This window comes from Aeromonas sp. 55A (genome assembly GCF_051919665.1).
In the GTDB taxonomy this organism is placed as follows: Bacteria; Pseudomonadota; Gammaproteobacteria; order Enterobacterales; family Aeromonadaceae; genus Aeromonas; species Aeromonas veronii.
Window position 1 is genome coordinate 1,712,111 of record NZ_JBQBEH010000008.1, and the last position, 45,390, is coordinate 1,757,500.

Sequence of the window (45,390 nt, forward strand, 5' to 3'; positions counted from 1 at the left end):
TACCGCTATACCGGCAAGGGCAATCTGGTGGCCGTCATCTCCAACGGCACCGCCATTCTGGGTCTGGGTAATCTGGGGCCGCTGGCCTCCAAGCCGGTGATGGAGGGCAAGGCCCTGCTGTTCAAGCGCTTCGCCGGTATCGACGCCATTGACATCGAGGTGAAGCACGAGACCAGCCAGCAGTTTATCGACACGGTGGCGGCTATCGCCGATACCTTCGGTGGCATCAATCTGGAAGATATCAAGGCGCCGGAGTGTTTCGAGATTGAAGAGGTGCTGATCGCGCGCTGCGACATTCCGGTGTTCCACGATGATCAGCATGGTACCGCCATCGTCACCGCCGCCGGGCTGCTCAACGCGCTGGAAGTGCAGGGCAAGCAGATCAGTGACAGCCGCATCGTCTGCATGGGGGCGGGGGCTGCCGCCACCGCCTGCATGGACCTGCTGATCAAGTGCGGCGCCAGGGCGCACAACATCTTCATGCTGGATCGTCAGGGGGTGATTCACACCGGCCGCAGCGATCTCAACAAGTACAAGCAGCGTTTCGCCAACGAGACCCCGCTGCGCACCCTGATGGATGTCATCGAAGGGGCAGATGTGTTTGTTGGCGTCTCCGGCCCCGATGTGCTGCCCGTTGAAGCGGTCGCCCTGATGGCGCCCAATCCGGTGATCTTCGCCTGCTCCAACCCGGATCCGGAGATCAAGCCTGCGCTGGCCCACGGGGTGCGCAGCGACCTCATCATGGGCACTGGCCGCTCCGACTACCCGAACCAGATCAACAACGTGCTCTGCTTCCCCTTCATCTTCCGCGGTGCCCTCGATGCCCGTGCCAGCCGCATCAACGATGCCATGAAGATTGCCGCGGTCGAGGCGATCCGCGCACTGGCCAAGGAGCCGGTGCCGGCCGAGGTGCTGACCGCCGCCGGGGTCAGCGAGCTCGCCTTCGGCAAGGATTACGTTATTCCCAAGCCGATGGATGCCCGTCTGCTGCCGCGCGTCGCCCGCGCCGTGGCGCTGGCGGCGGTGGCCTCTGGCGTCGCCCGCATCGAGCTGCCTGCGGACTACATGCTGTAATCCGGCGTTGCAAACGGCCCCATAGCGGGGCCGTTTTTATCTCTGCTTCTGGCGACAGCCAGAGACGCCAGCCGGGTAACAGGTTGGGGCATATGGAGGCAAATCGGGTGCAAAGGTGGTCAAACAGCGCTCTCCTCTGACACAATATTGCCACTATGACGCTAACGAGAATCAAGATGCAGCAGCCTGTCAGCGGCCGTTTGGCCCACGCCCTCTCCTTCTTGCGCCATGATGGTCGCCACTTTGCCCAGTTTGTCTGGGGCCGTTTCCAGCAGGACAGATTGACGGTTACCGCCGGTTATCTGGCCTATGTCACCCTGCTTTCGCTGGTGCCGATGATCGCCGTGGTCTTTGGCATGATGTCTGCCTTCCCGGTGTTCCAGAGCCTCAAACAGGCGATGGAGCAGTTCGTCTACCACAACTTTGTGCCGACCGCGGGCGATATGCTCAAGGAGTACATCGACGGTTTCGTCGCCAATGCCACCAACACCACGGCAGTGGGGATTGGGGCGCTGGTGGTGGTGGCGTTGATGCTGATCTCCGCCATCGACAAGAACCTCAACTACATCTGGCGTTCGACCCAGGGCCGCCCGCTGGCGCAGGCCTTTGCCATGTACTGGATGATCCTGACCCTGGGGCCCGTGCTTATCGGGGCCAGTATCGCCATCTCCTCCTATATCTTCTCGCTGCGGCTGTTTGGCGCCGAGAGCCTGTTCGGTATCGGTTATCTGCTGTTGCGCGGTTTGCCGTTCCTCTTCTCGGTGCTCACCTTCCTGCTGGTCTATACCGTGGTGCCGAACTGCAAGGTGCGGCTGATCCACGCCTTTATCGGCGCGCTGGTAGCGGCGACCCTGTTCGAGCTGGCCAAGCGCGGCTTTGCCATCTACATCACCAACTTCCCCTCCTATCAGGCCATCTACGGCGCGCTGGCCACCATCCCGATCCTGTTTGTCTGGGTCTATTTGAGTTGGCTGGTGGTATTGCTTGGCGCAGAGACCACGGCCTGCCTCGGTGAATATGAAAAACCGGCGAGCGAAGAGCTGGGCTAAGCCATCGCCTTGGCCACCGGTTTATTGGTAGCATCGACGACCGCCCCTGTGAGGGGGCGGTCGTTCTGTTTTGAGAGGAGAGGGATGTGATTGCACTGATTCAGCGGGTCTCCGAGGCCAGCGTGACTGTCGAGGGGGAGGTGACCGGCGCCATCGGTCAGGGATTGCTGGTACTGCTCGGGGTAGAGCAGGGGGATGACGAGGCCAAGGCCGACAAACTGCTGCACAAGGTGAGCGGCTATCGGGTCTTCTCCGACGAGAATGGCAAGATGAACCTCAATGTCAGCCAGATCGGCGGCAGTCTGCTGGTGGTCTCCCAGTTTACCCTGGCGGCCGACACCAAGAGCGGGATGCGCCCGAGCTTCTCCTGCGGCGCTCACCCGAGCGAGGCCGAGCGGCTCTATGACTATTTCGTGGCCAAGGCTGCTGCCAGCGGCATCCCGACCGCAACCGGGCGCTTTGCCGCCGACATGAAGGTGGCGCTTGTCAACGATGGCCCGGTTACCTTCTGGCTACAGGTCTGAGGATGCCTGATCCCGCGGTATGACGTGGACAATCACGTTGATGAGCCCTGCGACCGGATAGGGGGTAGCCGGGCCAATCCACTGCTCAATCAGTGTCAGGGCGTGGGTTAGCTCCAGTTCGGTGCGCGGCAGCAGGTTGATCACCAGGGTGCCGCAGAGGCGGGGAGCCAGCGCCCGGTAGAGCCGCTCCTGAAACAGCAGCAGCGGGTTGCCATCCTGACTGAAGAGATCGAGCAGGATGAGGTCGTACTGCTGCTCACTCTGCTCGAGAAAGGCGAGGGCATCGGCCTGATGGAGTGCCGGAGCGGCGCGTTCATCGCTCTCCTGATGCTGGAAAAACTGCTGATAAACGGTCAGCACCTCTTCGTCGAGGTCAACGCACTCGTGGCGAGCATCGGGCCAGCGCTGACTCAGATGGCGGGTGAGATCGCCGCCACCCAGCCCAAGTTCGAGAATCTGCTCAGCCCGCTCCGGCAGCAGGCAGGCGATGACCCGTTGATGGGGCAGACAGAGGGTCGCGGGGTTGGCGAGCAACATAGCGGATTGCACCACGCCGTCTATCTCCAGCCAGCGGTGCTGGTCATTTTCCTGTACCGTGAGGCGGCGCTGGGGTTTGACGCTGAGGTGCAACAAGTGATCGGCTTGGTACGCTTGCAGATTGAAGTCCATGAATTTGCACGGCAAGATGGTTTCCGACCAGTGTAACTCAAGGATGAAACTATGTACCGGGTAGTCACCCCTCAGACAGTCGCCGAGCTGGGTACTTACTGCAAGCTGCGCTGGAAACGTCTGTGTAAGCCCTTCCATCTGCTAGTCGGCGCAAACTCAAGGATCGCTTTATGTATCGGGTAGTCACCCCTCAAACGGCAGCCGAGCTGGATGCCTACTACCAGTTGCGCTGGGAACTTCTGCGTAAGCCCTTCAATCTGCCGGTCGGTTCCGAGCGGGACGAATACGACACTGTCGCCATTCACCGGTTGATGCTGGCACCCGATGGCACCCCCATCGCGGTGGGCCGCCTCTTTATCGGCGGCGATGAGGCGCAGATCCGCTTTATGGCGCTGCGTCCGGAATATCGCGGTCAGGGGCTGGGTGCCAAAATGGTGGAGGATCTCGAGCAGCTGGCCCGCAGCGAGAAGGTGAAACGGCTGGTGATGAACGCCCGTCAGGAGGCGGTGGAGTTCTATCGCAAGTGCGGCTTTCTCGAAGTGGGGGGCGGCCCCGTCTCCTTTGGTCGGATTCCCCATCGCCAGATGATCAAATCCCTGAGCCCGTTGCAGACTATCCAGTACCGGCCGGAGTGGTGTCAGGATCTCACCACCCGCTGGTCGCGCGGGGTACCCATCAGCGAGAAGATGGGGATGCACATCAGCCACTACGATGGCCAGGCTTTCCACCTCAAGGCCAATCTGGCGGCCAATTTCAACGTGCATGGCAGCATGTTCGCCGGCAGTGTCTACAGCCAGTGCGTGCTGGCAGGCTGGGGGTTGATCTGGTTGCAGCTTAAAGAGGAGGGGCTGGTGGGCGAGCCGGTGCTGGCCGAGAGCTCCATCAAATATCATGGCCCGGTCGATGAGGAGCCCGAGGCGCGAGTAGCCCGCGAGGGGATGCCCGCTGTGCTGCAGCCGCTCAAACGGGGGGAGCCTGCCACCTTCAGCCTCAAGATCCAGCTGTTCAGCGGCAGCAAGCTGGCGGCGGAGTTCTGCGGTCACTATGTGGTGCAGCCGCCCCGCCGTCCGGGCCAGTAACCGCGTCGTTTCCCCATCAAACAACAAGGCCTCATCATGAGGCCTTGTCTGTTTTTACCCTCGCTGGCTGTCGCTTGTCTGCCCGGCTTGGGTCTGCACTTGGGCCTGGTTTTGGGCTTTCGTTGCGGGAGCCGGTCGCCAGAGCGGGGCGCTGTTGCCTTGCGGCGGATAGCGTACTCCCACTTCCCAGCCGCAAGAGTCCTGCTTCTGCGGGAAGCTCCAGGCCAGCGTGGGTTCCGTCAACGGCCCGCGCCACTGGCCGAGCAGCTCGGCGCAGCGGTTGCCGTTGAGGATCCCCAGATCCAGCTGCCACTGCTCGTTGACCAGATCGATCCCACCTTGCAGCGCCAGTAGATGGGTGATGGTGGAGGCGCCAGCCTGCTCGACTTGTAGTTGCCCCTTGTCGATCTTGCCCTGCAGCTTGATGCGGTAGAAGGGGGTGTCACCCTCCTGCATCGCCTGCCACAGCTGTTCCGGCGTCAGGGTGGGCGGGGTCGCTCCCTTGAACCACTCATCCAGCAGCGGATCTATCTTCACCTTGTCCCAGAACGGCTCGTCGGCATCGAGGGCAAAGCTGCCCTGCAGGGTTTGGCGCCACTCGCCTGCCGTTTTGCCATGTTCGGCTTGCAGATCGGCGCTCACGTCCGCCTTGCCAGCGAACGAGACAGGGGAGTGGAATATCTTGCCCCACTGCTGCAGATCCAGCTTGGTTGCCTGCAACTGCAGGCGGCTGCTCTGGCCCGGTTCGCGGCCCCACTGACCACTCAGGCTGAAGGTGCCCTCATCCGGCAGCGAGCTGGTGAGTTTGCCCAACTGCCACGAGCTGGGGGTCAGCTCGCCATCCAGTTCACCGTTGCGGGCGCTGAGGCCATCCCACACCAGCTCGAACCACTTGCTCTCGATACGGGCACGGCCGAGCAGCGGGCCGGGCTGGTTATTGCGCAGGGCGAGATCGCTCAGATAGAGCTGCCAGCCGGTCAGCGACAGAGGGATGGAATCGTCGAAGGAGAGCACCTTGAGCTTGTCGAACGCCAGCTTGCGGATATCCACCTGCTGCGGGCGCCAGCTCTGCCAATCCTGCCACCACCCTTGCGGCAGGCTGATATCCATGCCGCTCAGCGCCACGTCTTTCAGGGTCAGCTTCTGCTGCAGGGTATCGAGGGAGAGCTCGACATTGAACTCCCCTTCATAGGCCTTGCCCTGTAGTTCGCCGTCGATCTGTTGGGGCGAGAAGGCGAGCTTGCCCTTGATCTCCTCCAGCTGGAACAGGCCACGACCCATGTCCCCCAGGGTGCCGCTCAGATAGCCGGTGGGCTGGCTGCCCGCCTGCCAGTTGAAGGCGGTGAGCTGGCCGCTGAAGTTGTTGAAGGAGAGCTCCTGATTGATGTCGTTGAGGCTGACGCCGTCCAACTGACCGCGATCCAGCGACACGCTTTGCAACGGGAAGCGCTGCGGGAAGCCTTGCTGTGCCAGATCACCCAGCTCCACCCGCATGCCGCGCGCCTTGAGATCGTGCAGTTGCAAGGTTCGAGCGGGCCAGTCCAGCACCATGCCGGTCTCCAGCAGACCGTCGAACAGGTTGGTCACCAGCTTGTCGCTGCGCAGCACTTCTCCTTCCAGCCGTCCTTGCAGGTTGAGACGGGCGAAGGTGAACTGCGGGGTCTCCAGCTGGCCGATATTGAGGCTCAGGTTGGCCTGTGGCTGCCGTTTCGGATCGATCAGCTCCCAGTCGCTCAGGGTGGCATTGAGGCCGCGCAGGGTCAGCTCGGGGCTTTCCAGACTGAGCCTGTCTATGGTGCTGTCGCTGATGGTGAGGGAGTGCACCGGCAGGCTAGGCAGTTGGTTGGGCAGCGGCAGCTTGATGGTCGGGCGAATGAGATCGAGATGGGCGATGCGCACGTCGCGGCTCAGCCAGTCGATGCTCTCGATCTCCAGATAGATCTTGTCGAGGGAGACCGCATCGCCGTAACGCACCTGCTCAGCCAGCAGGGTGTAGGGGTGCAGCGGGTTGAACACCAGTCGCCCTATGGTGACCGGCACGCCGGTCTGCTGGCTGATCCAGCTGGCGATGGGGCCTTTGGCGCGCTCGGCGTCGAACAGGCCGAGGGCAACCCAGACAAACAGCAGCAGGAAGGCGAAGGTGTAGAGCAGGCCGCGTAGCCAGGAATTCATGGGTGCTTTCCTCCTGTTTTGGGGTGTGTTGTCAGGCGTTTGAGTAGTGGTCTCGCAGACCGAGCCAACGCCGTATCAAGGGGGCGACATGGCTTATGTGCCTATCCATAAGGACATGTGCCCATCTTCTTCATCTACCTCGATCAGGCATTGGAATAGTGATCCCGTAAGCCGAGCCAGCGTCGTATCAAGGGTTCGACATGGCTCGGATGCCTATCCATAAGGAAGCGCGCCATTTTTTGCACCTGTGGAATAAGCGGCTGATCCCGCACCAGATCGGCGATCTTGAGGTCGGCCAGACCGGTCTGGCGGGTGCCGAGCAGTTCCCCCGGGCCGCGCAGTTCCAGATCGCGCTGGGCGATCAGGAAGCCGTCGTTGGTCTCCCGCAGCACCCCGAGTCGGCTCTGGGCCGTCTTGGACAAGGGGGCATGATAGAGCAGCACGCAGTGAGAGGCCACCGCACCCCGGCCAACCCGGCCGCGCAGCTGGTGCAACTGCGCCAGCCCGAGCCGTTCCGGGTTCTCGATGATCATCAGGCTGGCGTTGGGCACATCCACCCCCACCTCGATGACGGTGGTGGCGACCAGCAGTTGCAGTATGCCTGCCTTGAACTCCTCCATCACCCGCTGTTTCTCGACCGGGCGCATCCGGCCGTGTACCAGCCCGATATGCAGGCCGGGCAGCAGGTTTTGCAGCTCGGCGGCGGTATCCTCGGCAGCCTGACACTCCAGCACCTCCGACTCCTCGATCAGGGTGCAGACCCAGTAGGCCTGCTTGCCCTCGGTGCAGGCGAGCTTGACCCGCTCGATCACGTCGCCGCGACGGCTGTCGGGCAGCGCCACTGTGGTGATGGGGGTTCGGCCCGGCGGCAGTTCGTCGATGACCGAGGTGTCGAGGTCGGCATAGGCGGTCATCGCCAGGGTGCGGGGGATGGGGGTAGCGGTCATGATGAGCTGATGGGGATGCACCCCTTCCCGCTCCCCTTTCTCGCGCAGGGCGAGGCGCTGATGCACCCCGAATCTGTGCTGTTCATCGATGATGACCAGCGCCAGACGCTGGAACACCACCTGCTCCTGAAAGATGGCGTGGGTGCCCACCACCATCTTGACGCTGCCATCTTTGATCGCGGCCAGCGACTCTTCCCGCGCCTTGCCTTTCTGTTTGCCCGCCAGCCAGCCGACTCCGATGCCGAGCGGCTCCAGCCACTTGGCAAAGTTGATGGCGTGCTGTTCCGCCAGCAGCTCGGTCGGCGCCATCAGCCCCACCTGACAGCCGTTGCCGATTGCCTGCAGGGCGGCCAGCGCCGCGACCAAGGTCTTGCCGGAGCCCACATCCCCCTGTACCAGCCGCATCATGGGGTGGCTCTGTTGCAGATCCTTGCTTATCTCGGCCACCACCCGGCTCTGGGCGCCGGTGGGCTTGAACGGCAGAGCGCCGAGCAGTTGTTCAACCAGCGCGGGCGCCGGTTTGAGGGCGCGGGCCAGCTGGGTTTGTGCCTGAGCACGCACCTTCAAGACCGAGAGGTTGTGCGCCAGTAGCTCCTCCAGTACCAGTCGCTGCTGGGCCGGATGTTGGCCGCTTTCCAGCAGTGGCAGTGCCACTGAGGGGGGCGGGCGGTGCAGCAGCTTCAGGGCGGCGGACAGCTCAATCTGCTGGGGATAGAGGCCGGCGGGCAGCAGCTCCTCCACGCCATAGAGGTCAAGCTGGGCCAGCGCCTGATCGGTGAGGTTGCGCAGGGTGAGCTGGCGCAGCCCTTCGGTAGTCGGGTAGACGGGGGTGAGCGCCTCTTCGGTCTGGCCGGCCTGCTCCTCGCCGAGCAGCTTGTACTCGGGATGGGCCATCTCCAGCCCGTATTTGCCGGGGCGAACCTCGCCAAAGCAGCGGAGCAGACGGCCCGCCGCCAGACTGTTTTTCTGGGCGGCGGTGAAGTTGAAGAAGCGCAGGGTGAGGGTGCCGGTACCATCGCTGATGCGACAGACCATCATGCGGCGGCGCCCCATCACCAGCTGAGTGTCCTGGATTTCGCCCTCGACGGCGCCGTGCAGGCCGGGCGGCAGATCGCCGATGGGCCACACCTGGGTGCGGTCCTCGTAGCGCAGGGGAAGGTGGAACAGCAGATCCTGTACCGTGGCCAGCCCCAGCCGCTCGAGCTTCTCCAGCATCTTGCTGCCGACACCCTTGAGGCTATCGAGAGGAATTTTATCCAATTTCATCAATTAGATGCCCGAAAACACTGTAAATATGTCCAGATGATAGGGGTTGTTGAGGGGCCGATGCAAGCCGAGTTGCTGCTGGCAGGGCCGCCAAGGCGGGGGAAACGGCGGATATAACAAAGGCCTGCCGAAAACGGGAGGCCTTTGTGTGGCTGCCAACAGGCAAGGTGCGGGCGCATGGCGCCCAGGGTCAGATGATGCGCTTGAGCAGTAGGTGGGCCTTAACCCGGTGGATCCGTCCCAGCAGCTTGCGCACCTGTTCCGGGTAGTCCTGGATCTGTTCCACCTGATCGAAGTGGCTGATCCGCTTGGTGTTGGTCAGGATGTTATCCCGCTCCGCGTTGAACTGAGGGCGCAGCAGGTGGCGACGATCGTGTACCAGCAGGCCGTTCTCCAGATCCAGCGCCCAGGCGCGGGGGTTGAGGTTGTTGCCGGTGAGCAGGGCCCACTCGTCATCCACGAAGATCCCCTTGAGATGGTAGGAGTTGCGCTCGCAACACCAGAGCATCAGGTTGAGGCAACCGTCGTCGATGTGGCGCTGGTTGCGCTCGGCAAACTTGCGCAGGTTGGTCTCGTAGAGATAGGGCAGGCCACCGATGGTGGAGAACTTCTCTTCCGGCGGAATGAAGAAGTCGTTGGCGGTCTTGTCGCCCACTACGATGGTCACCTTGCAGCCGCGCTGCAGCAGATCCTCGATATCCTTGCTCAACTCCTTGGGCGGGTTGAAGTAAGGGGTGCAGATGAAGATCTCCCGCTCGGTGGCGCGCACCAGATTGCGGATCATCAGGTTGAGCTGATTGTTGCGCTTGCCCAGACCCACCATGGGGGTGACAGCCACTTCCTGAGTGTTGACCGGCATGGTGCTGAAGCGGTACTGGCTCTGGCGCAGGTTCTGCTTGAAGCGGCGGATCGGCCCCTTCAGCTGTTTGGCGCTGGGGATATCGCTGTGATCCAGTCGCTGCACCGCGTCGCTCTTCACGAACAGGTCATCCACATAGTTGACCATGCTGCGGGCCAGCTCCGGGCTGGTGATCTGGTGATAGCGATCGAAGCGGTAGCGATCCTGCTGGTGCAGGTAGATGTCGTTGAGGCTGGCACCGGAGTAGAGCACCACATCATCAAAGATGAAGCCCTTGAGGTGCAGCACGCCGAGCAGCTCGCGCCCTTTGACCGGCACGCCGTAGATTTCGATCTGGTGCTCGTGTTCGGCAGCCACGGCCTGATACATCAGGTGGTTGCCGCCCTGCTTGCCTTTGCCGATCAGGCCGCGCTGGGCACGGTGGAAGTCGACAAACAGCTTGATGTCGAGGGCCGGATTGCGCTGCTTGGCGGCGTAGAGGGCGGAGAGGATCTCCCGGCCTGCTTCGTCATCCTGCAGATAGAGCGCGACCAGATAGATGCGCCGGGTGGCACTGGCGATAAGCGCAAGAATGCGGCGTTTGAAATCCTGGGCGCTGTAGAGCACTTCAAACTGATCCGCTGCGACGGCGATCTGGGGCAGGCGCGCCAGCAGTTGTCGATAATGGGCCGATGAATGCATAGATAAACCTGAAATCACGGGGTTAAGCGTTCCACTCGGAGCGATGAATAGGCGATTCTAGCAATCTCGCCCTCTCAGCCAAAGAAAGAATCATCAGAAAGATGAAAAAGGCCTCACGAGTGAGGCCTTTTTGTCAGCATTTAGCCCTTGTCAGAGGAAGCTGTAGATGATCATCGCCATCACGCCGCCAGTGGTGCCGATGATGGTTTCCATCACGGTCCAGGTCTGCAGGGTCTGCTTCTCGGTCAGGCCGAGGTAGCGGTTCGCCAGCCAGAAACCGGAGTCGTTGACGTGGGAGAGCACGATGGCACCGCCGCCGATGGCGATGGTGACGGCAGCCAGCTGGGCACCGTTCAGGCCGAGCGGCTCCAGCATCGGCAGCACCAGACCGCAGGCGGTCAGCATGGCGACGGTGGCAGAGCCCTGAATCACCCGCACCGCAGCGGCCAGAATGAAGGCCAGCGCGACTATGGGTAGACCGGAATCGGCCAGCATGTTGCCAAGGGCAGCACCCACACCGGAATCAACCAGTACCTGCTTGAAGACGCCACCGGCACCGGTCACCAGAATGATGACACCGGCAGGCTGGATGGCGCTGTTGCAGACGCTCATCACCTCGTCACGGGACATGCCGCGGCGAATACCCAGCAGATAGAAGGCGGCCAGACAGGCGACCATGATGGCGGTGAAGGGGTGACCGATGAACTCCAGCCAGTTGTGCAGGGTGGAGCCCGCCTCGACGAAGCGACCGACGATGGTCTTGAGGCCGATCAGCAGCAGAGGCAAACCGATGAGGCCCATGGCCAGCCCGAAGGAAGGCAGGGATTTGCTGTCATCGTGGACACTGTTCTGGGCATCGGCAGGCAGCGGCACATCGACGATCTTGCTGATGAAGTCACCGAACAGCGGGCCCGCCAGGATCAGCGCCGGCACGGCGGCGATCAGGCCGAACAGGATCATGTAGCCGAAGTCGGCACCCAGCTGGGAAGCCACCAGAATCGGGCCCGGCGCCGGAATAAGGAAGGCCTGGCAAGTGGCGATACCCGCCAGCAGGGCGATACCAATCTTCACCACGCTGCCGCCACCACGACGGACGATGGCGAAGGCGACGCCGATCAGCAGCACCACGGCCACGTCAAAGAAGAGCGGCAGGGCGCAGACAAAGCCGGTCAGTGCCATGGCCCAGTTGGCGCGCTTTACGCCGAACTTGCCGAGCAGGGTGTGGGCTACCCGGTCGAGGGCACCGGTCACTTCCATCACCTTGCCGAACATGGCGCCCAGCGCCACCACCACGGCGACGAAACCGAGGGTGCCACCCATCCCTTTCTGGATGGTGTTGGCGATATCGGCCGGGTTCATGCCAGCGGCGAGACCCGCCACCATGGAGACCAGGATCAGGGCTACCACGGCGTGGAGCCGGGCCTTCATCACCAGGAAGAGCAGCAGCACAATCGAGCCGGCGGCTGTCATGATCAGGGAGAGGTCAGACATTGTTATGCGTTCCTTTTTCCAAGTTCAGTCGTGACACCTTGCCGATCCGTCGGCAAACCATATCTTTATGATTTATTTAGATTTATGGCAAGGGCTCAACATCATATGCCCAGGTGACTATGGGTTTGCTCAGTCTGTGGCAGACTTCACATTTTCAATCGTTACCGGTAACATGTTACCGGTAACGTGTTAGATTAGAACCCATCAACAGCTGGTTTTTTGAAAAGTGGGACAGAGGTCAAATTATGGCGGGTAAGTGCATTATCGTGATGGGTGTGTGTGGTAGCGGCAAATCCAGCGTGGGTCTGAAAGTGGCCGAAGCGCTGGGCGCCAAGTTTATCGATGGTGATGACCTGCACCCCAAGGCCAACATCCAGAAGATGGCTGGCGGCAACCCCCTCAACGATGAGGATCGTGCCCCCTGGCTGGAGCGGATCCGCGACGCCGCCTACAGTCTCGAGCAGAAGAACGAGACCGGCATCATTGTCTGTTCCGCCCTCAAAAAGAAGTACCGCGACCAGATCCGCGAAGGCAACGAGTCGGTCAGCTTCATTTTCCTCGATGGCAGCCAGCCGCTGATCCTCGAGCGGATGCGTGCCCGCAAGGGCCACTTCATGCGTGAAAGCATGGTACAAAGTCAGTTCGATACTCTGGAGCGCCCGGATGGCGAAGCCGGTGTATTCCACATTGATATAGACGGCACCTTCGAACAGGTGGTTGACCGCGCCGTCACAGCATTGGAGCAAGCCCAATGATTCATAAGGTAATTTCCGACGTCACTGCCCGCATCCGCGAGCGCAGTGCCGCCCGCCGTCAGGCCTTTATGGCCCGCATCCAGCGTCAGGCCGAGCAAGGCAAGACCCGCGCCGCACTGGCCTGCGGCAACCTGGCCCACGCCGTGGCCGCCTGCAGCAGTGACGAGAAGGGTCGGATCCTCGACATGACCCGTGCCAACGTCGGTATCGTCACCGCCTACAACGACATGCTGAGTGCCCATCAGCCCTATCAGGGCTATCCGGATATCATCAAGGGCGCGCTGGCCGAACTGGGCCACAGCGCCCAGGTCGCCGGCGGCGTGCCCGCCATGTGCGATGGCGTGACCCAGGGTCAGCCGGGAATGGACATGTCCCTCTTCTCCCGCGACCTGATCGCCCAGGCGACCGCGCTGTCGCTCTCTCACAACACCTTCGACGCCACCCTGCTGCTCGGCATTTGTGACAAGATCGCTCCGGGTCAGATCATGGGGGCCCTCTCCCACGCTCACCTGCCGACGGCATTTGTTCCTGCCGGCCCCATGGCGAGCGGCATCAGCAACGACGAGAAGGTGAAGGTGCGTCAGAAGTACGCCGCCGGTGAAGTGGGTCGCGATGCCCTGCTGGAGATGGAGTGCGGCGCCTACCATGCGGCAGGCACCTGTACCTTCTACGGCACCGCCAACACCAACCAGCTGGTATTCGAGGCCATGGGCCTGATGCTGCCGGGCTCCGCCTTTGTGCATCCCCATAGCGAGCTGCGCCGCGCCCTGACCGCCGAAGCGGCCCGCCGTATCAGCGCCATGATCCCGGGTTCCCCGGCCTATCGCCCGCTGAGCGAGGTGCTGGATGAGCGCTCGCTGGTCAACGGTCTGGTGGCCCTGCTCGCCTCCGGCGGCAGTACCAACCACAGCATCCACATGGTGGCGCTGGCCCGCGCGGCCGGTCTGGTACTGACCTGGGATGACATCAGCGATCTCTCCGACGTGGTGCCGCTCTTGGTTCGCATGTACCCGAACGGCCCGGCCGACGTCAACGCCTTCGAACAGGCAGGCGGCGTGCCCGGCCTGATGCGCCGTCTGGCGCAAGAGGGGCTGATCCACATGGACGCTACTCCGGTCTTTGGCGAGATGCAGGATTACCTCAGCCGTCCGGCACTGGTCGATGGCCAGCTGGTATGGCAGCCGGTGGGCGAGAGCGGCGATGCGAGCGTGTTGTCGCCTTCCGGCAGTGTATTCCAGGCCACCGGCGGTACCAAGTTGCTGGCGGGCAATCTGGGCCGCGCCGTGGTCAAGGTCTCCGCCGTGGCTCCCGAGTATCGGGTGATTGAAGCCCCGGCGCGGGTTTTCTCCTCCCAGCATGCGGTGGAAGCGGCCTACAAGGCGGGCGATCTCAATCAGGATGCCGTGATCGTGGTGCGCCACAATGGTCCGGCCGCCAACGGCATGCCGGAGCTGCACAAGCTGATGCCGGTGCTCGGCAACCTGCAGAAGGCTGGTTACAAGGTGGCGCTGGTCACCGATGGCCGCCTCTCCGGTGCCTCCGGCAAGATCCCGGCCGCCATCCATGTCACTCCGGAAGCGCTGCACGGCGGGGCCATCGGCCTGCTTGCCGATGGCGACCTGCTGCGGGTTGATGCGGTAAACGGCAGCCTCGACTGCCTGACCGATTTGAGTGGCCGTACCCAGGCCGAGATTGACCTCACTCCGGAACAAGAGGGGTGGGGCCGTGAACTGTTCAGCGTGATGCGTCGCGCGGTATCGAGCGCCGAGTGCGGCGCTACCATCTTTGACTAAGGAAGAGCTATGCAGAACTGGAAAGTGACCCCGGCCGAGGTGTTTGCCGCCTCCCCGCTGGTACCCGTGATGGTTATCAACGAGCTGGATCAGGCCCTGCCGATGGCCAAGGCGCTGCTCGACGGCGGCATCTCTGTCTTCGAAATCACCCTGCGCACCCCGGTGGCCCTCGATGCCATCGCCCTCATCGCCAAGGCGATGCCGGATGCCATGGTCGGTGCCGGTACCGTGCTCAACTGCGAGCATTTTGACGCAGCCGTCGCTGCCGGTGCCCGCTTCGTCATCTCCCCGGGGATGACCCCGGCCCTGCTGGCCCACGCGGCCAAGAGCACTGCGCCGCTGATCCCGGGCGTGGCAACTCCGTCTGAAGTGATGCAGGCGCTGGAAGCGGGCTACGACCACCTGAAGTTCTTCCCGGCCGAAGCGAACGGCGGCACCAAAGCACTCTCAGCCATTGCCGCCCCACTGCCCCAGGTGAAGTTCTGCCCGACCGGCGGTATCGGCCCGAAAAACGTGGCCGACTATCTGGCGCTCAAGTGCGTCGCCACCGTCGGCGGCTCCTGGATGCTGCCGGCCGATGCGGTCAAGAGCGGAAACTGGGAAGAGGTGACTCGCCTCTCCCGCGAAGCGGTTGAGTTGGTAAAACGCTAAGCATCAGTTGTGCCGAAAACCAAACAGGCCACCCTCGGGTGGCCTGTTTGTTATCAGCGTGACTTAAGTGGGTGAGGGAAGGGATTACCCTAGACTCTCCCCGACATAGAGGGAGAAGCCGATATCTTTGCGGGTATCGGGTTGGGATTGGCCGTTTAGACGCGCCAGCAGCATGGTGGCCGCCTCCCGACCTATCGCTTCCCGTGGGGTGGCGATACTGGCCAGCTTGGGGGTCATGGCGTGGCCGATGTCGAGGGCGTTGCAACCGGCGATGGCGATCTGCTGGGGCACCGGGATCCACTTGGCCTGACACTGCAGCAAGGCGCCCACCGCCAAGTCATCGTTGGTGCAGAACAGGCCGTCGAGGTCGGGATAGCGCACCAGCGCCTGATCCAGCAGCTCGCCCCCCAGAGTGAAGCTGGAAGATTGTTCGGTCAGCAGATGCTGGCCGGTGAGGCCGAAGTCGGTCATCGCCTGATAGTAACCCTCCATCCGCAGCTGGGTACGCACGTCGAGCCGCGCCCCCAGATAGACCACCTTGCGTCGGCCCCGGTGCAGCATCTCTGTTACCATGGCCCGGGCGGCGGCTCTATGGTCCATGCCGACCACCATGTCGATGGGGGTTTGCGGCAGATCCATGGTCTCCACCACCGGAATGCCGGCGGTGGCGATCATTTTGCGGGTGCGTTCGGTGTGCTGGCTGTCGGAGAGGATCAGCCCATCCACGTGATAGGAGAGCAGGGATGCGACTTGCTCCTCCTCTCGCTCCGGACTGTAGCCGTAGTGGGCCAGCAGGGTCTGATAACCGGCCGGTCGGGTTACCGACTCGATGCCATGGATCACCGCCGAGAAGACCTGGTTGGAGAGGGAGGGGATCAGGATGCCGATCGCTTTGCTGGTCGCGTTGGAGAGAATATCCGGCGCCCGGTTGGGGATATAACCCAGCTCTTCCACCACAGCCGCGATCCGCTCGCGGGTCCCCTCCGCCACGGTCTGCGGGTCGCGCAGATAGCGGCTGACAGTCATCTTGGTCACGCCGGTCTGGTCGGCGATATCTTGCAGGGTGGGGCGGCGCTTGCGGGTGGGGCTCATAGGGGTGTCCAGCGTGGATGTTACATGTAACATTACCGTTTTTGGCGGATAAAGTCAGCATATGAAGCCGTTTTTGCAGGAGTTTTCCGATGATCAGAGGCAAGCAGTTCGTGGATGTCCGGTTCGAGCAACAGGATGTGGAGGGGGAGCAGTTCTCGGAGTGCCGCTTTATCGGCTGCGACTTCTCCTGGCTGGATCTGAGCGATAGCCGCTTCATCGACTGCAGCTTCTACGATCGGGAGAGTGAACGGGGCTGCCTGTTGCAGGGTTGCGATCTGCGCGAGGCCAGCTTCCTGCGCTGTGATCTCACCATGGCCGATTGCAGCCGCAGCCAGTGTCTGGGGTTGGAGATGCGCGACTGTCAGGCGGTCGGCATCAACTTCGGCCACGCCAGCTTCGCCAACCAGATCACCGCCAAAAGCTACTTCTGCGAGGCCCATCTGACCGGCAATAACTTCAGTTACGCCAGCTTCGAGAGTTGTCTGCTGGAGAAGTGCGAGCTGACCGGCAACCGTTGGCAGGGGGCCAACCTGTTTGGTGCCTCGCTGGCGGGCTCCGATCTCAGCGGCTCCGAGTTTGGCCAGATCGACTGGACCAGCTTCAAATTGCAGGGCTGCGATCTGCGCCAGTGCGATCTGCCGGGGCTGGATCTGCGGCGGGTCGATCTGCAAGGGGTGCAAATTAACGAGGATCAGCAGCAGGTATTGCTGGAGCAGATCGGTATGGTTGTCTTTCCCTGAGCCGAGCGAAAAATTAGGTAATTTTTCATCAAATGGGGGTGACAGCGGGTTGCTGTACTCCTTAAACGACAAAAGCCTGCGTGAGGCAGGCTGTTGTTGTGAGCGTGTGATGCGTTTGTCGGCCGGGTTGACTCAACCCCTGGCCAGCCATTTGGTCGGGTTGATCGCCTCGCCCTGATAGCGAATTTCGAAGTAGAGGCCCGGTCTGTCCTGACCGCCACTGTCACCGACCAGTGCCACCGGTTCACCCTGTTCCACATTCTGGCCAACCTGACGCAGCAGCGACTGATTGTGACCGTAGAGGCTCATATAGCCCTTACCGTGATCGATTACCAGCAGCATACCGAAGCCATCGAGCCAGTCGGCGTAAACCACCTGGCCCGGCGCGACCGCCTTGACCTGGGTTCCTTCGCTGGCGCCGATCAGGGTGCCTTTCCACTTGAGCTGGGCGGTGCGCGGCGAGCCGTAGGCGATGAGGATCGGCCCCTGTACCGGCCAGCGCAGGCTGCCATTGGTCTTGAGCCCGCTGTAGTAACCTGCGGTCCCAATCCCCGAGCCTCGCTCCGGTTTGGTACTGGACATCTCTTCGACCGGTTCTGCCGGTTTGACGGTTTTGTTCTGCTGGGCGGCAAGTCGTTGTTGCTCGGCGCGGCGCTGCTCGGCCAGCTTGCGCTGACGCTCCTGTTCCGCTTTCAGCTTGGCCAGCCGCTCCCGTTCGGCCCGTTCGCGGCGCTCCTGCTCTTCCCGCTGGCGGCGCAGCTCTTCCAGCCGGGCTTTCAGCGCCTTCTCCGCCTTGACCAGCTTGGTGAGCTTCTGCTCGTCATCCTGTACCGACTGCTGCAACTGGTTGCGCACCTTGGCCCGGCTCTGCTGGCTGGCCAGCAGGGTCTGGTGATGCTCCTGCTGTTCGGCAAGCAGGGTCTGCAGTCTGGTTTCGGTCTCTTTGGTTGCCTGCTGGTTTTTCGCCAGCTTGTCGCGGGTGACGCGCAGGGCGTCGATGGCCTCGATGCGGGCCTTGTTGAGGTAGTCGTAGTAGTCGAGGGAGCGGCTCAGTTTGGCCGGATCCTGCTGATTGAGCAGCAGTTTCAGGTAGTCGTGGTTGCCCGCCTGAAAGGCGCTTTCCGCCTGCTTGGCCAGCAACTGCTTTTGATGTTTGGCTTGAGCTTCCAGCGCCAGCTTGTCTTTTTGCAGGGTCGCCAGCTTCTGCTGGTTCTGCTTCAACTGCTGCTTGGTCTGGTTGAGTTTGGCGGCGGCGGCCGAGATGGCCTGCTCGTCAGCCTTGAGCTGGGTATTGAGCTTGGCAAGCTCCTGCTTGCTGAGCTTGATGGTCTTCTGTTGCTCTTTGATCTGGGACTGCATGGTGCCCAGCTGCTGATTGGCGGCCAAAGCCGATTTGCTGGCGCCAAACAACAGGCAAAAAAACAGCGCGCCGGCCAACAGGCCGACGCGACTGGTTTTCTGTGAAATAACTTCGCATCCCCGCATGGGGAAGGATTATTTCAGAATCATCAGGGGCTTGCCAGTCATTTCCGGCGGCACCGGCAGACCCATCAGGGTCAGCATGGTGGGGGCCAGATCGGACAGTTTGCCACCTTCAACTACCTCGGCTTTGCGACCGAAATAGATGAGAGGAACCGGCAGATTGGTGTGGGCGGTGTGGGCCTGACCAGTCTCTTCGTCCAGCATCTTCTCGGCGTTGCCGTGGTCGGCAGTGATCAGGCACTCGCCACCCACTTCGGCTAGGGCGTCGGTCACACGGCCGATGCAGTGGTCAACGGCTTCACAGGCTTTGACGGCGGCATCGAACACACCGGTGTGGCCAACCATGTCGCCATTCGGGTAGTTACAGATGATGACGTCGTACTTGCCGCTCTTGATGGCAGCAACCAGCTTGTCGGTCAGCTCTTCGGAGCTCATCTCCGGCTGCAGGTCATAGGTAGCCACTTTCGGGCTGGCGACGATTTCGCGATCTTCGCCGGTGAAGCAGGACTCTTCGCCACCGTTGAAGAAGAAGGTGACGTGAGCGTACTTCTCAGTTTCGGAGATGCGCAGCTGGGTCTTGCCCTGCTTGGCCAGCCACTCACCCAGGGTGTTGACCAGAGCGGTCGGCGGGTAGGCACAGGCAGTTTTGATGTCGGCCGCGTATTCGGTCAGCATCACGAAGTTCAGCTTCGGCTCGACTGCACGGGCGAAGCCGGTGAAGTCGGTGTCAACGAAGGCGCGGGTGATTTCACGGGCACGGTCGGCACGGAAGTTCATGAAAATCAGTGCATCACCATCTTCCATCGGTGCAGCTTCGCCGATGCGGGTGGCTTTGACGAACTCGTCGTTCTCGTCGCGGGCATAGGCGGCAGCCAGTGCGTCGGTGGCGCTCTCGGCGGTGAATTCGCCCTTGCCCTGAGTCATCAGGTCATAGGCCTGCTGCACGCGATCCCAGCGGTTGTCACGGTCCATGGCGAAGTAACGACCGATCATGGAGGCGAAACGACCCTTGCCCAGCTTGGCGAAGAGGGCGTCGAACAGCTCGATGGAGGACTGGGCGGAGCGCGGCGGAACGTCACGGCCATCCAGGAAGGCGTGCAGGTAGATCTTCTCGGCGCCACGCTTGGCCGCCATTTCGATCATGCCCATGATGTGCTCTTCGTGGCTGTGTACGCCACCTGGGGACATCAGGCCCATGATGTGAACGGCTTTGCCGTTGGTGACGGCAGCGTCAACTGCCTTGGCCAGCTCGACGTTCTGGAAGAATTCGCCGTCCTGGATGTCTTTGGAGATGCGGGTCAGCTCCTGATAGACGATGCGACCGGCACCGATGTTGACGTGACCCACTTCGGAGTTGCCCATCTGGCCATCCGGCAGACCGACGTCCAGGCCGGAGCCGGAGATCAGGGTGCTGGTGTAGTCACGGGCCAGACGATCGAGGTTGGGAGTCTTGGCGGCAGCGACGGCGTTGTGCTCTTGCTTGGTGCTGTAGCCCCAACCGTCCATGATGACCAGAACCAAAGGTTTCTTAGCTGTTGACATAAGACTATGTCCTCTCGGATTGGAAAAAATGCGGGAAATGAAACTAGCGTAATATTACTACATCTGCCGAAATAGTCACCTGATAGCCAAGGGGCGCTCCCGCGGCCCCGCAAGCCATGCCCTTCCTGCCATGCTCGCTGCCCAAAGATGATGGGAGCCTGCTCGCGCTTTGCCGCCAAGATGGCTGATCTTATCAATACCCCCATGTATACTCGGGCCCTTGTCTTGGTCCCTGGATAGTAGAAGATGCAAGAGTATTTGGATTTTGCGGCCCGTAACCCGCTGCTGACCGCAGCCTGGTTGGGCCTGGCTGGCACCCTGGTTTACACCACTGTGCGTGCCCGTTTTTCTCCGGTAAAAACCGTCAACAATCACACCGCCACCCTGCTGATCAACCGCGAGAATGCCACCGTGGTGGATATTCGCAGTCAGGAAGAGTACGCCAAGGGCCATCTGGCCGGTGCCCAGCACCTGCCGCTGACCCAGATCCAGAGCAATAATCTGGGCCCGGTTGAAAAGCATAAAGATGCCCCCATCATAGTGGTGTGCGAGTCGGGAATGACTGCGGGCGGCGCGGGCCGTCAGCTGAGCAAAGCTGGCTTCAAGCAGGTTTATGTGCTCGGCGGTGGCATGGCCCAATGGCGTGCAGAAAATCTGCCGGTAACCAAGAAACGCTGATTTAAGCAGGGCCTGAGCCCACTTATCCATATAACAAGGAATCAAACGAAATGGCTGACGAGATCAACAACCAGGAAGTACAACCGGAATTCCACATCCAGCGTGTTTACACCAAGGATGTCTCTTTCGAAGCGCCGAACACCCCGCACATCTTCCAGAAAGAGTGGCAGCCGGACGTCAAGCTGGATATGGATACCAAGACCAACATCCTAGCTGAGAGCGTGTACGAGGTTGTCCTGACCCTGACCGTGACTTGCAAACTGGAAACCGAAACTGCCTTCCTGTGCGAAGTACAGCAAGCCGGTATCTTCACCATCGGCAACCTGCCGGAGCCGCAACTGGCTCACTGCCTGGCTGCCTTCTGCCCGAACATCCTGTTCCCGTATGCCCGCGAAGCCGTGGCCAACATGGTGAGCAAGGGGTCCTTCCCGCAGCTGAACCTGGCACCGGTCAACTTCGATGCCCTGTTTGCCCAGCACATGGCGCAAGCACAGGCCCAGCAGGCGACTGCGGAAGCCTGATAATGGCTGACCAGATCGCTATCTCGGTCTTGGGGGCGGGGTCTTATGGCTCCGCCCTTGCCATTTCTCTGGCGCGCAACGGTCATCCGACCCTGCTGTGGGGTCACGACCCCGCCCATGTCGCCGAGCTGGAACAAGACCGCTGCAACAAGGCGTTTTTGCCTGATGTCCCTTTTCCTGCCGATCTGCAGCTGACTGCGGATCTGCAACGTGCGGTACAAGCTGCTCCCGTGCTGCTGCTGGTCGTGCCAAGCCATGTCTTTGGTGATGTGCTGACCCGGATCAAACCCTTCCTGCGCCCCGATACCCGTATCGCCTGGGCCACCAAGGGTCTGGAGCCGGACAGTGGCCGTCTGCTGCAGGACGTGGCCCGTGAAGTGCTGGGTGACGAGATACCGCTGGCGGTGATCTCCGGTCCCACCTTCGCCAAGGAGCTGGCTGCCGGTCTGCCGACCGCCATCTCGGTCGCCTCGACTCACGATGAGTTCGCCGACGATCTCTCCCATCTGCTGCACTGTGGCCGCTCGTTCCGGGTCTATACCAATCCGGACTTCGTCGGTCTGCAGCTGGGCGGGGCGGTGAAGAACGTCATCGCCATCGGTGCCGGTCTTTCCGATGGGCTAGGGTTTGGTGCCAATGCCAGAACCGCGCTCATCACCCGGGGTCTGGTGGAGATGCAGCGTCTGGGCGCGGCGCTGGGTGCCGATGCCAAAACCTTTATGGGGATGGCGGGGCTCGGGGATCTGGTGCTCACCTGTACCGACAACCAGTCGCGCAACCGTCGCTTCGGGCTGGCCCTCGGGGCAGGCAAGGATGTGAACACCGCCATGACCGAGATCGGTCAGGTGGTGGAGGGGTATCGCAACACCAAAGAGGTGCATCTGCTGGCGGCCCGCTGCGGCGTCGAGATGCCCATCTGCGAGCAGATCTTCAAGGTGCTCTACGAGGGTAAGAACCCGAAAGAGGCGGCCATCGCCCTGCTGTCGCGAGACAAGAAGGACGAGTAATCTGCCGATTGTCCATGCAAAAGGCCCCGCCAGATGGCGGGGCCTTTTCTTTGCTGCAAGGGCTGCAAATCAGTAGTAGGAGTGGTCGCCGCGCTGGTGCTCGGTGGCGTCTTTCACACCGTTGAGCTCACCCGGGAACTTCTCTAGCAGCTGCTTCTCGATCCCCTCTTTCAGGGTGTAATCGACCATGGAGCAACCGTTGCAACCACCGCCAAACTGCAGGATGGCCAGTTTGTCTTCAGTCAGCTCGACCAGGGTGACTTTGCCACCGTGACCGGCCAGCATGGGGTTCACTTCGGACATCAACACGTACTCGATGCGCTCGATCAGCGGCGCGTCATCGGCCACTTTACGCATCTTGGCGTTCGGTGCTTTCAGGGTGAGCTGGGAGCCCATCTGATCGGTCACGAAGTCGATGGTGGCATCCACCAGGAAGGGGGCGCTCAGGGGATCGACCATGCAGTCGAAGCCGCTGAAGGGCAGGTGTTGATCTTCCGGGTCCACGGCATCGGGCGGGCAATACGATACGCCACACTCGGCATTCTGGGTTCCCGGATTGACCACAAACACCCGGATATTGGTGCCATCAGGCTGTTTTTCCAGCAGTTTACGGAAATGGGCCTGGGCGGCGTCGGAAATGCTGATCATCACTATCCTCATAAACCTGAGTGTACGACTAGGGTATTCATGATAACGCGGTTATTAATGCTTGGGTAGCATGCCGATGGCTACTTGCTGTGCCGAAGGGTACGACAGATTGCCCACACTTCTACCTTTGTGATGCCGCTCTCATGGAGCAGACGGCTGAGCTGACCGGCGGTGGCGCCTGTGGTCACAACGTCATCGAGCAGGGCAACATGGCGATAGTGGTGGGGGCGGATCCGGAATGCCCCGCGCAGATTGCGCCGTCGCAGCCCGGCGCTGAGAGTTGTTTGCTGTGGGGTTGCCTTGATGCGCTGCAACAGGGTGTTGTCGCAGGGAATGCCGGTGAGCTCGCCAAGGGTGTGCGCGATCTCCTCCGCCTGATTGAAACCGCGCCGCCACTGTCGCCACCAGTGCAGGGGAACAGGAATGATCGCCTCCGGCGGCTCGCGGCCATCCAGATGATCGGCCAAGAGGCGTGCCAGTAGCGGCGCCAGCAGGATCTGGCCGGAATATTTGAGCCGGGGGATCAGCATGGGGTAGGGGGTTTGGTAGTCGCCGATCACCTGCAGCCGCTCCCAGGGGGGAGGTCTGCGCTGGCAGCGGCCGCAGACCGGTATGCTCTCTTTTATATAGTCAGCCAGCGGTGCGGCGCAGAGGCGGCATCTTGGCTCTGATTGGTGCAACGCCTGCCGACACCAGCTGCAGAGCAGGGGCTCGTTGTCACAAGGCTGATGACAGAGCAGGCAGCTCCCTTGCCAGTCGGCGTGGCTGCCGAGCAGTGGGCTTGCTTTAGCGAGCAGTCGCTTTAACATGCTGACCCCAAGAGCATGAACAGGGATCTTTAGTCTAGATGAGCATATCGGTAGAGCAGTTTGGCCAGGGGCCCGATCTGGTGCTGTTGCACGGTTGGGGGATGAATGGTGCGGTCTGGCATGGCATTGCCCAACAGTTGGCGTCCCACTATCGGGTTCATCTGGTGGATTTGCCCGGTTTTGGCAACAGCCCGCTGGCAGACGAGGTGGATTACAGCCTGCCCTGGCTTGCCGAGCAGGTGGCTGCCATCATGCCGCAGAAGTGCCATCTGCTTGGTTGGTCGCTCGGGGGGCTGGTGGCAAGCCAGTTGGCGCTGATGCATCCCGATCGGCTGCACTCCCTGATCACCGTGGCCAGCTCCCCTTGTTTTATGGCCCGCGACGAGTGGCCGGGTATCGCCCCCAAGGTACTGACCGGCTTCAACCAGATGCTGGCGGGGGATTTTCGCCAGACCATAGAGCGCTTTCTGGCGATCCAGGCGATGGGCAGCGAACATGCCCGGGACGATATCCGTCAGTTGCGCCACTGGCTGGCCGAGCGGCCGGCGCCCGAGTTTGCCGCACTCGAGGCTGGACTGACACTGTTGGCCGAGATTGACCTGCGCGAACCGCTGCAGGAGCTCGATCTGCCCTGGTTGCGGATCTATGGGCGACTGGATTCATTGGTACCCAAGGCGGCCATTCCCCTGCTGGATGATCTCTACCCTGCCAGCCGCAGCGTGACCCTCAATAAGGCCTCACACGCACCTTTTATCTCCCACCCTGACGAATTCATTGAAATCGTTCGAGATTTTGTTGGATAAAAAATAGTCAATAAGCTTCATTAATCCTCTGGTCTGGCGGATAATTAAGCTGTGACCAGAGGAGTAACATCATGCGTATTGATTCTGCTTTCAACAGCGGGGTACAGGGATTTCAGCGAGCCGAGCAGATTGCCGACAAGGCATCCAATCAGATCGCCCGTCTCAACACCCCCAGCGGGGATCAGGTGCAAGTGACCGATGAGCTCGTCAATCTCAAGGTGGCCGAGCTGCAGGCTGGCGCTTCCGCCAAGGTAGTGCAGACCGCCAGCGATATGATGGGAACCCTGATCGACATCCGGGTGTGAGATGAACATCAATGTCAGTCTGCCCCCCCTTATTCCGACACAGCTGCAACCTCAGGTGGAAGCAGCGAGGACGGATAATCGCCGGGCAGAACTGATCCCGCAGGCCCGGGCGGGCCAAGCCTCCGTTGCCGAATCTGAAGTCGGCTCCCAGAAAGAGAAATCCAAAGCCGGTCAGGCCTCCAGCAATCAGAGCTCCCAGAACAGCCGTGAAACCGGGCAACCGGCGCCGACGACACTGCCAGACAATCGCTTTGTCGAGGCCACCGGTGAGGATGGGCAGCGCAAGCAGCAAGATCCCAAACAGCAGGAGCAGCAACAGCGGCAAGAGCAGCAGGTTCAGGATCTTGTCGAGCGTGACAAGGAGGTGCGCACTCACGAGCAGGCTCACCAGTCTGCGGGTGGAGAGTACGCCAGCTCGCCCACCTATCAGTTTACGCAAGGGCCGGATGGCAAGCGTTATGCTACGGGTGGCGAAGTCCAGATCGATACCAGTGTCGTACCCGGTGACCCTGCGGCTACCATCGCCAAGATGCAGCAGATCCGCTCTGCAGCGCTGGCGCCTGCCGAGCCTTCCGCGCAGGATTTGGCCGTTGCACGCAGCGCCGCCGCGAGTGAAGCCAAGGCGCGCAAAGAGCTGATGGCCGAGCAGAGCGCGAAATCGGGCGGTGTGCTGAGTGCCTATATGGACAAGCGCAACAGCGTCATCGCGGGCCACTATCAACAGGCTGTCAGCCCGGCCTCGACCCAGTCCCTCAGTCTGCATATCTGAATCCCCCCTCACCAAACTTTCAGCTGCTTTGCCTGTTTTGCAACTAACCTGAAGATCAGGCCCATTCCAATTTCACAGGAGCTGTCATGCATTTCGATGAAGTCAAAGCGGAAGATTTCGCCACCTTCTCCCGTGTACCGCCCCCCCACCTGCAGATGGAGCAGTTTCTGATGCAGCTCGGGGGAGGGGGAACTGAAGGAACCAGTTTCAAGAAGAAAGTGATGCTGGCGGCTGGCTGGAGCCACACCGGTGTCGTCTCTTACGGCAAGTATCCGCAAGAGGCCTGCAAGGCATTCAATCGACTGCGGGAGGTGCTGGCCCAGCATGGAGAGCCCGAGAGCATACTTGCTGCCCTGACGCAGTGATCCTGAGCTTCGCGTGTAAAAAAGCCCCTTGTGGGGCTTTTGCATTCAGAGGACTTCTGGAAGGTTTCGCTACTTTTTCGCTTTGGAGAGCGCTGCCGCGAAGGCGTTGCCCATGGCACCACCCATAGGGGGGCTTTGGCGCGGCTCATTTCTTGGTTTGGTGTTGCCGGCACTGCTGTTGCGCGCTTCAGCCGGCTTGCGGGCGGGTTGCCCTGCCTTTTCGTCGAGACGCATGGTCAGACTGATCCGCTTGCGCGGAGCGTCCACTTCCAGCACCTTGACCCGCACAATGTCGCCCGCCTTGACCACCTCACGGGGATCCTTGACGAAACGGTCGGTCAGGGAGGAGATGTGCACCAGACCGTCCTGATGAACACCGATATCGACGAAGGCGCCGAAGTTGGTGACGTTGGTGACCACCCCTTCCAGTACCATCTCTGGCACCAGGTCGCTGATCTGCTCCACCCCTTCCTTGAAGGTCGCGGTTTTGAACTCGGGGCGCGGGTCGCGGCCCGGTTTGTCCAGCTCGCCGATGATGTCGGTGACGGTAGGTACGCCAAATTGCTCATCGGTGTAATCGGCCGGTTTCAGGCTGCGCAGCAGGCTGCTGTTGCCGAGCAGGCTCTCCACGGTCTGCTCCAGCTTGGCGAGGATCCGCTCCACCACCGGATAGGACTCGGGGTGTACCGCCGAGCTGTCGAGGGGATTGCTGCCGCCGCGAATGCGCAGGAAGCCGGCACACTGTTCGAAGGCTTTGGGGCCGAGTCGGCTCACTTTCAGCAACTGCTGACGGCTCTTGAAGGCGCCGTGCTCATCCCGGTAGGCGACGATGTTCTGGGCCAGCGTCTGGGATAGGCCGGAAACCCGGTTGAGCAGGGCGACCGAGGCGGTATTCACATCCACCCCGACCGCGTTCACGCAATCCTCGACCACCGCATCCAGCCGGCGGGCCAGCTGGCTCTGGCCGACGTCGTGCTGATACTGGCCCACCCCGATGCTCTTGGGGTCGATTTTGACCAGTTCGGCCAACGGGTCTTGCAGACGGCGGGCGATGGAGACGGCGCCACGGATCGAGACGTCGAGATCCGGGAACTCCTGAGAGGCGAGTTCGGAGGCGGAGTAGACCGAGGCTCCTGCTTCGCTCACCACTATCTTCTGCGCCTTGGCGGCGGGGTAGCGCTCGAACAGGTCGCTCACCAGCCGGTCGGTCTCCCGCGAGGCGGTGCCGTTGCCGATGCTGATGAGCTCGACCTTGTGTTTCTGGCACAGCTCGCTCAGGGTCTTGAGGCTCTGATCAATCTGGCGTTTTGGTTCGAATGGATAGATGGTGGCGTGATCGACCAGCTTGCCGGTGGCATCCACCACGGCAACCTTGACCCCGGTGCGGATGCCCGGATCCAGCCCCATGGTGCAGCGCATGCCCGCCGGGGCCGCCATCAGCAGATCCTTGAGGTTCATGGCGAACACCTTGATCGCCTCCTCCTCTGCCGACTCGCGGATGCGACCGATCAGCTCGGTCTCCATCTGAAGCGACAACTTGATCTTCCAGGTCCAGCTCACCACCCCTTGCAGCCATTTGTCGGCCGGGCGGTTCTGCAGATTGAGCTTGAGATGGTGGGCAATGATCCCTTCGCAGGGGCTGGCACTCTCATCGTCACCGGTTACCAGCGCCAGATTGAGGATCCCTTCATTACGGCCGCGCAGCATGGCCAGCACCCGGTGGGAGGGGGCCTTGTGCAGTGGTTCGTCGTGTTCGAAATAGTCCTTGAACTTGGCCCCTTCCTGCTCCTTGCCTGCCACCACGCGGGCGCGCAGGGTGGCATTTTGCCACAGGTAGTCGCGCAACTTCTCCAGCAGGTCGGCCTGCTCGGCGAAGCGCTCCATCAGGATATAGCGGGCGCCGTCGAGGGCAGCCTTGCTGTCGGCAATGCCCTGTTCGGGATTGAGGAAGGTGGCTGCAGCTTGCTCGGGATCCTGCATCGGGTCGTTGAGCAGCAGGTTGGCAAGCGGCTCCAACCCGGCTTCGATCGCCATCTGCCCCTTGGTGCGGCGCTTGGGCTTGTAGGGGAGGTAGAGATCTTCCAGTCGGGTCTTGCTGTCGGCGCCATTCAATTCGCGGGCCAGCTCGGGGGTCAGTTTGCCCTGCTCTTCGATGGAGCGAATGATCACCTGACGGCGATCTTCCAGTTCACGCAGATAGCCGAGGCGGCTCTCCAGAGTACGTAGCTGGCTGTCGTCCAGACCGCCGGTCACCTCTTTACGGTAACGGGCGATAAAGGGCACGGTCGAGCCTTCATCCAGCAGGCGCACTGCGGCCTGCACCTGCTCCGGGCGAGCATTGAGCTCACCGGCAATCTGTCTCTCTATGGTTTGCATCATGATGTTGTTGAGGGCCTCTGTGGTCGAGTCCGCGCCATCAGGCGCCAAGTGTGAGCACTATATGGGGTCGTGTTACGGGATGCCACCCTGCGCCGGGGTCTGCACCAGTCAGACTGATAAGTCGCAGGGGAGAGCGCATATCTTGCCATTGCACCTGTGACTCAGGATGTGTCTGTGGCAAGCCGCTCACCAGTAGTCCGGCTATTTGGGGTAGCTGATCTCGTTGATATACCAGCAGACGTCACCAACTGGCGTACGGACGATGGCCTCATCACCGACCTCTTTCTTGAGCAGGGCGCGGGCCATGGGGGAGTCGATGGAGATGTAATCCTTGCGCTCGAAGATCTCGTCATAGCCGACGATGCGAAAGCGCTTGGTCTCGCCCTCTTCGTTTTCCACCTCGACCCAGGCGCCGAAGAAGACCTTGCCCTCCTGCGCCGGGGCATAGTCGACGATCCCCAGCTCTTCGAGACATTTGCGCAGGTAGCGCACCCGCCGGTCGATCTCCCGCAGCCGCTTCTTGTTGTACTGGTAGTCGGCATTTTCGCTGCGATCCCCCAGACTGGCGGCCCATGCCACCTTCCTGGTGACCTCGGGGCGCTCCTGGCGCCAGAGGAAATCGAGCTCTTCTTTCAGCTTGTTATAGCCTTCGCGGGTGATCAGCTTTGTCTTCATGGTGATGCGGACCTGGTCAAAGAGGGGTAATCATCGCTAACTGCTCGGGAATATTAGCTTTTGTCCTCTTGCTGTCGAGGGAAATCGTGATGGCTCGGCTGGCGCCATTCAGGGAGTGGATGGCCAGCGCGGTGACTTGATGGCCATCACGCTCTCGGGATGGGTAATAACCGGTAACATATTTGTGCTTTGCTCCCGCTATATCCCCCCCTAGTATTGGGGGCAGCTAAAGAATGAAGAGGCAAAGCAATGAGTCAGCAGCAATACAAGGTCCTGGTCGTGGACGATGACCTGAAATTACGTTCCCTGTTGGAACGCTATCTCACCGAGCAGGGATTCGTAGTGCGCGGCGTGGCCAATGGCGAGCAGGCCGATCGCTTGCTGACTCGTGAAAATTTCAGCCTGATGGTGCTCGATCTGATGTTGCCGGGGGAGGATGGGCTCTCCATCTGCCGCCGTCTGCGGGAAGCGGGCAACCAGATCCCGGTGCTGATGCTCACCGCTAAGGGGGATGAAGTGGATCGCATCGTCGGGCTCGAGATGGGGGCTGATGACTATCTGCCCAAACCGTTCAACCCCCGCGAACTGCTGGCGCGGATCCGTGCCGTGCTGCGCCGCCATACCGTCGAGTTGCCCGGGGCCCCCTCGGCTGCAGAGAAGGTGGTCAACTTCGGCGCCTTTCAACTCAATCTGGCGACCCGCGAGCTGAGCCGGGATGGTGAGCCGATGGCGCTCACCAGCGGTGAATTTGCGGTGCTCAAGGTACTGGTCAGCCATCCGCGCGAGCCGCTCTCCCGCGACAAGCTGATGAATCTGGCCCGTGGCCGTGAATACACCGCCACCGAGCGCAGCATCGACGTGCAGGTCTCTCGCCTGCGCCGCCTGCTGGAACAGGATCCGGCCCAGCCCCGCTATCTACAGACCGTCTGGGGTCTGGGGTATGTGTTTGTACCAGATGGTGACGGTGCATGAAAAAGGTCGGCAGCATGTTCTCGCGCATGCTCTGGTTCCTGGCCGCCGTTCTGGTGGTCTATCAAGCGGTCTCCTATGTCACCTTCTACAACTATCTGCTGGCACCCACCGTCAAACAGATCAGTCACCTGCTGGCCAATCAGGTCAAGCTGATCTTTCCGGTCAATACCGAGCAGCTGGCGTTGAGTGAAGATGCCGAGGCGCTGGTCTATGTGACGACCGGTACCGACATCTACACCCAGAGCGAGGCGGTGCAGCATGGCTTCAACGATGCCAAGCCGTACCCCTATCTGGAGGAGAATATCAGCCGCGAACTGGGCGGTCCGGCCAAGGTGCGGGTCGAGATCCAGGATCACTACATCATCTGGATCCAGCCACCGCAGGCCAGCAAAATCTGGGTACGGATCCCGCTGACCGAGATTGAAGATGACGATATTGAACCCCTCATCATCTATCTAAGTGTACTGTTGGTGATCACCCTGTTTGCGGCCTGGCGCTTTGCCCGCCAGCTGGTGCGCCCGCTCGAGGATCTCGAGGCTGGCGCGGTTGCAGTGGCCAGAGGCCATTTCCCGGAGGCACTGGGGGAGCAGGGGTCACGAGAGGTACGCCGTCTGACTCGCACCTTCAACCATATGTCGCACTCCATCAAGAGCCTAATCGAAGAGCGTAACCTGATGATGGCGGGGGTTTCCCATGACCTGCGAACCCCGCTGACCCGTATCCGGCTGGCTACCGAGATGATGTCCTCCGGTGACGAATATCTCAAGGAGAGCATCAATTCAGACATTGATGAGTCCAATGCCATCATCGATCAGTTCATCGACTACATCCGTCCGGATGAGGGGCAGGCTCCGGTACCTGTCGATCTGACCCAGTTGGTGCATGATACCCTGCTGATCTACTCGGAGCAGGGGTTGGACGTCGATCTGGCGCTGCCACAAGAGGCAGTGCGGGTGGCCTGCAATCCGGTCAGCATCCGACGGGTGCTGAACAACCTCTCAAGCAACTCGCTACGCTATGGGGCGAGCAGGTTGCATGCCGAATTGAAGGACGATGGGCACTGGGTGCGCCTACGCCTCTCCGATGATGGCCCCGGCATTCCGGAGCAGGACTACTCCCGGGTGCTCAAGCCGTTTACTCAGGGTAATGTGGCGCGGACCGTTGGCGGCAGTGGCTTGGGGTTGGCTATCGTGGCCAAGATAGTCGCCCAGCACCATGGCACTATCCGGTTGGGAAGTTCGGAGCTCGGCGGCCTGCTGGTCGAGATGCGGCTGCCGAAACATCAGCCACAGGAGTGGATGGATTGAGAGAAGGGCGTATCCGTGGATACGCCCTTCTGCATGGTCAGCTCTTTGTTTCGACTGATGCACGATAGCGTTTGCCGTACTTGAGCTGCTGGATCAGCAGGGCGGCAACGATGAGCGCTAACCCGATGGGGGTGGCCGGATGGATGGCTTCGCCGATCAGCAGATTGAGCAGCACCAGCGAGGCAAACGGCGAGATAAAGATGAGGTTGCTGATGGGGGCCGTGTTGGTGGCATGGCGCAGCGCCATCAGCCAGAGCACGAAACCGAAGCCCATTTCGAACAGTCCCACATAGATGGCACCAGCCCATCCCTGCCAGGCGGTCATGGCAAAATCGGAGAGCAACCAAGTCGCCACGACAATAAAAGGCAGGCTGATCATAAAGCCGAGCAACAGGCTGACAATGGGATCGCCCTGATTGCGGGTGTTGAGGATCCAGTAGCTGGCCCAGATGAGGGTCGAGACCAGCGCCAGCGTCACGCCGAGGGGGCTGTCGAACTGGAGGCCGAATACATCACCTCTGGTGGCGATCACCAGCGCGCCAAAATACCCCAGCACGATAGCGACGCCATCACGCCGACGCAGCTTCTGGCCGAGGAAGGGGACGGCCAGCAGACTGAGGGTAATGGCCCAGGTGTAGTTGAGGGTCTGTGCCTGCTGGGCAGGCAGCAGATCATAGGCTTTGAACAGCAACAGGTAATAGAGAAAGGGATTCAGCACGCCCAGAGTCAGGTAGTAGAAAGGGCGGGCCTTGATGTAGCTCCCCAGCAGCGGCAGTTTGCCCTGTTTGGCGACGACGGCTGTCAGCGTGAGAGTCGAGGTGAAGGCGGCCACAAGCAACAGTTGCACAGGTTCGAAATAGGCGAGGGAGATCTTGAAGGCTGTGGCGACCGTCGACCAGAGGGCAACGGCGCAAAGGCCATACTGATAGGCTTTCTTTTGATCTTTGAGCATGGGATGTCGTTCCACTGACAGAGGCAAGCGCACAGTCTACCAGTCTGTTTGTAACATTGTCGTTACCTTGGTGTCGGCAGCAGAGTGTGTTGCCGCAGGCGAGATCCATCTGTCACATAAAACTGCGCATAATCTGTTCGCTCTCCCTTGCGCAAATTTGAAAAATCCGTATAATCCCCTCCGCTTACCCATGAGGTAAGCCAGACGATATGTCTGCTGCTGAGTTTCCTGTTTACAGGAGCCAGCCATACAGTCCTCCCGATATGGGGGGAAACGTGAAAAATCACACCTCTGGCGGGAGAAATCTCGGTCGGGCGGTGTTGATTTATGTTCTTTTATCTATTGGAGCTCTGTCAATGCAGAACCAAAGAATCCGTATCCGCCTGAAGGCTTTTGATCATCGCCTGATTGATCAATCCACTGCGGAAATCGTTGAAACTGCTAAGCGCACTGGCGCGCAGGTTCGCGGTCCTATTCCGCTGCCGACTCGCAAAGAGCGCTTCACCGTCCTGATCTCCCCGCACGTCAACAAAGATGCGCGTGATCAGTACGAGATCCGCACTCACAAGCGTCTGGTAGACATCGTTGAGCCGACTGACAAGACCGTAGACGCCCTGATGCGTCTGGATCTGGCAGCTGGTGTAGACGTCCAGATCAGCCTGGGTTAATTACGGAAAGAGGTTGATAACAATGACAATCGGTCTTGTAGGTCGCAAAGTGGGTATGACTCGCATCTTCACTGAAGATGGCGTTTCTATCCCGGTGACTGTTATCGAAGTTGAAGCTAACCGTGTAACTCAGGTCAAATCTGTAGAAACCGACGGCTACAACGCTATTCAGGTTACCACTGGCGCCAAGAAAGCCAGCCGTGTGACCAAGCCGGAAGCTGGCCACTTCGCCAAAGCTGGTGTAGAAGCCGGTCGCGGTCTGTGGGAATTCCGCCTGAACAACGGTGAAACTTTCACTGTTGGTAGCGAGCTGAAAGTAGATCTTCTCGCTGACGTTAAGCTGGTAGACGTTACCGGCACATCCAAAGGTAAGGGCTTTGCTGGTACTGTTAAGCGCCACAACTTCCGCACCCAGGATATGACCCACGGTAACTCCTTGTCTCACCGCGTTCCGGGTTCTATCGGTCAGAACCAGACTCCGGGTCGTGTATTCAAGGGCAAAAAGATGGCTGGTCACATGGGTGCTGAGCGTGTAACGACTCAGAACCTGGAACTGGTTCGTGTTGACGCTGAACGCAACCTGCTGCTCATCAAAGGTGCAGTACCGGGTGCAACCAACGGCAACGTGATCGTCAAACCTGCCGTCAAAGCGTAACGTCTGAGGAGATAGTAATGGAATTGGTAATGAAAGACGCCAAGAGCGCTCTTGAAGTTTCCGAGACTACCTTCGGGCGCGAATTCAACGAAGCTCTGGTTCACCAGGTCGTCGTTGCATATGCCGCTGGTGCCCGTCAGGGTACTCGTGCGCAGCTGACTCGCTCTGAAGTGTCTGGTGGCGGCAAAAAGCCGTGGCGTCAGAAGGGTACTGGTCGTGCCCGTGCTGGCTCCATCCGTTCGCCCATCTGGCGTTCCGGTGGTGTGACTTTTGCTGCTAAGCCGCAAGATCACAGCCAGAAAGTAAACAAGAAGATGTACCGCGGCGCTATCCGTAGCATTCTGTCCGAGCTGGTACGTCAAGAGCGCCTGATCGTTGTTGAGAAGTTCGGCATCGAAGCTCCGAAGACCAAAGAACTGATCGCCAAGCTGAAAGAAATGGAACTGACTGACGTTCTGATCGTGACTGCTGAAGTCGATGAGAACCTGTTCCTGGCTGCTCGCAACCTGTACAAAGTTGACGTGCGTGACGTTGCCGGTATCGACCCGGTCAGCCTGATCGCTTTCGACAAGGTTCTGATGACTGCTGACGCAGTTAAGCAAATCGAGGAGATGCTGGCATGATCCGTGAAGAGCGTCTGCTGAAAGTTCTGAAGGCTCCGCACATCTCTGAAAAGAGCACCATGGTTGCAGAAAAGCAGAACACTATCGTGTTCAAAGTTGCTGTTGATGCTACCAAGGCGGAAGTCAAAGCTGCAGTTGCGAAACTGTTCGAGGTCGAAGTTGAGACCGTCCGTACCCTGAACATGAAGGGTAAGACCAAGCGCGCAGGTGCACGCGTAGGCCGTCGTTCCGATTGGAAAAAGGCTTATGTGACCCTGAAAGCTGGTCAGGACATCGACTTCATGGGCGCAGCCGAGTAAGAGGAGTTCTCAAAAATGGCAATCGTTAAGTGCAAGCCTACTTCTCCGGGCCGCCGCCACGTCGTCAAGATCGTCAATCAAGAGCTGTACAAGGGCAAGCCCTTCGCCGCTCTGCTGGACAGCAAAAGCAAGTCCGGTGGTCGTAACAACAACGGCCGTATCACTACCCGTCATATCGGTGGTGGTCACAAGCAGCACTACCGTATCGTCGACTTCAAGCGCGACAAAGACGGTATCCCGGCTAAAGTAGAGCGCCTGGAATACGATCCGAACCGTACCGCTAACATCGCTCTGGTGTTGTATGCAGACGGTGAGCGTCGTTACATCCTGGCTCCGAAAGGCCTGAAAGCTGGTGACGCGATCGCTTCTGGTGCTGATGCAGCCATCAAGGTAGGTAACGCCCTGCCGATGCGCAACATCCCGGTTGGTTCTACCGTTCACGCTGTAGAGATGAAGCCTGGTAAAGGTGCCCAGCTGGCTCGTTCCGCTGGTACTTTCATCCAGATCCTGGCTCGTGAAGGTAACTATGTAACTCTGCGTCTGCGTTCCGGCGAAGTACGTAAAGTTCTGGCCGAGTGCCGCGCTACCATCGGTGAAGTCGGTAACTCCGAGCACATGTTGCGTCAACTGGGTAAAGCCGGTGCAAACCGCTGGCGTGGTATTCGTCCGACCGTTCGCGGTATGGCGATGAACCCGGTTGACCACCCGCACGGTGGTGGTGAGGGTCGTAACAAGGGCATGCAGCCTGTGTCCCCATGGGGCCAGAAGGCTAAAGGCTTCAAGACCCGTAAGAACAAGCGTACCGACAAGTACATCGTACGTCGTCGTAACAAGTAATTGTTAACATAGAGGAATCACCATGCCACGTTCTCTCAAGAAGGGTCCATTTATTGACCTGCACTTGCTGAAGAAGGTAGAGAAAGCGGTGGAAAGCGGGGATAAAAAGCCGGTTAAAACCTGGTCCCGTCGTTCAATGATCATCCCGAACATGATCGGTTTGACCATCGCTGTCCATAATGGTCGTCAGCACGTTCCGGTTTTCGTTACCGAAGAAATGATCGGTCACAAACTGGGTGAATTCGCACCGACTCGTACTTATCGCGGCCATGCTGCTGATAAGAAGGCTAAGAAGCGCTAAGGGATAAATGATGGAAGCTATCGCTAAACACCGTTATGCCCGTACTTCTGCCCAGAAAGCTCGTCTGGTAGCCGATCAAGTACGTGGTCTGTCCGTAGACAAGGCTCTGAATATCCTGACCTTCAGCCCGAAAAAGGCTGCAGTGCTGGTTAAGAAAGTGCTGGAATCTGCCATTGCAAACGCTGAGCACAACGAAGGCGCCGATATCGACGCGCTGCGTGTTGCTACTATCATGGTCGACGAAGGTCCCTCCATGAAGCGCATCCGTCCGCGTGCCAAAGGTCGTGCGGATCGTATCCTCAAGCGTACCGCTCACATCACTGTAGTGGTATCCGACGCTAAGGCTGGGAGATAAGCAATGGGTCAGAAAGTACATCCTAATGGCATTCGCCTGGGTATTACCAAGCCTTGGAATTCTACCTGGTTCGCGAACACCAAAGACTTCGCTGACAACCTGTACAGCGATTTTCAAGTACGCCAGTTCCTGACCAAGGAACTGAAAAACGCGTCCTTGTCCAAGATCACCATTGAGCGTCCGGCCAAGAGCATCCGTGTGACCATTCACACCGCTCGTCCGGGTGTTGTCATCGGTAAGAAAGGCGAAGACGTTGAGAAGCTGCGCAAAGCTGTAGCCACTATTGCTGGCGTGCCTGCTCAGATCAACATTTCCGAAGTCCGCAAGCCGGAGCTGGATGGCAAACTTGTTGCCGACAGCATCACTTCCCAGCTGGAGCGTCGTGTAATGTTCCGTCGTGCTATGAAGCGCGCCGTACAGAACGCAATGCGCCTGGGTGCCAAGGGCATCAAAGTGGAAGTTTCCGGTCGTCTGGGCGGCGCTGAAATCGCGCGTACCGAATGGTACCGTGAAGGTCGTGTGCCGTTGCACACCCTGCGTGCCGACATCGACTACGCAACTTCTGAAGCCCACACCACTTACGGTGTGATCGGCGTTAAAGTTTGGATCTTCAAGGGCGAAGTTCTGGGCGGTCTGGCTGCTGTTAACGCTGCCGCTGCTCAAGAGCAAGCTCCTGCAAAGCCCAAGCGTGACAACAAGCGCCGCGCTGCTAAGTAAGGAGATTCGGTAAATGTTGCAACCTAAGCGTACTAAATTCCGCAAGACCCACAAGGGTCGTAACCGCGGTCTGGCCACCTCTGGTAACGAAGTATCCTTCGGTACCTTTGGCCTGAAGGCGACATCTCGTGGTCAACTGACTGCTCGTCAAATCGAAGCAGCCCGTCGTGCCATGACCCGTCACGTTAAGCGTCAAGGTAAGATCTGGATCCGTGTGTTCCCGGACAAGCCCATCACCGAAAAGCCCCTCGAAGTTCGTATGGGTAAAGGTAAGGGTAACGTGGAATACTGGGTTTGCCCGATCCAGCCTGGCAAGGTTCTGTACGAGATGGACGGTGTACCTGAGGCTCTGGCGCGTGAAGCGTTTGCCCTGGCCGCAGCTAAGCTGTCTGTTCAGACCACTTTCGTAATTAAGACGGTGATGTGATGAAAGCCCAAGATCTGCGTCAAAAGAGCGTCGAAGAACTGAACCAGGAGCTGCTGGGCCTGCTGCGTGAGCAATTCAACATGCGCATGCAAGCGTCCACCGGCCAGCTGGCTCAGACTCACACTCTGAAACAAGTGCGTCGTGACGTCGCACGTATCAAGACTGTACTGACTGAGAAGGCAGGTGCGTAATGACTGACAAGATCCGTACTCTGCAAGGTCGTGTAATCAGCGACAAGATGGACAAGTCCATCACTGTTGCTATCGAGCGCAAGGTAAAGCACCCGATCTACGGTAAGATCATCAAGCGCACTACCAAGCTGCACGTGCATGACGAAAACAACGAGTGCAAAGCTGGCGACCTCGTGGAAATCCGCGAATGCCGCCCGCTGTCCAAGACCAAGTCCTGGACCCTGGTTGCCGTTGTAGAAAAGGCCTAATCGGTACTTTGTAGTCCAAGCGGCCCCTTTCAGGGGCCGTTTGTTTTTTAGGCTACCTTTTCTGAAAATCCTGTGTTATAGTTTCGCGCCTTTTGAAGGCAGCCAGATCCCATTAGGGATAAGAAGTAAACAAAGCGGAGCACTAAGATGATCCAGATGCAAAGTATGCTGGGTGTTGCCGACAACTCCGGCGCTCGCAGTGTAATGTGTATTAAGGTTCTGGGTGGCTCGCACCGCCGTTACGCCGGCATCGGCGACATCATCAAGGTTTCCATCAAGGAAGCCATTCCTCGCGGTAAAGTGAAGAAAGGTGATGTGTATAACGCGGTGGTCGTACGCACCCGTAAAGGCGTTCGTCGTCCGGACGGCTCTGTCATCCGTTTCGACAACAATGCGGCTGTGTTGCTTAACAACAACCAACAGCCAATCGGTACTCGTATTTTTGGCCCGGTGACCCGTGAACTGCGTAATGAGAAGTTCATGAAGATTGTCCCTGGCACCCGAAGTACTGTAAGGAGTCGAACGATGGCAGCTAAAATCCGTCGCGAAGACGAAGTGATTGTTCTTACCGGCAAAGACAAGGGCAAGCGTGGCAAAGTCACTCAAGTCCTGATTGCAAAAGGTAAGGTAATCGTGGAAGGCATCAACCAGGTGAAGAAACACCAGAAGCCGGTACCCGCACTGGGTCAGGCTGGCGGTATCGTCACCAAAGAAGCCCCCATCGATGTATCAAACGTAGCGCTGTTCAACTCTGCCACTGGCAAAGCTGACCGCGTTGGTTTCCGGATTGAAGACGGCAAAAAAGTCCGTTTCTTCAAATCCACCGGCGAACTTGTGAAGTAATTGGAGTTTAACGATGGCGAAACTGCATGATTACTACAAATCCGATGTAGTAAATGAACTGTCCAAGCAGTTCGGTTACAAGACTATCATGCAAGTCCCTCGGATCGAGAAAATCACCCTGAATATGGGTGTTGGTGAAGCGATCTCTGACAAGAAATTGCTGGAAAATGCTGCTGCCGATATGGCTGCCATTTCCGGTCAGAAGCCGCTGATCACCAAAGCTCGCAAATCTGTTGCGGGCTTCAAGATTCGTGAAGGCTACCCGATAGGTTGTAAAGTAACCCTGCGTGGCGAGCGTATGTGGGAGTTCCTGGAACGGCTGATCTGCATCTCCGTACCGCGTATCCGTGACTTCCGTGGCCTGAACGCTAAAGCGTTCGACGGTCGTGGTAACTACTCCATGGGCGTGCGTGAGCAGATCATCTTCCCGGAAATCGACTATGACAAAGTCGATCGCGTCCGTGGTCTGGATATCACCATCACCACTTCCGCGAATACCGATGAAGAAGGCCGTGCTCTGCTGGCTGCCTTTAACTTCCCATTCCGCAAGTAAGGTTAGGGTTATGGCTAAAACATCCATGAAAGCGCGCGAAGCAAAGCGTGCCAAGCTGGTAGCCAAGTACGCGACCAAGCGTGCCGAGCTGAAAGCTATCATCGTTGACATGAACGCTTCTGAAGAAGCGCGTTGGGATGCTGTACTGCAACTGCAACAGCTGCCCCGTGATTCCAGTCCGTCCCGCCAGCGTAACCGTTGCAATATTACTGGTCGTCCGCACGGTTTCCTGCGCAAGTTTGGCCTGTCTCGCATCAAGGTGCGTGAGCATGCCATGAAGGGCGAAATTCCGGGCCTGAAGAAGGCTTCTTGGTAACGAATCTCGGGAGTTAGACTTATGAGCATGCAAGATCCGATCGCGGATATGCTGACCCGCATCCGTAACGGTCAGGCGGCGAGCAAAGTTGCGGTTTCCATGCCTTCTTCCAAGCTGAAAGTGGCTATCGCCAAAGTGCTGAAAGAAGAAGGTTACATCGCTGGCTACTCCGTAGCTGGTGACGTGAAGCCGGAACTGGAAATTGAACTGAAATATTTCCAGGGCAAGCCAGTTGTAGAACTGATCCAACGCGTAAGCCGTCCAGGCCTGCGTATTTACAAGCGCACTACTGATCTGCCGAAAGTTATGGGCGGTCTCGGTGTTGCTATCGTGTCCACGTCTAAAGGTGTGATGACTGACCGTGCTGCTCGCAAAGCAAGCATGGGCGGTGAGATCATCTGCTACGTCGCTTAATAGGAGGTAGGAAATGTCTCGTGTTGCTAAGGCACCCGTCACTATTCCTGCTGGCGTAGAGGTGACTCTGAACGGCCAGGAACTGACCATCAAAGGTGGTAAAGGTTCTCTGGTTCGCTCTATTCACGCCGGTGTAGAAGTGACCAAAGAAGACAATGTACTGAAGTTCGCCCCGCGCGGCAGCATCGCTGGTGCTGACGCTCAGGCCGGTACTGCCCGTGCATTGGTCAACAACATGGTAATCGGTGTTACCCAAGGCTTCGAGCGCAAGCTGCAGCTGGTTGGTGTAGGTTATAAAGCCTCCATCAAGGGCAATGCTGTTGCGCTGGCTCTGGGCTTCTCTCACCCGGTAGAGCATGCGCTGCCGGCTGGTGTGACCGCTGAGTGCCCGACTGCTACAGAAATCGTTCTGCGTGGCGTCGACAAGCAGCTGGTTGGCCAAGTCGCCGCCGATATCCGTGCTTACCGCGCTCCGGAGCCCTACAAGGGCAAGGGTGTACGCTATGCCAACGAGCAAGTGCGTACTAAAGAAGCTAAGAAGAAGTAAGGTAACACTATGGACAAGAAAGCAGCTCGTCTCCGTCGTGCTACTCGTGCTCGGAAAAAGATGCAGGAACTGGGAGCTACCCGTCTGGTTGTTCACCGTACCCCGCGTCATATCTATGCGCAGGTTATTGCAGCCAACGGTTCCGAAGTTCTGGCCTCTGCTTCCACAGTAGAGAAAGCCATCAGTGAAGCTCTGAAATACACCGGTAACGCAGATGCTGCTACCGCTGTAGGTAAGGCTATCGCTGAGCGTGCTATTGCCAAAGGCGTTCAGAACGTATCTTTCGATCGTTCCGGTTTCAAGTATCACGGTCGCATCGCTGCCCTGGCAGCTGCCGCACGTGACGCTGGTCTTCAGTTCTAAGCTAGGAGTCGAAGATGGCTAAAGTCGAATCTCAAGCCGGCGAACTGCAAGAAAAGCTCATTGCAGTAAACCGTGTTTCGAAAACTGTTAAAGGTGGTCGTATCATGTCCTTCACCGCGTTGACCGTGGTGGGTGATGGTAACGGCCGTGTAGGTTACGGTTACGGTAAAGCCCGTGAAGTTCCGGCTGCTATTCAAAAAGCAATGGAACAGGCTAAGCGTAACCTGAACAAGGTTGAGCTGAACAACGGCACTCTGCACCACCCGGTGCGTGGTGTTCACTCTGGCTCCACCGTGTTCATGAAGCCGGCCTCCCAAGGTACTGGTATCATTGCAGGCGGCGCTATGCGTGCTGTTCTGGAAGTTGCCGGTATCCACAACGTGCTGGCCAAGACCTACGGTTCCACCAACCCAATCAACGTTGTTCGCGCTACTGTAGACGCTCTGGTTCACGGTCAATCACCGGAACAGATCGCTGCCAAGCGTGGTCTGCGCGTTGAAGAAATTCTGGGGTAATGCGACATGGCTAACACTGTAAAAGTAACTCAAACTCGCAGCTCTATCGGCCGTCTGCCAAAGCACAAGGCGACTCTGCGTGGTCTGGGTCTGCGTCGCATTGGTCACACCGTTGAGCTGGAAGATACTCCTTGCGTACGCGGCATGATCAACCAGGTTTATTACATGGTTAAGGTGGAGGGCTAAGCATGCGTCTGAACACTCTGTCTCCGGCCGCTGGTTCCAAGCCTGAAAAACAACGTCGTGGTCGTGGTATCGGCTCCGGCCTGGGCAAGACTGGTGGTCGTGGTGTTAAAGGCCAGACCTCTCGTTCCGGTGGCGGCAAAGTTCGCAACGGTTTCGAAGGCGGCCAGATGCCTTTGAAAATCCGTCTGCCGAAGTTCGGTTTCTTCTCTCGCAAATCTTTGGTTTCTGCCGAAGTGCGTCTGAACGAAATCGCCCTGGTAGAAGGTGATGTGGTCGACCTGAGCACTCTGAAGCAAGCCGGTGTTGTTACTAAGAACATCGTGTTCGCTAAAGTTGTTCTGTCAGGCAACATTGACCGTGCTGTGACCGTTCGTGGTCTGTCCGTCACCAAAGGTGCACGCGCAGCCATCGAGGCCGCTGGCGGTAAAATCGAGGAATAATCAGTACAATGGCTAAGAAACCAGGATTGGATGTTAAAGCACAGGGTGGTCTGAGTGAACTGAAGAGCCGTCTGCTCTTCGTTCTCGGGGCGATTATCGTTTTCCGTGCAGGCTCTTATGTGCCGATTCCTGGTATTGACGCCGCCGTACTGGCCGAGTTGTTCCAGCAACAGAAGGGCACCATCATTGAGATGTTCAACATGTTCAGTGGTGGTGCACTCTCGCGTGCTTCTATTCTTGCGTTGGGGATCATGCCGTACATTTCGGCGTCGATCATTATCCAGCTGCTGACAGTGGTTCACCCCGCTCTTGCTGAACTCAAGAAAGAAGGTGAATCCGGCCGTCGCAAGATTAGCCAATATACCCGTTGGGGCACGCTGGTTTTGGGAACTTTCCAGGCCATTGGTATTGCAACCGGTCTGCCGAATATGATGCATGGACTCGTGACTAATCCGGGTCTGGGCTTCTATTTCACAGCGGTTGTGAGTCTGGTCACCGGTACCATGTTTTTGATGTGGTTGGGTGAGCAGATTACCGAGCGTGGGATTGGTAATGGTATCTCGTTGATTATTTTCACAGGTATCGTTGCTGGTCTGCCGCATGCCATTGGCGCTACGGCCGAACAGGCACGTCAAGGGGAATTGCACATCCTGCTGTTGTTGTTGCTGGGCTTGATTGTTTTCGCAGTGACTTACTTTGTGGTGTTCGTGGAGCGTGGTCAGCGTCGTATCGTCGTTAACTATGCCAAGCGTCAACAAGGCCGCCAGGTATTTGCCGCGCAAAGCACACACCTGCCGTTGAAAGTGAATATGGCTGGTGTGATTCCTGCGATTTTCGCATCCAGTATCATCCTCTTCCCGGGGACCATTACCTCTTGGTTTGGTCAGGGCGAGGGTAAAGTAGCTGATATACTGCAACAGGTCTCTATGGTCCTGCAGCCGGGTCAACCGCTTTACGAGATGCTGTATGCAGCAGCCATTATCTTCTTCTGCTTCTTCTATACCGCGCTGGTGTTCAACCCCCGCGAGACAGCAGATAATCTGAAGAAGAGTGGAGCCTTTATCCCGGGGATTCGCCCGGGCGAGCAGACAGCACGTTATATCGATAAGGTTATGACTCGCCTGACATTGGCAGGTGCGCTCTATATAACCTTTATCTGTCTGGTACCCCAGTTCTTGATGACTGCCTGGAACGTACAGTTCTACTTCGGTGGCACTTCGCTGCTGATTATTGTGGTAGTTATCATGGACTTCATGGCTCAGGTACAAACCCATATGATGTCTCATCAATATGGCGACGTCCTGAGGAAGGCCAACCTGAAGGGCTACGGCCGCTAAAGGTCGGCGTAGTTACGGAGTTAAGCAATGAAAGTTCGTGCTTCCGTTAAGGCAATCTGCCGTAACTGCAAAATCATCAAGCGTCACGGTGTGGTGCGTGTGATTTGCAGCGAGCCAAAGCATAAACAGCGCCAAGGCTAATTTTTTACGGTTAGTACTTGCAACAAATAGTTGTGCTGGCTAATATAGCCAGCCAACTTTTGTTGTGTATTGGTTGACCGCCACGTATCCGCTCACGGGCTTTGTGGTGGTCGTAATCTACTATATGTAGGAGTGAATAGTGGCCCGTATCGCTGGCATTAACATTCCTGACCATAAGCATGCAGTCATCGCTTTGACTGCGATTTATGGCGTCGGTCGTACCCGCTCCAAGGCCATCTGTGCCGCAGCCGGTATCGCTGAGAATGTGAAAATTAAAGACCTGGACGAAGCTCAGATCGAGAGTCTGCGTGAACAAGTAGGTAAATTCACCGTTGAAGGTGACCTGCGTCGTCAGATTTCCATGAACATCAAGCGATTGATGGATCTGGGTTGCTACCGTGGTTTGCGTCACCGTCGTAGCCTGCCTGTTCGTGGTCAACGTACCAAGACCAACGCTCGTACCCGTAAGGGTCCGCGCAAGGCTATCAAGAAGTAACGGGAAGGTAGAAAATGGCTAAAACTCCGACTCGTGCTCGCAAGCGCGTTAAAAAGCAAGTGAGCGACGGTATTGCGCACGTTCATGCATCTTTCAACAACACAATCGTGACCATTACTGACCGTCAGGGCAATGCTCTGTCTTGGGCTACTTCTGGTGGTTCCGGTTTCCGTGGTTCTCGTAAGTCCACCCCGTTCGCTGCTCAGGTAGCTGCCGAGCGCGCTGGTGAGATGGCCAAAGAATATGGCGTCAAGAACCTGGAAGTCATGGTCAAAGGTCCGGGTCCCGGTCGTGAGTCTTCCATCCGCGCCCTGAACGCGGCTGGTTTCCGCATCACTAACATTACTGATGTGACTCCGATCCCGCACAACGGTTGTCGTCCTCCCAAGAAGCGCCGCGTGTAACGCTGTAGCTACTTGGTCTAGGATTGTTGGAGAAAGAAGATGGCAAGATATATCGGTCCTAAGCTTAAGCTTAGCCGTCGTGAGGGCACAGACCTCTTCCTGAAGTCTGGTGTTCGTGCGATTGATTCTAAGTGCAAGATTGACACCGCTCCTGGTCAGCACGGCGCTCGCAAGCCCCGTCTGTCCGATTACGGTGTGCAACTGCGCGAGAAACAAAAAGTTCGTCGTATCTACGGCGTATTGGAAAAACAGTTCCGCAACTACTACCGCGACGCTGCCCGTCAAAAGGGTAACACCGGTGAAAACCTGTTGCAGCTGCTGGAAGGTCGTCTGGACAACGTCGTATACCGCATGGGCTTCGGTGCTACCCGCGCTGAATCTCGTCAGTTGGTGAGCCACAAGGCCATCATGGTAAACGGCCGCGTTGTGAACATTCCTTCTTTCCAGGTTTCCCCTGAGGACGTGATCTGCGTTCGTGAGAAGGCTAAGAAGCAAGCGCGTATCAAAGCTGCCCTTGAGGTTGCTGGTCAGCGCGAGAAGCCGACTTGGGTAGAGGTTGATGCCGCTAAAATGGAAGGTGCCTTCAAGCGCCTGCCAGAGCGTTCCGACCTGTCTGCCGACATTAACGAACAGCTGATCGTCGAGCTTTACTCCAAGTAAAGCTAGCTTCTAAAGAGAGGACACAATGCTGGGTTCTGTAACAGATTTTCTTAAACCGCGGCTAGTTGACATCGAGCAAGTTAGCCCGACTCATGCGAAAGTGACTCTTGAGCCACTCGAGCGTGGCTTTGGTCACACGCTGGGCAACGCCCTGCGTCGTATTTTGCTGTCTTCTATGCCCGGTTGTGCAGTTACTGAAGTCGAAATTGACGGGGTACTGCATGAGTACAGCAGCAAAGAAGGTGTACAGGAAGACATTCTTGAAATCCTGCTCAACCTGAAAGGTATCGCTGTGAAGCTGGAAGGCAAGGACGAGGTAACTCTGTCCCTGACCAAGTCTGGAACAGGCCCCGTTACCGCTGGTGATATCACTCACGGTGATGAAGTCGAGATCGTAAACCCGGAGCACGTAATCTGCCACCTGACTGGTGCCAATGCTGAAATCAGCATGCGCCTGAAAGTTCAGCGCGGTCGTGGTTATGTGCCTGCTTCTGCTCGTGTTCACAACGATGACGAAGAGCGTCCTATCGGTCGCCTGCTGCTGGACTCCGCGTTCAGCCCCATCGTTCGTATTGCCTACAATGTTGAGGCAGCACGTGTGGAACAGCGTACCGACTTGGACAAGCTGGTCATCGACATGGAGACCAATGGTACCCTGGATCCTGAAGAAGCCATCCGTCGTTCTGCCACTATTCTGGCCGAGCAACTGGAAGCCTTCGTGGATCTGCGCGATGTCAGCGTGCCCGAGAAGAAAGAAGAGAAACCCGAGTTTGATCCGATTCTGCTACGTCCTGTCGA

General features: G+C 58.8%; 56 protein-coding genes and 1 pseudogene (2 of these 57 only partly in view). 44 read left to right on the forward strand and 13 right to left on the reverse strand.

The features are described 5' to 3' along the window. From ACTG2G_RS11960 to dtd, 3 genes are all read left to right on the forward strand, one after another. On the forward strand, positions 1 to 1,074 hold the 3' portion of the coding sequence (locus ACTG2G_RS11960) for a malic enzyme-like NAD(P)-binding protein (protein WP_439985468.1). 168 nt of this gene lie to the left of the window's left edge; only the last 1,074 of its 1,242 coding nucleotides appear in the window; the start codon falls outside the window, past its left edge; it ends in the stop codon at positions 1,072 to 1,074. Positions 1,075 to 1,250: 176 nt separating this feature from the next. Further along, positions 1,251 to 2,123: a virulence factor BrkB family protein gene (locus tag ACTG2G_RS11965; RefSeq protein ID WP_005340664.1), complete on the forward strand. Its 873-nt coding sequence runs from the start codon at positions 1,251 to 1,253 to the stop codon at positions 2,121 to 2,123. An 86-nt stretch (positions 2,124 to 2,209) separates the two neighbouring features. Beyond that, positions 2,210 to 2,647, forward strand: a complete 438-nt coding sequence (gene dtd, locus ACTG2G_RS11970) for a D-aminoacyl-tRNA deacylase (RefSeq protein WP_033138812.1) — start codon at positions 2,210 to 2,212, stop codon at positions 2,645 to 2,647. Here dtd and ACTG2G_RS11975 read toward each other — a convergent pair. After that, positions 2,636 to 3,316: a spermidine synthase gene (locus tag ACTG2G_RS11975; protein WP_042081703.1), complete on the reverse strand. Its 681-nt coding sequence runs from the start codon at positions 3,314 to 3,316 to the stop codon at positions 2,636 to 2,638. The two genes, dtd and ACTG2G_RS11975, sit on opposite strands and share 12 nt — an antisense overlap. A 170-nt stretch (positions 3,317 to 3,486) precedes the next feature. On the opposite strand from ACTG2G_RS11975, the gene ACTG2G_RS11980 reads away from it, so the two are divergent. Beyond that, positions 3,487 to 4,395, forward strand: coding sequence for a bifunctional GNAT family N-acetyltransferase/hotdog fold thioesterase (locus ACTG2G_RS11980; protein WP_421251043.1), 909 nt, complete (start codon positions 3,487 to 3,489; stop codon positions 4,393 to 4,395). Between the two features lie 54 nt (positions 4,396 to 4,449). Here ACTG2G_RS11980 and ACTG2G_RS11985 read toward each other — a convergent pair whose 3' ends face one another. The 4 genes from ACTG2G_RS11985 to gntU all read right to left on the reverse strand — a co-directional run bounded on the left by ACTG2G_RS11985 (position 4,450) and on the right by gntU (position 11,811). Continuing rightward, the gene (locus ACTG2G_RS11985; RefSeq protein ID WP_439985469.1) at positions 4,450 to 6,567 is read right to left on the reverse strand and encodes an AsmA family protein; all 2,118 of its coding nucleotides are present in this window, start codon (positions 6,565 to 6,567) and stop codon (positions 4,450 to 4,452) included. 143 nt (positions 6,568 to 6,710) lie between these two features. Beyond that, positions 6,711 to 8,780, reverse strand: a complete 2,070-nt coding sequence (gene recG, locus ACTG2G_RS11990) for an ATP-dependent DNA helicase RecG (RefSeq protein ID WP_421251045.1) — start codon at positions 8,778 to 8,780, stop codon at positions 6,711 to 6,713. A 190-nt stretch (positions 8,781 to 8,970) separates the two neighbouring features. After that, on the reverse strand, positions 8,971 to 10,320 hold the full coding sequence (gene pssA / locus ACTG2G_RS11995; RefSeq protein WP_421251046.1) for a CDP-diacylglycerol--serine O-phosphatidyltransferase: 1,350 nt from the start codon (positions 10,318 to 10,320) through the stop codon (positions 8,971 to 8,973). A gap of 150 nt (positions 10,321 to 10,470) precedes the next feature. Further along, the gene (gene gntU, locus ACTG2G_RS12000) at positions 10,471 to 11,811 is read right to left on the reverse strand and encodes a gluconate transporter (protein ID WP_005355418.1); all 1,341 of its coding nucleotides are present in this window, start codon (positions 11,809 to 11,811) and stop codon (positions 10,471 to 10,473) included. Positions 11,812 to 12,056: 245 nt separating this feature from the next. On the opposite strand from gntU, the gene ACTG2G_RS12005 reads away from it, so the two are divergent. The 3 genes from ACTG2G_RS12005 to ACTG2G_RS12015 are packed head-to-tail and all read left to right on the forward strand — an operon-like array spanning position 12,057 to position 15,010. After that, positions 12,057 to 12,566 carry a gluconokinase gene (locus ACTG2G_RS12005; protein ID WP_005340649.1) on the forward strand — a complete coding sequence of 170 codons (510 nt, stop codon included), beginning with the start codon at positions 12,057 to 12,059 and terminating at the stop codon, positions 12,564 to 12,566. Beyond that, on the forward strand, positions 12,563 to 14,359 hold the full coding sequence (gene edd / locus ACTG2G_RS12010) for a phosphogluconate dehydratase (protein ID WP_439985470.1): 1,797 nt from the start codon (positions 12,563 to 12,565) through the stop codon (positions 14,357 to 14,359). The genes ACTG2G_RS12005 and edd overlap by 4 nt, the downstream gene beginning before the upstream one ends. A gap of 9 nt (positions 14,360 to 14,368) precedes the next feature. Continuing rightward, positions 14,369 to 15,010, forward strand: a complete 642-nt coding sequence (locus tag ACTG2G_RS12015; RefSeq protein ID WP_439985471.1) for a bifunctional 4-hydroxy-2-oxoglutarate aldolase/2-dehydro-3-deoxy-phosphogluconate aldolase — start codon at positions 14,369 to 14,371, stop codon at positions 15,008 to 15,010. A gap of 84 nt (positions 15,011 to 15,094) precedes the next feature. On the opposite strand, the gene ACTG2G_RS12020 is transcribed toward ACTG2G_RS12015, so the two are convergent. Then, positions 15,095 to 16,102 carry a substrate-binding domain-containing protein gene (locus ACTG2G_RS12020; RefSeq protein ID WP_005355407.1) on the reverse strand — a complete coding sequence of 336 codons (1,008 nt, stop codon included), beginning with the start codon at positions 16,100 to 16,102 and terminating at the stop codon, positions 15,095 to 15,097. Positions 16,103 to 16,191: 89 nt separating this feature from the next. On the opposite strand from ACTG2G_RS12020, the gene ACTG2G_RS12025 reads away from it, so the two are divergent. Further along, positions 16,192 to 16,842: a Qnr family pentapeptide repeat protein gene (locus tag ACTG2G_RS12025; RefSeq protein ID WP_307896004.1), complete on the forward strand. Its 651-nt coding sequence runs from the start codon at positions 16,192 to 16,194 to the stop codon at positions 16,840 to 16,842. Between the two features lie 132 nt (positions 16,843 to 16,974). Here ACTG2G_RS12025 and envC read toward each other — a convergent pair whose 3' ends face one another. Further along, a complete protein-coding gene (gene envC / locus ACTG2G_RS12030; protein WP_439985472.1) occupies positions 16,975 to 18,327 on the reverse strand; it encodes a murein hydrolase activator EnvC in 1,353 nt (450 codons plus the stop codon). Between the two features lie 9 nt (positions 18,328 to 18,336). Continuing rightward, on the reverse strand, positions 18,337 to 19,866 hold the full coding sequence (gene gpmM / locus ACTG2G_RS12035; RefSeq protein ID WP_421251049.1) for a 2,3-bisphosphoglycerate-independent phosphoglycerate mutase: 1,530 nt from the start codon (positions 19,864 to 19,866) through the stop codon (positions 18,337 to 18,339). A gap of 246 nt (positions 19,867 to 20,112) precedes the next feature. Between gpmM and ACTG2G_RS12040 the strand changes: the two genes are divergently transcribed. From ACTG2G_RS12040 to gpsA, 3 genes are read left to right on the forward strand one after another with little or no spacing between them, the layout of a single operon-like run. Beyond that, positions 20,113 to 20,544, forward strand: a complete 432-nt coding sequence (locus ACTG2G_RS12040) for a rhodanese-like domain-containing protein (RefSeq protein WP_139473071.1) — start codon at positions 20,113 to 20,115, stop codon at positions 20,542 to 20,544. 50 nt (positions 20,545 to 20,594) lie between these two features. Further along, on the forward strand, positions 20,595 to 21,065 hold the full coding sequence (gene secB / locus ACTG2G_RS12045) for a protein-export chaperone SecB (protein ID WP_042054222.1): 471 nt from the start codon (positions 20,595 to 20,597) through the stop codon (positions 21,063 to 21,065). A gap of 2 nt (positions 21,066 to 21,067) precedes the next feature. After that, positions 21,068 to 22,072 (forward strand): NAD(P)H-dependent glycerol-3-phosphate dehydrogenase, encoded by a 1,005-nt coding sequence (gene gpsA / locus ACTG2G_RS12050; protein ID WP_005356865.1) that lies wholly within the window; start codon positions 21,068 to 21,070, stop codon positions 22,070 to 22,072. A gap of 69 nt (positions 22,073 to 22,141) precedes the next feature. Here the strand turns inward: gpsA and nfuA are convergent, their stop codons facing one another. Both nfuA and ACTG2G_RS12060 read right to left on the reverse strand, forming a co-directional pair. Then, positions 22,142 to 22,720: a Fe-S biogenesis protein NfuA gene (gene nfuA, locus ACTG2G_RS12055; protein ID WP_005340636.1), complete on the reverse strand. Its 579-nt coding sequence runs from the start codon at positions 22,718 to 22,720 to the stop codon at positions 22,142 to 22,144. An 80-nt stretch (positions 22,721 to 22,800) separates the two neighbouring features. Next, on the reverse strand, positions 22,801 to 23,529 hold the full coding sequence (locus tag ACTG2G_RS12060; RefSeq protein WP_042054221.1) for a ComF family protein: 729 nt from the start codon (positions 23,527 to 23,529) through the stop codon (positions 22,801 to 22,803). A 38-nt stretch (positions 23,530 to 23,567) separates the two neighbouring features. Here ACTG2G_RS12060 and bioH point away from each other — a divergent pair, with 38 nt between their 5' ends. The 4 genes from bioH to ACTG2G_RS12080 all read left to right on the forward strand — a co-directional run bounded on the left by bioH (position 23,568) and on the right by ACTG2G_RS12080 (position 25,771). After that, entirely contained in the window at positions 23,568 to 24,332 is a 765-nt protein-coding gene (bioH, locus tag ACTG2G_RS12065) for a pimeloyl-ACP methyl ester esterase BioH (RefSeq protein ID WP_042054220.1), read from the forward strand. 71 nt (positions 24,333 to 24,403) lie between these two features. After that, positions 24,404 to 24,637 carry a flagellar hook protein FlgE gene (locus ACTG2G_RS12070; RefSeq protein WP_042054219.1) on the forward strand — a complete coding sequence of 78 codons (234 nt, stop codon included), beginning with the start codon at positions 24,404 to 24,406 and terminating at the stop codon, positions 24,635 to 24,637. Between the two features lies 1 nt (position 24,638). Beyond that, positions 24,639 to 25,406, forward strand: coding sequence for a putative metalloprotease CJM1_0395 family protein (locus ACTG2G_RS12075; RefSeq protein WP_204384907.1), 768 nt, complete (start codon positions 24,639 to 24,641; stop codon positions 25,404 to 25,406). A gap of 86 nt (positions 25,407 to 25,492) precedes the next feature. Then, positions 25,493 to 25,771, forward strand: coding sequence for a hypothetical protein (locus ACTG2G_RS12080; RefSeq protein ID WP_204384908.1), 279 nt, complete (start codon positions 25,493 to 25,495; stop codon positions 25,769 to 25,771). Positions 25,772 to 25,840: 69 nt separating this feature from the next. Here ACTG2G_RS12080 and ACTG2G_RS12085 read toward each other — a convergent pair whose 3' ends face one another. Together ACTG2G_RS12085 and greB are read right to left on the reverse strand one after the other, a co-directional pair. Continuing rightward, positions 25,841 to 28,150, reverse strand: coding sequence for a Tex family protein (locus tag ACTG2G_RS12085; protein WP_421387111.1), 2,310 nt, complete (start codon positions 28,148 to 28,150; stop codon positions 25,841 to 25,843). A 201-nt stretch (positions 28,151 to 28,351) separates the two neighbouring features. Continuing rightward, complete coding sequence (gene greB / locus ACTG2G_RS12090; RefSeq protein WP_005355349.1) at positions 28,352 to 28,825, reverse strand: transcription elongation factor GreB; 474 nt, start codon at positions 28,823 to 28,825, stop codon at positions 28,352 to 28,354. 249 nt (positions 28,826 to 29,074) lie between these two features. On the opposite strand from greB, the gene ompR reads away from it, so the two are divergent. Next, positions 29,075 to 29,797 carry an osmolarity response regulator transcription factor OmpR gene (ompR, locus tag ACTG2G_RS12095; protein ID WP_005340625.1) on the forward strand — a complete coding sequence of 241 codons (723 nt, stop codon included), beginning with the start codon at positions 29,075 to 29,077 and terminating at the stop codon, positions 29,795 to 29,797. Further along, complete coding sequence (gene envZ / locus ACTG2G_RS12100; protein WP_421387114.1) at positions 29,794 to 31,104, forward strand: two-component system sensor histidine kinase EnvZ; 1,311 nt, start codon at positions 29,794 to 29,796, stop codon at positions 31,102 to 31,104. The genes ompR and envZ overlap by 4 nt, the downstream gene beginning before the upstream one ends. Positions 31,105 to 31,141: 37 nt before the next feature. On the opposite strand, the gene ACTG2G_RS12105 is transcribed toward envZ, so the two are convergent. Next, positions 31,142 to 32,056 (reverse strand): DMT family transporter, encoded by a 915-nt coding sequence (locus ACTG2G_RS12105; RefSeq protein WP_005355344.1) that lies wholly within the window; start codon positions 32,054 to 32,056, stop codon positions 31,142 to 31,144. 356 nt (positions 32,057 to 32,412) lie between these two features. Between ACTG2G_RS12105 and rpsJ the strand changes: the two genes are divergently transcribed. The 27 genes and pseudogenes from rpsJ to ACTG2G_RS12240 form a co-directional block, all read left to right on the forward strand. Further along, positions 32,413 to 32,724 carry a 30S ribosomal protein S10 gene (gene rpsJ / locus ACTG2G_RS12110; RefSeq protein WP_005307944.1) on the forward strand — a complete coding sequence of 104 codons (312 nt, stop codon included), beginning with the start codon at positions 32,413 to 32,415 and terminating at the stop codon, positions 32,722 to 32,724. A gap of 22 nt (positions 32,725 to 32,746) precedes the next feature. After that, positions 32,747 to 33,379 (forward strand): 50S ribosomal protein L3, encoded by a 633-nt coding sequence (rplC, locus tag ACTG2G_RS12115; protein WP_005340620.1) that lies wholly within the window; start codon positions 32,747 to 32,749, stop codon positions 33,377 to 33,379. A 17-nt stretch (positions 33,380 to 33,396) separates the two neighbouring features. Then, a complete protein-coding gene (gene rplD, locus ACTG2G_RS12120) occupies positions 33,397 to 34,002 on the forward strand; it encodes a 50S ribosomal protein L4 (protein WP_005340616.1) in 606 nt (201 codons plus the stop codon). After that, entirely contained in the window at positions 33,999 to 34,301 is a 303-nt protein-coding gene (rplW, locus tag ACTG2G_RS12125) for a 50S ribosomal protein L23 (protein ID WP_005307955.1), read from the forward strand. Before rplD ends, rplW begins: the two co-directional genes overlap by 4 nt. 15 nt (positions 34,302 to 34,316) lie before the next feature. Beyond that, a complete protein-coding gene (rplB, locus tag ACTG2G_RS12130) occupies positions 34,317 to 35,138 on the forward strand; it encodes a 50S ribosomal protein L2 (RefSeq protein ID WP_005340614.1) in 822 nt (273 codons plus the stop codon). Between the two features lie 22 nt (positions 35,139 to 35,160). After that, complete coding sequence (gene rpsS, locus ACTG2G_RS12135; RefSeq protein ID WP_005307960.1) at positions 35,161 to 35,439, forward strand: 30S ribosomal protein S19; 279 nt, start codon at positions 35,161 to 35,163, stop codon at positions 35,437 to 35,439. Positions 35,440 to 35,449: 10 nt separating this feature from the next. Next, complete coding sequence (rplV, locus tag ACTG2G_RS12140; RefSeq protein ID WP_005319741.1) at positions 35,450 to 35,794, forward strand: 50S ribosomal protein L22; 345 nt, start codon at positions 35,450 to 35,452, stop codon at positions 35,792 to 35,794. Positions 35,795 to 35,797: 3 nt separating this feature from the next. Next, a complete protein-coding gene (rpsC, locus tag ACTG2G_RS12145; RefSeq protein WP_005307962.1) occupies positions 35,798 to 36,511 on the forward strand; it encodes a 30S ribosomal protein S3 in 714 nt (237 codons plus the stop codon). Between the two features lie 13 nt (positions 36,512 to 36,524). Further along, on the forward strand, positions 36,525 to 36,938 hold the full coding sequence (gene rplP / locus ACTG2G_RS12150) for a 50S ribosomal protein L16 (protein ID WP_005340612.1): 414 nt from the start codon (positions 36,525 to 36,527) through the stop codon (positions 36,936 to 36,938). Further along, entirely contained in the window at positions 36,938 to 37,129 is a 192-nt protein-coding gene (gene rpmC, locus ACTG2G_RS12155) for a 50S ribosomal protein L29 (RefSeq protein WP_005307965.1), read from the forward strand. Before rplP ends, rpmC begins: the two co-directional genes overlap by 1 nt. Next, positions 37,129 to 37,377, forward strand: coding sequence for a 30S ribosomal protein S17 (gene rpsQ / locus ACTG2G_RS12160; RefSeq protein ID WP_005307966.1), 249 nt, complete (start codon positions 37,129 to 37,131; stop codon positions 37,375 to 37,377). Before rpmC ends, rpsQ begins: the two co-directional genes overlap by 1 nt. A gap of 147 nt (positions 37,378 to 37,524) precedes the next feature. Then, positions 37,525 to 37,891: pseudogene (rplN, locus tag ACTG2G_RS12165) on the forward strand (50S ribosomal protein L14). Positions 37,892 to 37,902: 11 nt separating this feature from the next. Further along, entirely contained in the window at positions 37,903 to 38,220 is a 318-nt protein-coding gene (gene rplX, locus ACTG2G_RS12170; protein WP_005307977.1) for a 50S ribosomal protein L24, read from the forward strand. Positions 38,221 to 38,233: 13 nt separating this feature from the next. After that, complete coding sequence (gene rplE / locus ACTG2G_RS12175; RefSeq protein ID WP_005331162.1) at positions 38,234 to 38,773, forward strand: 50S ribosomal protein L5; 540 nt, start codon at positions 38,234 to 38,236, stop codon at positions 38,771 to 38,773. A gap of 10 nt (positions 38,774 to 38,783) precedes the next feature. Continuing rightward, entirely contained in the window at positions 38,784 to 39,089 is a 306-nt protein-coding gene (gene rpsN, locus ACTG2G_RS12180; RefSeq protein WP_005340609.1) for a 30S ribosomal protein S14, read from the forward strand. A gap of 21 nt (positions 39,090 to 39,110) precedes the next feature. Beyond that, positions 39,111 to 39,503 carry a 30S ribosomal protein S8 gene (gene rpsH / locus ACTG2G_RS12185; RefSeq protein WP_005307980.1) on the forward strand — a complete coding sequence of 131 codons (393 nt, stop codon included), beginning with the start codon at positions 39,111 to 39,113 and terminating at the stop codon, positions 39,501 to 39,503. 13 nt (positions 39,504 to 39,516) lie between these two features. Further along, a complete protein-coding gene (gene rplF / locus ACTG2G_RS12190; RefSeq protein WP_005340607.1) occupies positions 39,517 to 40,050 on the forward strand; it encodes a 50S ribosomal protein L6 in 534 nt (177 codons plus the stop codon). A gap of 9 nt (positions 40,051 to 40,059) precedes the next feature. Beyond that, positions 40,060 to 40,413, forward strand: a complete 354-nt coding sequence (gene rplR / locus ACTG2G_RS12195; protein WP_005340606.1) for a 50S ribosomal protein L18 — start codon at positions 40,060 to 40,062, stop codon at positions 40,411 to 40,413. 14 nt (positions 40,414 to 40,427) lie between these two features. After that, on the forward strand, positions 40,428 to 40,928 hold the full coding sequence (gene rpsE / locus ACTG2G_RS12200; protein WP_005340605.1) for a 30S ribosomal protein S5: 501 nt from the start codon (positions 40,428 to 40,430) through the stop codon (positions 40,926 to 40,928). 6 nt (positions 40,929 to 40,934) lie between these two features. Next, positions 40,935 to 41,114 (forward strand): 50S ribosomal protein L30, encoded by a 180-nt coding sequence (gene rpmD / locus ACTG2G_RS12205; protein WP_005307985.1) that lies wholly within the window; start codon positions 40,935 to 40,937, stop codon positions 41,112 to 41,114. A gap of 2 nt (positions 41,115 to 41,116) precedes the next feature. Beyond that, positions 41,117 to 41,554, forward strand: a complete 438-nt coding sequence (gene rplO, locus ACTG2G_RS12210) for a 50S ribosomal protein L15 (RefSeq protein ID WP_005340604.1) — start codon at positions 41,117 to 41,119, stop codon at positions 41,552 to 41,554. Positions 41,555 to 41,562: 8 nt separating this feature from the next. Beyond that, the gene (gene secY, locus ACTG2G_RS12215; RefSeq protein ID WP_005340602.1) at positions 41,563 to 42,891 is read left to right on the forward strand and encodes a preprotein translocase subunit SecY; all 1,329 of its coding nucleotides are present in this window, start codon (positions 41,563 to 41,565) and stop codon (positions 42,889 to 42,891) included. A 27-nt stretch (positions 42,892 to 42,918) separates the two neighbouring features. Beyond that, positions 42,919 to 43,032 (forward strand): 50S ribosomal protein L36, encoded by a 114-nt coding sequence (gene rpmJ / locus ACTG2G_RS12220; RefSeq protein WP_005319705.1) that lies wholly within the window; start codon positions 42,919 to 42,921, stop codon positions 43,030 to 43,032. 139 nt (positions 43,033 to 43,171) lie between these two features. Then, entirely contained in the window at positions 43,172 to 43,528 is a 357-nt protein-coding gene (gene rpsM / locus ACTG2G_RS12225) for a 30S ribosomal protein S13 (RefSeq protein WP_005307991.1), read from the forward strand. Positions 43,529 to 43,542: 14 nt separating this feature from the next. Next, complete coding sequence (gene rpsK / locus ACTG2G_RS12230; protein WP_005307993.1) at positions 43,543 to 43,932, forward strand: 30S ribosomal protein S11; 390 nt, start codon at positions 43,543 to 43,545, stop codon at positions 43,930 to 43,932. Positions 43,933 to 43,971: 39 nt separating this feature from the next. After that, the gene (gene rpsD, locus ACTG2G_RS12235) at positions 43,972 to 44,592 is read left to right on the forward strand and encodes a 30S ribosomal protein S4 (protein ID WP_005342696.1); all 621 of its coding nucleotides are present in this window, start codon (positions 43,972 to 43,974) and stop codon (positions 44,590 to 44,592) included. Positions 44,593 to 44,617: 25 nt separating this feature from the next. Next, on the forward strand, positions 44,618 to 45,390 hold the 5' portion of the coding sequence (locus ACTG2G_RS12240) for a DNA-directed RNA polymerase subunit alpha (protein WP_005307997.1). The gene runs 217 nt beyond the window's last position; only the first 773 of its 990 coding nucleotides appear in the window; the start codon lies at positions 44,618 to 44,620; the stop codon falls past the right edge of the window.

Bases quoted from the DNA above. Each gene is read 5' to 3' on its own strand.
- rpsD (WP_005342696.1), top strand. From the start codon at position 43,972: ATGGCAAGATATATCGGTCCTAAGCTTAAGCTTAGCCGTCGTGAGGGC.
- rplR (WP_005340606.1), top strand. From the start codon at position 40,060: ATGGACAAGAAAGCAGCTCGTCTCCGTCGTGCTACTCGTGCTCGGAAA.
- ACTG2G_RS12070 (WP_042054219.1), top strand. From the start codon at position 24,404: ATGCGTATTGATTCTGCTTTCAACAGCGGGGTACAGGGATTTCAGCGA.
- gntU (WP_005355418.1), bottom strand. From the start codon at position 11,811: ATGTCTGACCTCTCCCTGATCATGACAGCCGCCGGCTCGATTGTGCTG.
- rplE (WP_005331162.1), top strand. From the start codon at position 38,234: ATGGCGAAACTGCATGATTACTACAAATCCGATGTAGTAAATGAACTG.
- rplO (WP_005340604.1), top strand. From the start codon at position 41,117: ATGCGTCTGAACACTCTGTCTCCGGCCGCTGGTTCCAAGCCTGAAAAA.
- secB (WP_042054222.1), top strand. From the start codon at position 20,595: ATGGCTGACGAGATCAACAACCAGGAAGTACAACCGGAATTCCACATC.
- ACTG2G_RS11980 (WP_421251043.1), top strand. From the start codon at position 3,487: ATGTATCGGGTAGTCACCCCTCAAACGGCAGCCGAGCTGGATGCCTAC.
- rplP (WP_005340612.1), top strand. From the start codon at position 36,525: ATGTTGCAACCTAAGCGTACTAAATTCCGCAAGACCCACAAGGGTCGT.
- greB (WP_005355349.1), bottom strand. From the start codon at position 28,825: ATGAAGACAAAGCTGATCACCCGCGAAGGCTATAACAAGCTGAAAGAA.
- envC (WP_439985472.1), bottom strand. From the start codon at position 18,327: ATGCGGGGATGCGAAGTTATTTCACAGAAAACCAGTCGCGTCGGCCTG.
- ACTG2G_RS12060 (WP_042054221.1), bottom strand. From the start codon at position 23,529: ATGTTAAAGCGACTGCTCGCTAAAGCAAGCCCACTGCTCGGCAGCCAC.
- ACTG2G_RS11965 (WP_005340664.1), top strand. From the start codon at position 1,251: ATGCAGCAGCCTGTCAGCGGCCGTTTGGCCCACGCCCTCTCCTTCTTG.
- ACTG2G_RS11985 (WP_439985469.1), bottom strand. From the start codon at position 6,567: ATGAATTCCTGGCTACGCGGCCTGCTCTACACCTTCGCCTTCCTGCTG.
- rpmJ (WP_005319705.1), top strand. From the start codon at position 42,919: ATGAAAGTTCGTGCTTCCGTTAAGGCAATCTGCCGTAACTGCAAAATC.
- rplW (WP_005307955.1), top strand. From the start codon at position 33,999: ATGATCCGTGAAGAGCGTCTGCTGAAAGTTCTGAAGGCTCCGCACATC.
- secY (WP_005340602.1), top strand. From the start codon at position 41,563: ATGGCTAAGAAACCAGGATTGGATGTTAAAGCACAGGGTGGTCTGAGT.
- rpsH (WP_005307980.1), top strand. From the start codon at position 39,111: ATGAGCATGCAAGATCCGATCGCGGATATGCTGACCCGCATCCGTAAC.
- envZ (WP_421387114.1), top strand. From the start codon at position 29,794: ATGAAAAAGGTCGGCAGCATGTTCTCGCGCATGCTCTGGTTCCTGGCC.
- ACTG2G_RS12085 (WP_421387111.1), bottom strand. From the start codon at position 28,150: ATGATGCAAACCATAGAGAGACAGATTGCCGGTGAGCTCAATGCTCGC.
- rpsC (WP_005307962.1), top strand. From the start codon at position 35,798: ATGGGTCAGAAAGTACATCCTAATGGCATTCGCCTGGGTATTACCAAG.
- rplF (WP_005340607.1), top strand. From the start codon at position 39,517: ATGTCTCGTGTTGCTAAGGCACCCGTCACTATTCCTGCTGGCGTAGAG.
- rpmC (WP_005307965.1), top strand. From the start codon at position 36,938: ATGAAAGCCCAAGATCTGCGTCAAAAGAGCGTCGAAGAACTGAACCAG.
- rplC (WP_005340620.1), top strand. From the start codon at position 32,747: ATGACAATCGGTCTTGTAGGTCGCAAAGTGGGTATGACTCGCATCTTC.
- rpsK (WP_005307993.1), top strand. From the start codon at position 43,543: ATGGCTAAAACTCCGACTCGTGCTCGCAAGCGCGTTAAAAAGCAAGTG.
- ACTG2G_RS11975 (WP_042081703.1), bottom strand. From the start codon at position 3,316: ATGGACTTCAATCTGCAAGCGTACCAAGCCGATCACTTGTTGCACCTC.
- rplV (WP_005319741.1), top strand. From the start codon at position 35,450: ATGGAAGCTATCGCTAAACACCGTTATGCCCGTACTTCTGCCCAGAAA.
- ACTG2G_RS12005 (WP_005340649.1), top strand. From the start codon at position 12,057: ATGGCGGGTAAGTGCATTATCGTGATGGGTGTGTGTGGTAGCGGCAAA.
- ACTG2G_RS12040 (WP_139473071.1), top strand. From the start codon at position 20,113: ATGCAAGAGTATTTGGATTTTGCGGCCCGTAACCCGCTGCTGACCGCA.
- ompR (WP_005340625.1), top strand. From the start codon at position 29,075: ATGAGTCAGCAGCAATACAAGGTCCTGGTCGTGGACGATGACCTGAAA.
- rpsN (WP_005340609.1), top strand. From the start codon at position 38,784: ATGGCTAAAACATCCATGAAAGCGCGCGAAGCAAAGCGTGCCAAGCTG.
- ACTG2G_RS12080 (WP_204384908.1), top strand. From the start codon at position 25,493: ATGCATTTCGATGAAGTCAAAGCGGAAGATTTCGCCACCTTCTCCCGT.
- gpmM (WP_421251049.1), bottom strand. From the start codon at position 19,866: ATGTCAACAGCTAAGAAACCTTTGGTTCTGGTCATCATGGACGGTTGG.
- recG (WP_421251045.1), bottom strand. From the start codon at position 8,780: ATGAAATTGGATAAAATTCCTCTCGATAGCCTCAAGGGTGTCGGCAGC.
- rpsE (WP_005340605.1), top strand. From the start codon at position 40,428: ATGGCTAAAGTCGAATCTCAAGCCGGCGAACTGCAAGAAAAGCTCATT.
- bioH (WP_042054220.1), top strand. From the start codon at position 23,568: ATGAGCATATCGGTAGAGCAGTTTGGCCAGGGGCCCGATCTGGTGCTG.
- ACTG2G_RS12020 (WP_005355407.1), bottom strand. From the start codon at position 16,102: ATGAGCCCCACCCGCAAGCGCCGCCCCACCCTGCAAGATATCGCCGAC.
- rpsS (WP_005307960.1), top strand. From the start codon at position 35,161: ATGCCACGTTCTCTCAAGAAGGGTCCATTTATTGACCTGCACTTGCTG.
- gpsA (WP_005356865.1), top strand. From the start codon at position 21,068: ATGGCTGACCAGATCGCTATCTCGGTCTTGGGGGCGGGGTCTTATGGC.
- pssA (WP_421251046.1), bottom strand. From the start codon at position 10,320: ATGCATTCATCGGCCCATTATCGACAACTGCTGGCGCGCCTGCCCCAG.
- ACTG2G_RS12105 (WP_005355344.1), bottom strand. From the start codon at position 32,056: ATGCTCAAAGATCAAAAGAAAGCCTATCAGTATGGCCTTTGCGCCGTT.
- nfuA (WP_005340636.1), bottom strand. From the start codon at position 22,720: ATGATCAGCATTTCCGACGCCGCCCAGGCCCATTTCCGTAAACTGCTG.
- edd (WP_439985470.1), top strand. From the start codon at position 12,563: ATGATTCATAAGGTAATTTCCGACGTCACTGCCCGCATCCGCGAGCGC.
- ACTG2G_RS12025 (WP_307896004.1), top strand. From the start codon at position 16,192: ATGATCAGAGGCAAGCAGTTCGTGGATGTCCGGTTCGAGCAACAGGAT.
- ACTG2G_RS12015 (WP_439985471.1), top strand. From the start codon at position 14,369: ATGCAGAACTGGAAAGTGACCCCGGCCGAGGTGTTTGCCGCCTCCCCG.
- rpsJ (WP_005307944.1), top strand. From the start codon at position 32,413: ATGCAGAACCAAAGAATCCGTATCCGCCTGAAGGCTTTTGATCATCGC.
- rplX (WP_005307977.1), top strand. From the start codon at position 37,903: ATGGCAGCTAAAATCCGTCGCGAAGACGAAGTGATTGTTCTTACCGGC.
- rplB (WP_005340614.1), top strand. From the start codon at position 34,317: ATGGCAATCGTTAAGTGCAAGCCTACTTCTCCGGGCCGCCGCCACGTC.
- ACTG2G_RS12075 (WP_204384907.1), top strand. From the start codon at position 24,639: ATGAACATCAATGTCAGTCTGCCCCCCCTTATTCCGACACAGCTGCAA.
- rplD (WP_005340616.1), top strand. From the start codon at position 33,397: ATGGAATTGGTAATGAAAGACGCCAAGAGCGCTCTTGAAGTTTCCGAG.
- rpmD (WP_005307985.1), top strand. From the start codon at position 40,935: ATGGCTAACACTGTAAAAGTAACTCAAACTCGCAGCTCTATCGGCCGT.
- rpsQ (WP_005307966.1), top strand. From the start codon at position 37,129: ATGACTGACAAGATCCGTACTCTGCAAGGTCGTGTAATCAGCGACAAG.